We start from the raw sequence: 57,671 nt of genomic DNA, 5'->3' as shown, positions 1-57,671 counted from the left end.
CATGTCGTCATTATTATTAAAAACCCACTTTACCCGGCTGCCCGCTTTGACTTGCAACTGCGTCTGATCGAACTTAAGACCGGGCAGCGTACCTACAGTAATGACCTGATCAGGGCCGTTCTCCCAATCAGCGGGTTGCTCGGTCAGGCGCTTCGCACTAGCCGCCGGCGCTTTTCCGCCTTTGCTTTTGGTAGCAGGGGTGGCTTTCGTCGCTGTCATGGAAGCCATGTCGTGGTTGTGCTTGGCGGGAGCGGCAATCGTCAATTTAGTACCGGGAGCGATGTGGTTAAGGGTGTAATATCCCGTATTGTGCAACAGGGATAAACCAGTGGCCGATTTAATACCTTCTGCCTTTAACTGATGAATATAGCCTTCGCGTAAGGTCGTATCCACCACAATACGGGCTTTAAGTCCATCTTCAGCAACAACGATACCCCGGATAGGTAACTCACGGGCATCTTCAATGGGACTGCCATACGTACTGTGGTACTTATACGTAAAGCTGCTAAGCGTGTAGGAGTTGCTGTTTTCCGCTGTCTTACGATCGACAGGCAAAGTAAATTCGACTTCAAACCCATCCGGCATTGAGCGAATTGCCTTCATCTCGAACGGCGTTTTCCCGGTCCAGACAAGTCGCTGCACACCAAACGGGGCTTTGCCCGTTGCCGACCAGCCCCGGCTGGTCATACCCGCGAAAAGAGAACCATCCAGACCCCAGCGTAAGCGCAGAATTCCAGACATGAAACCCTGGCGGAACGGAAAGCAAGCGCCCTGGTATTCGCCATTTACTTTTTCCAGGAATACCCGCATCACCGTACTGTGCCCCTGATCACCGACGAATAACTGACCATCGAAAGGGCCGAAGCGGTGACGGGTTGTATCTTCGGCAATATCCGAAGTAGAAATTCCCATCAACGTGTGCGGAAACCAGATGGCCGGAACTTTCAGATTCGGTACCGATTTCGCGACTTCGTGCATGGGTTTACCCGTACTGGGTACGTCTGACAGTTTCAACGTCAGGGGCGAACCTGGCTCACCCGACCAACGTAGCCCTTCCGGGTTACCGGCAAAATCACCTCTTTTCAGTTCGGTCATGCGGCCAGAACCAACCCAGTCGCCTTGATTTTCGGTGTAGAAAATACTGCCATCCCGCAAAATATTGAAACCAGCCGGTGACCGCAGACCGGTGGCATACGGCTTCAACTCTCCTTTGTCATTAACCGTCAACATCCAGCCACGCCATTTTGCCAGACTGGCTCCCCGGCCAATCCAGCCCAGGTTCAGCGTAATTAGCATATCGTTGTTAGGCAGAAAAATCGGGCCATAACTGTATTCGTGGTAATTACCGGAGAGTGGCCATTTTACTACAGACTGATAGTCGTCGGCAACGCCGTTGTTGTCCGTATCCAGCAAACGCGTCAATTCACCGCGTTGGGTAGCGTAAACCGTGCCTTTGTGATAGGCAAGGCCCAAAGGCTCGTGCAACCCCGTAGCAAAGCGCTTGTACTGCGGTTGGCGAGTGCCCTGCATGTACGGATTGGAGATCATCCAGACCTCGCCCCGGCGGGTACAAACGCCCAGGCGACCATCAGGCAACACGGCCATGCCACCTACTTCCAGGCTAACTCCTTCGGGTACCGGCAGCGTGATTAGCCGGTAGTAATCATCTTCGGTTAACGGACGGGACGTTTGGGCGTAAGTCGTATAACCAAAAAGCAAACAGAATATAAATAAGAGTCTCATTGCAAAATTAGGGTACATTAAGTTACCAGATCAGGGCGTAGTTGATGGAAGCAGTGCTGTTTTTCAGGTTTACGGGTAACAATAGCTCCTGCTGACCAGCCTGTGATCGAACGAGAGGTTTAAGTTTCGGATCAATACGCACGAAATAGCGGTGATCGCCAATGGCATACACACCTTTACCGACTTCTTCGATCTGGCTACCCGCCGCCAATCGGCAGTAAACAGCACCTTTGGCGGAACCATTGATCGTAATGGTACGATTAAGCGCTTGGTTATTCGCATCCGGGCGTAAGTCGTCGGTTACCTGCAAGCCATAGAGCTGGTACTGAGTGGTTGGGTTTCCATCGGTGTCTAGTTTCATGCCTTTGTACATAAAGTCAGTGTCACCGAGGCTATCTGGCCAGGCTTGCTGTTCGTTGCTAAGCATAGCCAGGCTTGTCTGTCCTGATACAGCTACCGGAGCGCCGAGCGGTTCCAGGAGCTGGGGCTCGCCTCGTTCGTACCACATTTCGGTAACATCCGCAAAATCACCCCGCCATACCTGTAGCAACGCATCCCGGTTCAAATCGAGCGTATAATTTAATCCAGTAGGGGTGCCAACCGACAGGCAGTGCGTCCGCTTTGCTTTTTCGCCGGGTAATTGAACAAAAGAGCGGATAAACGAAGGCTTATCGGCTGAACGGACGGCAATTAAACCAATGGGATCGGGTTCGGGCAGGGAAGCGCGGGCATGAAGTGCCTGAAGTTTTGAGTCTGGCGCGGAAATAAACAAGCCTAGGCCCGGACGAGGCCAGGACTTACCAAAAAAGAGCGTGAAAGGGTGCGAACCCGCCGTTAGTTTGACTTTCGCGGCATTTTTCTTGCCCAGATCCCACGAAGTCGATGTCAGCGGAATGGCATCTTTACCGTCGATTTGCAACGAGGCATAACCCCCCGTTTCAATGGCCAGCGTGTAAACGGCTTCTTTATCAACGACCAGATTACCGGAGTAGACAATGGCGTGCCAGCGCGGTTGACCAAACGACACTTCGTAAGTCAGCATTGACAGGGTATCTTCTTTCACCAACCGCAAATTAGGTAGGGCTGCCGGGGTAGTAGTTTCCGTTTTAGCTTCGTAAAATTTGTATTTAAGATCGGTTATCCGGGCCACATTGCGGGAAGAAATTAGTTGATACCCCACCGGACGAACAGCTACTGTCCCGTTATTGACCTTCAGGGCCACCGTTCCCGCCGAGCTGATTAGGTTGGGTAATACCCGATTTTCGTGAAGAAGTACGCCATTAAGGGTTAATTTTTCCAAAAGCGCGGGGCCTGCCTCGCTTGACTGGAGAACAATTTCCAGACGTTGCCAGATACCGGGAGCCTGGCAGGCGTTGACCGCAGGAAGCAGTGCCGGAGTGCCGGATAAGCTTCCAAAGGTAGCGTCGCTCAAACCTTGCTTTGCCCAGCTATCTACGATTCGAACGCCAACGGAGCCGAGGGAAAGAACCGCATCAGACCCCGGTGCCAGCATGACATCAAGAACCAGACGAACGTCTTTGGCATTCGTGAGAAGGGTCAGCGGTTGATCATTTTTGGCAGTACCCACCAGCAAAGAAGTACCCGACTGCGTCTTCACGTCATTTTGAAACGGACTCATCCGTACAGTGCCCGCTAATTTCCAATTGGAAGGGAGGGATGTTATTTGTTCGGGAGAAATTCGGGTTAAGAATTCATCATTGGATTGGCCCTTTGCGGATAATGCGCTGAAGCTGAGAAATAAAGCCGCGCACCGACAGAACCATCGCGAAAAAGTATACATAGAATGTGAGTGGGTAATGCAAAAAATATAACAGAAGTTAGTATTTCTGTATCAAAATTAATGCAGTTCGCGTAAATGAAAAAGACGAAATGTTTCTAAAAGATAGACGAAATGTTAATGCAAAATAAGTCTGGAATGCTTTCTCAACGCCTAGCTTACTTTAACCTGCCGTTTTTCGGCTACGTAGGCGGAGGGCAGCGTATCGAACTCCTGCTTGAAATATTTAGTAAAATACTTCGGATTGTTGAATCCAACCTGATACGCAATTTCCGCGACCGTTAATTGGCTTTTCTCCAAAAGCTTGGCCGCTCTTTGCAACCGAATGGTACGAATAAACTCAATGGGCGTTCGGTTAGTGAGTGCCAGTAATTTTTTGTACAAATGTACCCGGCTCATGCCCAATTCCCGGCTGAGTTCTTCCACCGAAAAATCAGGATTGGCCATGTTTTTTTCCACGACTTCGAGGGCGCGCTGAATCAGCTTTTCGTCCAGCGACGTAATTTCAATTTCGCTGGGACTAACCTCAATGTGCTTTTGCACGGATTTCTCCATCAGGTGACGCTGCGAAATCAGGTTTTTTATTCGAACCTGTAGAATTTCAAAATTAAAAGGCTTCGTGATGTAGTCGTTGGCTCCAGTTTCCAACCCTTCCAGTTTTTGCGCTTCGGCACTGCGGGCAGTCAGCAGCAGAACCGGGGTGTGGGAGGTGCGCTTATCAGCGCGGACCTTGCGGCAAAGCGAAATTCCATCCATTTCTGGCATCATCACATCACTCACAATCAGATCAGGTGTATGTGTCAAAATCTGGTGCCAGCCATCTTTACCGTTTGCTGCTTCCAGAATTGTGTATTGACTCCGAAGGTTATCTTTCAGGTAAAAACGGAAATCTTCATTATCATCAATGAGCAGAACAACCGGCTTTTTCGGGCCGTTTTTGCCGGTGTCGGCCATCGGTTCGGCCTTGTTTTCTGTTTTACCCGCAATCGCTTCGACAACGGGCGGGTGAATTACCGGATACGCCACCTCCCGCTGGATGGGCAGCCTGACGGTAAAGGCACTGCCGTGATTGGGTTCGGAATCAACGTAGATTTGCCCGCCGTGGAGCCGAACGAATTCCTTGGTGATCGCCAGCCCAATGCCGCTCCCCTGATTGACAATGGTGCCGGGAATGTCATGTTGGAAAAACCGCTCAAAAATCTTTTCCTGCTTATCGCTGGGAATACCAATTCCGGAATCCTGCACCGCAATTTCGAGCCAGTGTTGCGCGTCGTCGGGCTGTTGCTCCAGCAAATTAATTTTGAGGATAACCCGCCCGTGTTCAGGAGTAAATTTAAAGGCATTTGAAAGCAGATTGAACAAGATCCGCTCCATTTTGTCGGTGTCAAAGTAAATTTCCAGATCATCGACATTCGTCTGGAAGCTAAAAAGAATGTTCTTCTTTTCGGATAAATCGGAGAACGTATAGAAAATCTCCCGGCAAAAAGCGACCAGATCGTTATGGGTCGGGTAAAGCTTTAGTTCCTGCACTTCCAACCGCCGAAAATCCAGCAGTTGATTGACAAAATTGAGCAACCGTTTGGCATTTCGCTGGATAAGCTGAAAATGGCGAGCCTGTTCCGGGTCAGTCGTTTCCTTCACTAACCGGTCCAACGGATTAAGAATCAGGGTAAGCGGTGTACGAAATTCGTGGCTGACATTGGTGAAAAACTTGATCTTCATCATATCCAGTTCGTGCATCCGCTTGGCTTCCTGGCGCTCCTGCTCCATCCGAAAATTCAAGCGTGCTCGTTCCAGGATGATCCAGCGAGCCAGCAATAGAGCGCCGATAATGAGCAGCGCATAAAGCACAAAGGCGATGTTGCTGCGCCAGAATGGTGGCAGGACGGTAATCTTTAATTTCGTTCCTTCCGTGTTCCAGTAACCGTCGTTGTTGGATGCCCGAACCCGAAACGTGTAGGTGCCCGGATCGAGGTTAGTGAACGTGGCTTTGCGCATTTTAGAACTCACCGTTAACCACTCATCATGGAATCCCTCCAGCTTGTATTGGTAGGTGTTTTTTTCGGGATGCAGGAAGTTTAACGCCGCAAATTCAAGGGAAAAAACGTTTTGATTCGGTGTAAGCGTCAGTTCTTGCGTCTCGCTGATCGAGCGGTTGAGAAGGATTTTGCCGTCTAAAACGTCGCCCGGACGAATGCTGCGTTCAAGAACCTGGAAGTCAGTCAGGACAATCTTGGGGGCTTGGAGGTTCGTGCCCAAACGCGCCGGATCAAAAATGGTAAAACCATTCAAACTACCAAAAACCAACTCTCCCTGCCGGGTTTTGTAGGCCGCGTACTTGTTAAAGGATTTGGCCGGGAGTCCATCCAGTTCGTCGTAATTGCGGAAGGTAAATTGATAATCGCCCGTTTGGCTGTTCTTGGTAATTATCAAATTAGACAAGCCGTTGGGCGTTCCCATCCACAGATTATGGTCATTATCCTCAACAATGCTTTGAACGGTGTGGTCGGGCAAACCATCTTCTTTGCGAAAAGTGCGAAACGTATCCGTGCGTTTGTCATACAGATTAAGACCTTCGGAAGTGCCGATCCAGATCCAGCCCCGGTGATCTTCGCATAGGGCAATGATGTCGTTGTTACTCAGGCCTTTATTTTTGGGAGTATCGGCTGAATAATACCGGGTTTGCCCTGTTTTCTGATTCCAGACATCTATGCCGGAGTCGTGTCCGATCCAGAGATTACCACTTTTATCTTCCAGTAAAGTCAGGATATAATCGGAATGAATGCTGGGGAGCGAGCCGGGACGATGGTGTTTAAACTGACCCGTGGCGCGGTCCAACTGGTCAAGGCCGCCGCCGAGCGTGCCTACCCATAAATTCTGGCGGGAATCTTCCAGTAAGTCCCAGACGTTATCGTGAACCAGACTCGTTGGGTTGGCTGAATTAGCGCGGTAACGGACAAATTTACCTTTTTCCCAACGGTTCAGTCCCCCGAAGTAAGTGCCAATCCAAAGCCGTTGTGCACGATCCAGACACAAACTGACGATGACATCATTGCTCAAACTGTTCGGGTCGCCTGGTCGATTTCGGTAAGTCGTAAAATGTTCCTGTTTCCGGTCGTAGTAAATCAGACCACCCCCGTTGGTTCCCAGCCATAAATTGCCTTTTTGGTCTTCTACAAATCGGTTTATGTCATCGAAGCTGAGGCTGGGTGTAGAAGGACTCTGGCGGCGGTAGGCCGGGAAACGGAAGCTATTTTCGTGGTAGAAACTAACTCCTTTTTTGAACGTGCCCGCCCAGATTATGCCCGTGTCGTCCCGGTAAAGTGCATAAATGGTATTCTCAATAACGCTCCGATCTTCATTTTCATCATGAACGAGATAGCGAACCGAAAAATCCTTTTTATTAAGTACGTTGATGCCCCCGTGATCAGTGCCGAGCCAGATGAACCCACGCGAATCCTGCACAATGTTGCGCACCAGATTGGAATTGAGTTTGCCCCGTTGCGCGTCTTTGTGAACGTGATGCAGCAAACCCGTTTTAGGGTTCAGATAAAAGGCGCCGGCCGTGCCTCGGCTCTCCGAGATCCACACGTCATTATCCTGATCAACAAAAAGTTGAAAGTTTGAGCTTCGTTCGGTACAGGAGGCATGAATTTGAGTATTTCGGTAAACAACGCGTTTGGTAGATCCGTCAATTTTTTCGAGCAGGCCCGTTTGGTGCGCCACCCAGATGGCGCCCTGTCGATCAAAATTAATGTCTGTTATGTCGTTGGCGCGCAGTGAACTGGAATCCTGGGCATGGTGACTTAACCGACCGACTTGCCGATTGGGAGCGTGGTAGATATAAAGTCCATTGGTGGCGTGCAAAAACCAGAAAGCACCTTTGGGGTCTTTCTTAACGGATCTGATCCGGGCGTCCGGAAGGCCCAGCCTCCGGGCAAAGCGGTCGGCGTTACGAATAAACCGCTCCGTGGATGGGTCATAAATATTAATTCCTTTCCGGGTAAAAACCCACAAAAATCCCCCGGGTCCTTCGTCAATCCGCTCAATGTAACTATCAATCAGTGACGTAGTATCGCGAATGTCGTGGTGAAAAACCTTGCAGGTATAGCCATCGTACCGGTTTAGGCCGGATAGGGTGCCAAACCAGATAAACCCCTGCTGATCCTTTAAAATGCTATTAATCTGGTTGTTGGAAAGATTTTGATTACTGCCTAAATGGCTAAATGAATAGGACCGTGGTTGAGCCGCTAGGAAACCTGCCAGGAACAGGTTGACTAGAAGGCAAAGGCAAGCTAACCTTACGAACATAAGTACGGAAACAGACAAATTAAATGGATTGCTTCGGCAAAGCATACCGGTGGGTTTAGGCAGGATTGCTAAAGTTGATCAATATAAGCCTTTTTGAGAACGTTCCCGATAACGTTTGCGTAAAAAAAGTGAAAGCTTACCTCAATAAAGTACTGGGCTATGCGGATATTTACTCATTGACAAACCTTTATCCGAATGATATTATTGAACAAAAGGCCCTGGAAAAAGCGCTTGCTGCAAAACGCCTGGATTGTAGCCACATTTTGGTTATTAGCAAGTTTTCGCCTGGGCAACGATACGCCTCGCATTTTCCTGATTGGCGATTCAACCATGTCGGTCAAATCGCCGGACAATGCACCGGAAACGGGCTGGGGAATGGCCTTCGCGGAGTATATCGACCAGGGCCGGGCTCAGGTGCAGAATCATGCCATGAACGGGCGGAGTACGAAAAGCTTTCGGACCGAGGGACGCTGGGCAAAAGTCGTTGAACAACTGAAACCGAACGATTGGGTACTGATTCAGTTTGCACATAACGACCAGAAAATCAAAGATTCAACGCGCTACGCTGCGCCCCAAACCGATTACCGGAAAAACCTGATTCGCTACGTTGAAGAAACCCGCCAGAAAGGAGCCAATCCAATCTTGATTACGCCGGTGGAACGGCGAAAATTCGATGAAAAAGGGCAATTTGTGGACCAGCACGGGGAATACCCCGCCGTGGTCAAAGCCGTAGCGCGGGAATTAAAAGTACCTTTGATTGATCTACAGACTAAAAGTAATCAGGCGATTCTTCAGCACGGAGTCGAAGGGTCGAAAGCCTTGTTTATGCACTTTACTGGTGGTTTTTACCCGAAATCACCAAACGGTAAAATTGACGATACGCATTTCTCGAAATACGGCGCGGAGGTGATGGCTAGTCTGGTTGCGGAAGAAATTCAAGCCCAGAAGCTGCCAATAGGGCAATTTTTTAAACCGTTCGGGACAACCGATAAATACGTCTACGAACTGCCGCATGTATTGCAGCCGGTTTTCCGGAAAGATACCTTCAATGTCCTGAAATACGGCGCAAAGTCGGACGGCCAATCATTAAACAATCAGGCTATTAATCGGGCTATCGATGCCTGCAACCAGGCGGGTGGGGGTACGGTCTTAATTCCAAAAGGCTTCTGGCTAACGGGACCTATCGTTTTGAAAAGCAATGTAAATCTTCATTTAATGGAGGGCGCCTTGCTTCAGTTCAGCAGCAACCGCAACGACTATCCGCTGGTCGAAACGAACTGGGAAGGTCAGGACGCTATTCGGTGCCAGGCACCCATTTCGGCCCTAAAAGCGCAAAATATCGCCATCACAGGCAAAGGCGTTGTGGACGGAGCCGGACAGGTGTGGCGGCAGGTGAAAAAGGAAAAGCTTACCGAGTCGCAGTGGAAAAAACTGATTGCTTCGGGCGGCGTAGTTGATCCGAACGGCAATGCGTGGTATCCATCAGAACAGTCGATGAAGGGCAACAAAACGGCCAAAGTAGGCCTAATCAAAGCCGGTTATACCTTACAAAATTCGCAGGAGTGGCGGGACTACCTGCGGCCCAATCTGGTTGTTTTGAACGGCTGTAAGCAGGTCTTGCTGGAAGGCGTAACGTTTCAGAACTCACCCGCCTGGTGTTTGCATCCGCTCCTGACAGACCACATTACATTGCGGAATGTAACCGTTCGGAATCCGTGGTTCGCGCAGAACGGCGATGGGCTAGACCTGGAATCCTGCCGCTACGGCCTGATCGAAAACTGTAGCTTTGACGTAGGCGACGACGGCATTTGCATTAAATCGGGCCGGGATGAAGAAGGGCGCAAGCGTGGCGTGCCAACCGAAAATGTGATCGTGCAAAATTGTACCGTATTTCACGGGCATGGGGGCTTTGTGATCGGGAGCGAAATGTCGGGCGGAGTAAAAAATTTATTTGTCACCAACTGTAATTTTCTGGGTACCGACGTTGGTCTGCGCTTCAAAACGGCGCGGGGCCGGGGCGGGGTGGTTGAAAACATCTATGTTTCGGACATCAACATGACCAACATTCCCGGCGAGGCGATTTTGTTTGACATGTACTACATGGCCAAAGATCCGGTGCCGCAGGCGGGGGCTAAAAACGAACTGCCCGAAATGAAAGCCGAACCGCTGAATGAAGGAACGCCCCAGTTTAAAAATTTCTACATTCGGAATGTGGTGTGTCAGGGCGCAGAAACGGGAATTCTGATTCGTGGTTTACCCGAAATGAGCATTAAAAATATTCAGATTGAGAACGCTGTTCTGGAAAGCAACAAAGGGCTGGTGTGTATTGAAGCCGAAAATATTCAGCTGAAAAACGTAACGCTTCGGACGCGGGATAAGCTGCCGATGCAGGTTCAGAACAGCAAAAATGTAACACTGGACAACATTCATTACGACGTAGCGAATACCGATGTGGTGCTGAAACTGAGCGGCAACCGGACGCAGAACGTACGGCTGTTGAATACGGATACGTCTAAAGCACGCAAAGACGTGGAGCTCAGCGCCGAGGTTTCGCCAAAAGTGTTGAGTAAAAAATAGGCCATAAATAGGTTACAGAAAGCCCGATTCAACAAAGAATCGGGCTTTCTGCGTTTTGAGGCAGAAAGAAAAACTTGATGATGGGTACAGGAGAAATAGCGTAGAATTGGCTTCTAGGGAAATAATCGCCTTCCTTTCCCGTGAAAAAAATCCTGAGTTACCTACTACTGATCGGTCTTTTGCCCGTATTTCTCCAATGTACCCGAACGGCGAAAAAGTCGGTTGCCAACCGGGGTACCAAACAGGTTATTATACTCAAGGCCGACGACCTGATCTTTGGGGACAGTGCCCACGTTTTTCCGGAGCGGTGGCAAAAATACCTGGACTATATCCGGCAAAAAGAGGTCAAATCCAGCGTGGGCATTATTTTAAACTCATTGGATAAAGGAACGCCAGCCTACGCCCGAGAGGTAAAGGCGTTGCAGGTTCGCGATGGTATTGAATTGTGGAACCACGGCTATACGCACCAAATGAACGGGACGGACGCGAACGGGACCAAGTTTCACGAATTCTGGAATACGTCCCTGGAGCATCAAATTACGCAGTTGCGACGCAGCCAGGCGGTGGCGCGCGAAAAGTTAGGGCTAACGCTGCATACCTTCGGGGCGGCTGGAAACGCTCAGGACAGCAATACCGTGAAGGCACTGGCTCAATTTCCCGACCTGAAAGTCTGGCTGCGGGGCGATACGACATCGAACAAATTTATCCTGAAAAAACAATCCGGCGACCTGGTGGAGTTTCCAGTGCATAATCCTGATTACCAGCAGTTTATTGCCCATTATGACCCGACCAAGGCTTATTTGTTGCTCCAATACCATCCGATGAGCTGGGACGAACGGCGCTTTGGCGAATTCACTAAAATCATCGATTACCTATTGACAAAAAACGTGGTCTTCATGACACCGTATGCGTATTATCAGTCGCTAAATCCTTAATCCATGAAGACCTTTCAGAAAGCTGCTTTTGCCTTCCTGCTTACGCTGCTTGTCAGTGGTTTTTCCGGCTATCAGGTGGGGGATCCAACTGAACCGACAGTGCTTGAACAGCTAGATATTGCCCCGGTCTGGGCGGGCCATCCGGTCGGTTTTGCCTTGCTGACCAGCGCCCCGCACCAATACGTTGCTTATTATGATGCCGATCGGCAAATGACGGTGGCTCACCGCCAATTGGGTCAGAAAAAGTGGGACTACCAAAAGTTGCCAACGCGGGTTGGTTGGGATAGTCACAATTACATCGCGATGGCGCTGGATAAGGCCGGGCACCTTCACCTGTCGGGGAACATGCACAGCGATAGTCTCAAGTATTTTTATGCAACCAAACCGCACGACATCCATTCCATCCGCCGAATGCCGTCGATGACGGGTAAGGCGGAAGCCAAAACAACGTATCCAGAGTTTTTTACGGCTCCTTCGGGCGATCTGGTTTTTGCGTATCGGGATGGCTCGAGCGGGTCGGGGAATCAGATTTATAACACGTATGATATTAAGCAGAAAAGCTGGCGGAGGCTCTTGGATACGCCATTTACCGACGGCGAAGGCTTGATGAACGCCTACCTGCGCGGCCCAATGGTCGGACCGGATGGGTTTTACCACATCGTTTGGGTTTGGCGGGATACGCCCGATGCTTCTACCAATCATGACCTGTGTTATGCCCGCAGCAAAGATCTACTGCATTGGGAGAAAAGTGACGGATCACCGTTGCGTTTGCCGATAAAGCTGGCTTCGGCGGAAATCGTTGATCCGGTGCCCGCCAAAGGAGGTATCATCAACGGCAACACGGTATTGGGATTCGATGCGCAGAAACGGCCGGTGATTACCTACCACAAATACGATCAGCAGGGAAATATTCAGATTTACAACGCCCGGCGGGAAGCAAGTGGTTGGAAAATCAAGCAGGCCACCGACTGGACCCATCGCTGGGAGTTCGGCGGCGGCGGCACCATTGAGTTTGAGGTGGGCGTGCACCCCGTTCAGGTGGGTAAGTCAGGTGACTTAACGATGGCGTATCGGAGCAAAGGGGCCGGAAATGGCTTGCTGGTACTGGACCCTGTTCAGTTGAAAGTCACCGAAAAAAGGCCGTATCCAGCCCTGGTTCCGACCCGTTTGCAAAACCCGGAATCGTCATTTCCGGGAATGCAGGTTAGCTTTCGGGAAGATGGCGGGAAATCACCGGTTAAGGGTACGCACTACGTACTTCGGTGGGAAACGCTGGGCCGCAACCGCGACCGACCCCGCCAGGGGCCTTTGCCGGAGGCTAGTTCGCTGCGGTTGTATCAGATTCGGGAATAATAGACTAATCGCCTTTTTTCTTGCCGCTGCGTTTGATGGGGCGACCGTATTTAAGTCTTTTTTCGGCGGCATAATCCCGGCGAACATTCACCTTTTTGTTTTTATCCGCTTTCTCATGAAACGCCCCGCCGCCTTCCTCCGGTTTTGGACGTTTAACAACAATGGATTTCATGTTAATCTTGGGTTCCTCATCGGGGGTAAGCCGATCCGAAATGACAAGATCATCGGGGAGGGGCAGCATTGGAATGGTGTAATTCATCAACGCTTCGATGGCCGCCTGCTGTTCTTTTTCCCGCTCCGAAATAAACGCAATGGCAATTCCCTTCTTATCTGCTCGGCCTGTGCGACCAATGCGGTGAATGTAGCTTTCGGGGGTTTCTGGTAGGTCAAAGTTAATGACGTGCGACACTTCCGCCACATCCAGACCACGCGCAATAATGTCGGTGGCAATCAAAAGCCGATACTGGCCATCCTGAAAACTATTGACCGAATTAAATCGGAAATTCTGGGATTTATTGGAGTGAATAACGCCTACCTGATCCGGGAATTTTGGACTTAGCTGCTCAAACAGATCATCGGCCAATTGCTTGGTCGCTACGAAAACCAAAACTTTACTTAGATCAGCGGACGATTTCAGCAAAAGCTCCAGCAAAGCTACTTTGGTGTAAAAGTTGGGAACGGCATACGCCGTCTGCTGAATATTTTCCAGCGGCGTGCCAGTAGGGGCTGCCTCGATGCGCAACGGAGTTGTAAAGTAACTGGCAATCAGCTTTTCCACGTCATCCGTGAGGGTAGCCGAAAAAAGCAGGTTCTGCCTTTTTTCGGGCAGGGCATCCAGGATGTTTTTCAACTGGGTGCGAAACCCCAGATTCAGCATCTCATCTACTTCATCGATGACGAGCCGCTTGATCGACTTGGGTTTGACAACGCCGCTCGCCAGTACATCAACCAGTCGTCCGGGTGTGGCAACCAATACGTCAGCACCTTTAGCCACTTCGGCCAGTTGCGGTTTAAGGTTGACACCTCCGTATACACCCACAACCAGCAAATTCATGTAAGCAGCCAGCTTTTGAGCAGCTTCCACCACCTGCACGACCAATTCCCGCGTTGGAACCAGAATAAGAAGCTGTGGCTGGTGGTCTTTCGAAAACTGGAATTGCCGCAGGCAGGGAAGCAAGTAAGCAAACGTTTTTCCCGTTCCCGTCTGGGCAATTCCGCACACATCCTGACCAGACATGACAACCGGAAAAGCCTTTTGCTGAATGGTTGTTGGCGTGGTAAAGCCCAGGTCGGTTAAAGCAGCCAGCAGCGGCTTATTCAGGTTTAATTCGTCAAAAGTCATCACTTAGGTAGTTATTCGAAAGACAAAGTTCGCTTTATTCCTGACCAAGTGGAAAGTTTTTTCCGTTTTATTACCTGGCTCGCTCCCGGAACGCGCAAACTGATTTAGAGTTTATTTTCCTTGATCAGCTTGAGCCCTTTGGTCCAGCGCAGCAATTCGTTTAGCATAGCCGTGGCCGAACGCTGAACGGATTCGTCGGCCACGAATTCGTCCTGATCGTTGATATTCTTGGTAAAAAATGGAAGATGAACCATTTCGGCTATCGGCACCATCTTGAAAGTAGGGATATAGCCTTTGAGGCTGCTGGCCGCGCGGGTTCCTCCCGAAAGACCCCCGTAACTAACAATACCGGCTGCTTTGTAGCCCCATTCCTGCACCAGGTATTCCAGGGCGTTGTGCAAGGGTGCCGGGAAATTGTGATTGTATTCGCCCACTACGAAAACAAACGCGTCGGCCTCGTCAATGGTAGCGCTCCATTGCTTGGTGTGTTCGTGTTCATACTGCTGGAGGCGTGGATGCGCTGCTTCGTTCATGAAAGGCAGGTTGATTTCGGCCAAATCCAGGACGTCAACGTCAAAACCGCCGTGTTCGCGGGCAGCATCAGCAATCCATGAGGTAATAATTGGCCCTTTACGGCCGGAACGAACGGTCGAAGAAATGATCTTCAGCTTATACATGGTTTTTAAGTCAGGTTTGTGCAGTAAAAATTCAGGTCTTTCTGGAAAACTAGCTGATGAGGCAATGGGTTTTCCAGAAAGACCATCTATTACGCCTGTTGCGCTAATTGAATGTTCGCAATCAGCTTGATGTCTTCGCCCAGCGCCAGGCCACCCTTTTCGGTTAGTGCGTTGTAAGTTAGGCCGAACGCTTTGCGGTTAACAATGCCCGTTACCTCAAAACCAATTTTTTTATTCCCGTAATTATCCTTGGCCGATCCGCCGTATTCGGCGTTGATTGTTATTTCTTTCGTAACGCCTTTCATCGTCAGGTTACCCACCAACTTATACAAGTCGCCTTTCACTTTCGTGAACGAAGTCGATTCAAAGGTAATGCTGGGGTATTGCTCGGCATCGAAGAAGTCGGCAGCTTTCAAGTGCGCATCCCGGCCTTCCTGGTTGGTGTCAATGCTGTTGACATCCATGGAAAAGTGAATCTCTGCGCCTTCAAAATCATCACCCTGCGTTGTAACGCCACCCTGAAATTTTTTAAAAGAACCTGTTACCGTGGAAATAACGAGGTGTTTCACCTTAAACTGAACTTCAGAGTGGAGTGGGTCTACTGCCCATTGGGTTGCTGTTGTAGTTGTCATGTTTCTAGTATTTATGCAATGAAAGTTGGGTAAATTAATACACTGATATAAAAAATAACACTGTTAGGTATTGGGTAAAAAAATTAGTCTAAAGTTTTTATAAAGCCAGCCACCGCATCTTGCAAAACAAGCCGGTTCCAATCCGAAGGAGTGGCATTTCGGTCAATCATTTGAATGGAAACTAAACCGTGTAAGATTGACCAAAACGTATGAAACTTCAGCATATGGTCCGTATGGGGTTGTTGGCTACCCGCAAGGGCTTTCTGGATCACCGTGATCAATACGTCGGAAAATAGCTGCATTTCAGGGACTTGCCTTACTGTATCGCAGGCTGGTATTCCCAGGCCGAACATCAACTGGTAATACTCTTTGTGAGTAAACGCGAAGTGCCAGTACGCCTCAGCCATGGCCTGCAATTGTTGGTTAGGCTGGTCGTGCTTTTCTTTCGCCTGTTGAATCTCACGCGCCAAAAGTCGAAAGCCTTCTTTGGTAAATTCCAGCAGAATAGCTTCCTTGTTTTGAAAATGAGCGTAAATCACCGGAACACTGTATTCAATGGCATCCGCAATCTTGCGAATAGAAAGGGCCTGCCAGCCTTCCTGCTCGACTAGTTGCCAAGCCGCTTGAAGGATACTGGTTCTTACCTCTTCTTTTTGCCGTTGTCTGCGTTCGACGATGCCCATTAGAAAGCGTGTTACCTTTTATAACGGTGTTAACTTAGGGAGTAAAAAGAAAGTTTCCGTCCTAAAAAAAATAGTTCAGAAATCTTCACTTTGCTGATATATTGCAATAAAATAGGCATATGTTTAAACAAGTCTGGATGAAAAATTACGCAGGATTTAAAGTATCTGCCCTTCTCCTGGGGCTATCGGGGGTATTTTGGGGCGCTTGTCAGAGTGACAAGTCTAAGAAAGAGGCCACTACGGCTGAAGCGGATAAAAGCGACTCCACAACGCAGCAATTTTTGTCAAAGCCGCTGATCTCCGATATTTATACGGCCGACCCTTCGGCCCATTTGTTTAACGGGAAGATCTATATTTATCCATCGCACGATATCGACGCTGGCGTGCCGGAAGGAGATGACGGTGCCCATTTCGCCATGAAGGATTACCACATTCTGTCCATGGATAACGTCGATGGAAAAGTAACCGATCACGGAGTGGCGTTAGACATCAAGGATATTCCGTGGGCGGGCCGGCAACTCTGGGCTCCGGATGCGGCTTACAAAAACGGGACATATTATCTGTATTTTCCGGTAAAAGACAAGCAGGATGTATTCCGTATTGGAGTGGCAACGAGCAAATCGCCAACCGGACCGTTTAAGGCTGAAGCCAAGCCCATTGAAGGAAGTTATAGTATTGATCCGGCGGTATTTACGGATACAGACGGGAGCTCATACATGTACTTTGGTGGTATCTGGGGCGGTCAGCTTCAGCGCTGGCATACCGGGAAATACGAAGCCAATGGCTCAAAAACCGATCTGGAAAAAGACAAAGAACCTGCTCTAAGCGCCAAAGTAGTGAGGATGAGCAAAGACATGCTTCGTTTCGACGAACCCGTGAAAGACGTAAAAATCCTGGACAAAGAAGGCAAGCCCCTGCTGGGAGGTGACCACGACCGGCGGTTCTTCGAGGGAGCCTGGATGCACAAATACAACGGGAAATACTATTTCTCGTACTCGACGGGTGATACACATTACCTGGCGTATGCAATCGGGGATTCGCCGTACGGACCTTTTACATACGAGGGCGTGATTATGAATCCGGTACAGGGCTGGACAACGCACCATTCCATTGTAGAGGTTGGGGGTAAATGGTATATTTTCTACCATGACACCGAGTTATCCAACAAAACGCATCTGCGGAATGTGAAAGTCACTGAACTGAAACGCCGACCCGATGGCACGATTGAAACCATCGAACCCATGAAAAAAGGCTAAAACGAAATGCCAACGAAGCCGCCAAGACTCAACTTGGCGGCTTCGTTATTTAATATTATGCAAAACCCAAAGACTATTTTCGGCGACTTTCCAGAAACGTTTCGATGCGGTCGAGGGCAATATTTAATTCATCAACCGAGGGAAGGCAGACAATGCGGAAGTGATCGTTGTACAAATAGTTAAACCCAGTGCCCGCCACAACCAAAACCTTCTGCTCATCCAGCAAATCAAACACAAACTGTTCGTCACTTTCCAGATGAAACTGCGAAAGATCAATGCGAGGGAATAAATAAAGAGCGCCCTGTGGCTTAACGCAGCTAATACCCGGAATGGCCGTCATCCGTTCGTAGGCCAGGTGAATCTGCTTGTACAGTCGCCCAGCCGGAAGCACCAGATCCTTAATGCTCTGATAACCACCCAAAGCAGTCTGGATGGCATATTGGGTCGGAACGTTTGCGCATAAACGCATGGAAGCCAGCAGCGTTAGCCCTTCAATGTAGGATTTGGCCCGTTGTTTGGCCCCGCTCAGAATAAGCCACCCACCCCGGAACCCCGCCGCCCGGTAGTTCTTCGAAAGGCCACCCATCGAAATACAAAGCGTATCGTGAACCATCGTAGCCAGCGGATGATGAACCGACCCGTTGTACAAAATTCTATCGTAAATTTCGTCCGAGAAAATAATCAGTTGGTGTCGTTCGGCGATTTCAGCGATCTTTTGCAACACCGCCTTGTCATACACCGCCCCGGTTGGATTATTCGGATTAATAACCACAATTGCTCGGGTTCGGCTGGTAATTTTGCTCTCCAAGTCAACCAGATCCGGGTTCCAGTCGGCGGCTTCATCGCAGAGGTAATGCACTGGTTTTCCCCCACTCAGCGCTACCGAAGTTGTCCAGAGCGGATAATCAGGCGATGGGACCAACACCTCGTCGCCCTCGTTAATGAGCGCCTGCATCGATAGGAGAATCAGTTCGCTAACGCCATTGCCAATGAAAATATCGTTGATCGCCACGTCCTTGATGCCCAGGTTCTGGGTGTAGTGCATAACGGCCTTCCGGGCGGCAAACAAACCCCGCGAGTCGGAATAGCCCTGGGCGTTGCGGATGTTCAGAATAATGTCGTGCACAATCTCGTCGGGTGCGTCGAAACCAAAAGGAGCGGGGTTGCCAATATTCAGCGAAATGATTTTATACCCCTGACTTTCAAGCTCCAGGGCTTTTTCATAAACAGGCCCACGGATTTCGTAACGAAGGTTATTGAGGCGATTGGATTTTAAGAACGTCATAGTGGAATACCTTGGCGGCAAAAGTGGGGCAAAGGTACTAAAATTGTATAGAACAGCCTCTTTTTTGCAGGGTAGGTGGCTGGTTATTCGAGGATTAATCGGGGGTAATAAACAAAAAAATAGCCCTGTTCAGTGCAAGGCTACTTTTCCCGGTTTTCTTAATCCAAAACACGTTCCCTAAGCCGTTGAAGAGCCTTTAGAAAACGTCCTACAAAAATAGGGATAATTCTTTTTCTCGAATTCCTGCAAATTGGGGGATTTATTGGCTCATTTTACTACACTATCTTTGTAGGAGAGGGGATTTTTCTCACCCAACATGAAGAACTGGCTATTACTTGCGGGATTTTGGCTCTTCCTGGCGCTCCCCATCCGGGCACAGAATGGTAATGTATTTCTGGATCAAATTGCGGTGGAGCACGGACTTTCGCAAAGCCAGGTGCAATGCATTCTCAAAGATGCGCGGGGCTATATGTGGTTCGGAACCCAATATGGCCTCAATCGCTACGACGGCTATCAACTAATCCATTACAAGCACGATCCTTTTGACAAGACAACCCTGGCAGGGGACGATATTCGGGTTCTCCGGGCGGACAAAAAAGGGTACATCTGGATTGGAACAACCAATGGGTTGTGTCGATTTGATCCGGTAAGCAACCGATTTATGCGGCTGGAAAAGCTGATTCCGCGTCAGGTTAATTTTGCTTCTCTATTTATCTACGATTTACAAATCGATCATTTTGGGGCTATTTGGCTGGCCACCAACCAGGGACTAAAACGACTCATTACCACGCCCCAGGGTAACTACCAGGTAGTTGAATATCCCATTGCCGTTACAGAGCGAGGCCTGGAACCAAGTGTACAGGCGCTACTGCCCGACCGCTGGGGGGCGCTTTGGATTGGAACCGAGCAGGGCTTAACCCGATTACAAATCACCGCCCCCAGTGAAAAGAGCAGAAAAAAAACGTCGATTGGGTACTTAGCGGAGGAGGGAAAGTGGCAACTTCCTAATAAAGGGGTTCGTTCGTTGGTTTTTGATGCGTATGGGATGCTTTGGGTAGGCACGCAGAAAGGAGCGGCTCGTCTGGACCCCCGTACGGGCCGATCATTGGCGATTCCGGCAGTTACTGAAAAGATCGGAATGGAAATGATAACGTCATTGCTAATGGACCACACCCAAACCCTCTGGATTGGCACCTACGGCAAGGGCATCGCCCGCTTTGCTTTACCAGATCACCAGCGCGTTGACTTTCTAAATGCCATTCAGCAGGATGTATTTAGTAAGGCGGCCCTGAAATCAGGGTCCATTGAGTGTTTGTATGAAGGGTCCGATCCGGCTGAAGATCTGGTATGGATTGGAACGTACGATGCGGGAGTGCAGACATTCAGTCGGTCAAAAAACACGTTTCGGCAGTGGAAAACGCTCACTAGCCGCGAGCAGGCGTCGACAGCCGCTATGGTTTTTTCGATTTGCACGGATCGGTACGGCGACTTGTGGCTGGGAACCTACGAAGGCTTGCAGCGCGTAAATCGGAAAACACACCTCATTCAGCGCTATCTTCACCAGCCAGCCGATGCCCGCAGTTTGAGTGGTGACAAAGTTAATGCCTTGCTGGAAGACCGGAAAGGACAGTTATGGGTAGGGACCTCCGAGGGTTTACAACAGTTCAACCGGGCCTCTAACACCTTTGAAACCGTTTCGCTCCTGGCCGACGAAAAGCCGGGAAGCTCGGTAGGTGTATTGAGTCTGTTCGAAGATAAGGCGGGAAATCTGTGGATTGGCTCGTTTCTCTGCCTTAAAAAACGCGACGCGCGCACGGGGCAGATCACCACGTATCGCTACACCGAAAAAGAGCCGAATAGCTTACGGGCGTACATGGTATCCGATATCGAGGAGGACCGCCAAGGCAACATCTGGATCGGGACCTGGATTGGTCTGAACAAACTGAACCCCCGGACAGGCCACATTACACACTATGAAAACAACCCCGCCAATCCGTCCAGTCTGATCAGTAGCCAGATATTAGGCATTTTACGGGATCAGAAAGACCAGCTTTGGTTTTGCAGCGGGAAAGGACTAAGCAGGCTCGTCAACGAGAACGGGAAAGAGCATTTCGTTCATTATACCGAACGAACCGGCTTGCCCAATAGCATGGTCTACGGAGCATTGGAGGACCGGAAAGGGCAACTCTGGCTGAGTACAAATTTTGGTCTTTCCTGCCTGAACCCAAGCACAGGACAGTTTCAAAACTACGAAGCCAATGACGGCTTAGCCATCAATGAATTTAACATGAATGCCTACCACCAGAGCAAGGATGGTGAGTTGTTCTTTGGTGGTATTGGCTTGGCTATCAGTTTTTTACCCGAAAAATTATTGGAGAACCTGCACCGCCCCCGCATGGTATTGACCTCCTTCAAGAAGTTTGAAAAACCAGTTAATATTGATAGTCTACTGATTGCGGAAGAGAAGATTGTGCTGCAACCCGGCGAAAATTTCTTTTCGTTTGCTTTTGCGGCCCTTGATTTTACCAATCCGGCCAAAAACCAATATGCCTACCAGTTGGAGGGCTTTCACGACAGTTGGATTTCGTCCGGGACGCGGCGGTACGTCAGCTTCACAAACCTCAAACCGGGTGATTACATACTGAAAGTAAAAGGGTCCAATAGCGATGGACATTGGAACGAAGCGGGTATGTTGCGTATACCGATCACCGTCCTGCCGCCTTTCTGGCAAACAGCCTGGTTTATTGCCCTGGTATTGATCGTTGGGATGCTTATTGCTCGGCTGGTGTACAATTACCGGGTTCGGAAAAAAGTAGAACACCTTCTGGATCTGGAGCGCGTAACGCTTGCCGAGAATGAACGGGTGCGTAAAATGGCTGCGCAGGATCTCCACGACGAGTTCGGGAATACCATTACCCGCATTTCGATGCTCACGGAAATCATCAAAGCGCAGTTAAACGGCCACGCTGAAGAAATAAAGCCGCTGCTGGCCAAGATCAGCGACAACAGCAACCGCCTCTACCAGGGCACCCGCGATTTTATCTGGTCGATTGACCCGGAGCACGATAACCTGTACGAGATCGCCATTCGCCTGAAAGATTTTGGGGATGATATTTTCGACAAGACCGGCGTGCTGTTTCGGGCGACGGGCATCACCGACGAACTGCATCAGGCCGTCCTGCCGCTGGGAGCCAGCCGCCATTTGATTTTTCTGTTCAAAGAAGCCATGAGCAATACCTTAAAACATGCTCAGGCCAGTAGCGCAGAAATTCGATTCGGGTACACGGGCAACCGCATTGAAATTATCCTGGAGGATAACGGAATTGGCTTGCCAGAAACTGACACCACGCCGGGAAATGGGTTACTGAATATTCGAAGCCGCGCCAAGCGCATCGGGGGAGATGTTACGTTTCTGACGCATCCGGGCGGAGGGGCCTCCGTCCTTTTTAGAGCCGAAATTCCGGGAATGAGTGCCTGAAGCCGGTTGCTGCCTTCGTTCGTGGGCCTTATGCACCATTGGTGAAAAAAAGAGTCCCGGATTTTGGAAAATAAAGTAGTTTGGCCCGAATTAAACAATAAATACGAATGACCCTATCTCCACCGTCACGAGCAAGCCAAACCATTCGAATTTGCATCGTGGAAGATGATAACCTGATCCGCGACGGTTTTGCCCTGCTCATAAACAGCACTTATGGTTTTAAGATCATAAACACGTATCAACGCTGCGAAGAGGCTTTGAAAAATCTGGACGCCGACGCGCCGGATGTGGTCCTGATGGACATAAATCTGCCGGGAATGAACGGCATTGAAGGCATTCAGCGGATCAAGAAGCTGCGACCCAAGACCAACATCATTGTCGTTACTGCCTATGAAAACGATGAATTGGTATTCAAGGCGTTGTGCGCCGGGGCTGGTGGGTATTTGACTAAAAATATGCAGCCGACCAAGTTGCTGGAAGCCATTCGCGACATTATGGATGGAGGTGCTCCCATGAGTACCAACATTGCCCGGATGGTAGTGGCTTCGTTTCAGAAGAATCGGAATTCGCCGCTGACGGCCCGCGAAACGGAAGTGCTGGAATTACTAGCCAAGGGTAAAAGTTACACCACCATTGCGGATCAGTTGTTTGTCGATAAAGAAACCGTTCGAACGCACATCAAAAATATCTACTGGAAGCTGGAGGTTCATTCGAAGGCCGAAGCCATTGAACGAGCCATCCGGGACAAACTCATCTAGTTTTTAGACCTTCAGGTTGAAGCCAGCTCCTTGAGCTGGCTTTTTTTGCTTCATCCCATAAGCTGGGGGAGCCGGAAGTCGGGCAAGGGAGCCAATGCGTAAAATAAACAGGCTTTCAAGGTTAATTCTGGCTCTGAAAAGGACAGGTAAAGTGGTTATCCGGCTTGCTGACCGTTTATCCTGGAAAATCGAAAGCCAGAAAAATCACCTCTATTGCGGGAAAGAAGGAGTGTTTGGTATACGTACCTTTATTCTGTTAATGCACAGAAAATCAGGTTATTTATTCTTAAACAACAAATGTATGAAGCGTATTAAAATGTTGCTGCTGGGTTGCAGCATGGCCTTGTGTTCCCTAACCGCCTTTGCGGATGATCCAGAAACGGATAAAAAAGCTAATGCCGAATACGTGACACGCACCAAGACAATGACCGTGGCTGCTTATCCCAACCGTGAGCACACGAAAATGCACTTCATCGTTGAGAATCATATTGATGTTCCTTTATACGTGACGTTTCTGGGTAAAAATGATCAGGAGCTTTATTCGCAAAAGGTAGGAAAGCACAAGAAACCAACGCACCAGGTTTTTAATCTTCAGGATCTACCAAACGGAGACTATCAGATTGTGGTCAGTGATGGATACAACAAAGTAATTAAATCCTTCCGGATCGATACCAGAGAGGTCCAGGTGCCCAAAACAACCCGCTGGCTTACCGCCTTAGAGTGAAAGAGAGTACAGGAAAAGAAAGCCGTCGGATGTTTCTGGCGGCTTTTTTGTTAGCTGCGGTTAAGTCCGGGGCTTTTCTTCGAGGGCCATTCGGATAAGCTCGACGGTATTTTTTACGCCGGCCTTGCGGATGATGCTAGCCCGTTGGTTGGCTACGGTATTGGGGCTGATGTCGAAGCGTTTGGCAATTTCAAGGCTGCTCAGGCCATCCGTCAGACACGTCAAAATCTGGGCTTCCCGCGCCGTTATTTTACTCCAGATGGAGGAGGTGGGTCGGGGCTTGTACGTGGTATCGTCCAGTTGAGAAGGGGCCGCATTTGAAAGGACTAAGCTTTTGATAATCAACGAGGCGGCCTGGGGTGGGTAATACAAGTCTCCGTTGACAATCGTGCGAACCGCGCGTAATATTTCTTCCCGATCTGTATCTTTCAGGAGATACCCCGCCGCACCTAATTGAACCGTTTTTAAAATATAGTCGGGATTGTTATGCATGCTGAACATCAGAACCCGAACTTTAGGAAACTGCTGACGCACCGCTTTCAGAACCTCAATACCCGACAGGCGGGGCATCGTAATATCGAGCAGTAAAACATCAGGGCGGAGGGAGGGAATCAGGTCGATGGCATCATCGCCATCAGCAGCCTCGCCGACAATCTCAACATCTGCTTCGTCTTCCAGCAAGGTGCGAATCCCTTTTCTGACCACAGAATGATCGTCGGCAATAAGAATTCGTATTGGCATAATCTTTAAGAACTAGAGGGCAAATTAAGCTGAACAGTAACCTTCGTTCCTTTCTTTAACTTCGACGTGATGGTTAGATCGCCGTTCAGGAAGCGCGCCCGGGTCCGCATGTTTTCAATGCCCTTGATGGCGGCCGGTCGCGTGTCGTCTTTACGCGTTGTTTTTACGACAAAGCCTTTGCCATCATCCTCAATACACAGCAAAACAGTGCGCCCTTGCTGTTTCAGATGCAGCTGAATCGTTTGGGCATTGGCATGTTTGATGGCATTGTTGAGGGCTTCCTGGGCGATTCGGTAAAGACCAATTTCCTGCGCGGGACTCAATCGCTTGTCGTTGGTTAAGCCTTCAAAAATAACGTCGACCCCCGACGAGCGGGCTGTTTGCTCCGCCAAAAGCTGCAAGGTAGCTTCCAATCCAAAATCACCCAAAACCGAAGGCATCAAGTTGTGAGAAATTTGACGAGTCGACTGAATGGTGTCATAAATAAGGTCGCAGAGTTCATGAAAGCGCTGTTTTTGCTTTTCCTCGGCAAATGGTCCCAGCTTTAATTTTTCGGCGTGCAGTTTCAGCCCCGTCAGCATCTGGCCAATGCCGTCGTGGAGTTCCCGGGCAAAGCGTCGGCGTTCTTCTTCCTGGCCTTCCAGCAGGGCGGCAGAACGGATCGTATCTTCGGAAATTTTAAGCTGGTATTTCTCTTCGGTCGCGCGAACAAGTTTCTGTTGGGTGATTTTCAGTTGATGATTAGCCGATGCCAGATCCAGGTTGGCCACTTCGAGGTGTTTGTTGGCCAGTCGCAACGATTCATCGGATTTGGTAAGCTTACGAATGACATCCTTGGTATGGTTGACAACGGGGCGAAACACAAGCAGCGCCTCCAGAATTAGTGTCAGGAGTGTCGCAATGGTTAAAATCCATTCGACGCGTTCAAGCTGGGTAACCCGGTAGAGGCTTTCTTCATCAAATTGGAAAACAATCCTGTTCATCTGATCCAGAAAAGCGGGCTCTTCCTGCAAGATGATTCGGAGTGCGGCCTGTTTCTGATCGAGGGTTGTGGTTGATGAATCGATGACCGCAAAACCTTGATGAATGGACTGAAAGGTAGGCTCAAGCTGCTTGAACATGCCTTCCAATTGCTTACTTTTTCGTACGGAGTAAGCCTTCTCCATTTGGAGCATTCCGTTCCGCAACTGAATATGACTTTGGCTCCAGGTGTGCAGCAGGGAGTCAAAAGGAGCTTTATCGGCGGAGGGAATGCCGGTGATTCGTACCACGGCCAGTTTGGTTAAGCGCTGGCTGAGCATGCGCTGCCGCCCCGCCACGTTAACGACCCGGCTATCGTCGTAATGATTGCTGATTGTGCGTTTAATAAACAGGAGCCCGCTTAAGGTTAACACGGCCAGGACGGTGAGCGCCATCACATAAAATCGTGTTAACCGGCGGGCTACCTGTCGGTCAAGTTCTTCCATTGGTTACTTCATTCTACCCCAATATACACCAATCCTTCCTTTATTTTGACGGGAAAGGTGTTAATTCGGTATCCTTCGTCGTTCAGACAGTGGCCGTTTTGAAGCGAAAATGTTTTCTTGTGGAAAGGACAGGCCACCTTGGGCTCGTCTCCCTGGCTGCCAATCATGCCGCGCGAAAGGACCATTTGCTGGCGGTGCGGACATTCGTTATCGGTGGCATACCACTCGCCTCGCCGGGTGAAATTATAAATGGCAATCTGCTTGCCTTCGATCAGAGCGCAGGCCCCGCCATCTTCAGGAATATCTTCAATCCGACAAGCCAGGTGCCAGGTTATATTTTCTTTATTGAGGGTAATCGCTTCCATGTTGTTGCTGATTTAGAGGGCTCTAAGAAAGGATTAAATGATTGGTTACTAGGGCACGTTATTTCCATTCCTGGGCGCGTTTTTGCTCCCGTAAGTCGGTGAAAACAACATTTGGGTCTTTCTGGGCAGGAGCGTTTACGAAGTGCGTAAAATGACTACTTAGCGTCGGATTTTCGACCACCTCGGTCCATTCGCACTTGAACGTATCGACCAGCAACTGCATTTCCTGTTCCAGATCGGCAGCAATTCCCAGCACATCATCTACCACAACCGCTTTGAGGTAAGTCATTCCGCCTTCCATTTTGGTCAGCCAGGGAGCAGTACGCATGAGGGGCTCGGCGGTTTTGATGTAAAACATCAGGAAGCGGTCGATGTAGCGGATGCATGTTTCTTTGTCCACGTCGGAAGCCAGCAACTGGGCGTGCTGCGGTTTAGAGCCGCCGTTGCCCCCCACGTACAGATTCCAGCCTTTTTCGGTAGCGATAATCCCAAAATCTTTACTCTGGGCTTCGGCGCATTCCCGGATACAACCCGATACGCCCGACTTCATTTTGTGCGGCGACCGCACGCCCTTGTAGCGTTCTTCTATTTCGATGGCGAAGGAAACCGAGTCCTGCACCCCATACCGGCACCAGGTTGACCCGACGCAACTTTTAACTGTCCGAAGGGATTTGCCATACGCATGGCCACTTTCAAAACCCGCGGCAATCAGCTCCGCCCAGATTGTGGGCAAATCGCCGACGTGGGCGCCGAACAAGTCGATGCGCTGGCCGCCCGTAATCTTGGTGTAAAGACCGTATTTCTTGGCCACCTGACCAATCACGATCAGCTTGTCGGGTGTGATTTCGCCGCCGGGAATGCGCGGCACCACGGAGTACGTGCCTCCTTTCTGGATGTTAGCCAGAAAGCGGTCGTTGGAATCCTGAATGGTGGCGCGGCCTTTTTCCAGGATGTTTTCATTCCAAAGGGTGGCCAGAAGCGAAGCGACCAACGGTTTGCAAACCTCGCAGCCATCGCCTTTCCCGAAATGATCCAAAACGGCGTTGTAGGTTTTCAGGCGGTTAATTTTAATCAAATCCAGCAATTCCTGGCGCGTATAGTCGAAGTGTTCACAGAGTGTGTTCCGAACATACAGGCCCTGCTGCTTCATCACGCCCTGAATCAAATCTTTCACCAGCGGCGTGCAGCCCCCGCAACCCGTACAAGCCTTGGTCTTTTTTTTGAGCGCTTCGACTGTATTGTGGCCATTCTCGCTGATTTCGTGGCAAAGCATCGCTTTCGTAATGGCTTCGCAGGAGCAAATCAGGGCATCATCGGGCAGCCCCATAACCCCGGCACCCGCTTCTTCACCACCTCTAGAACCCAGAATCAGGTCTTCAGGATCGGGCGGAAGAACCGTCCTGTTTTTGCAGGTCTGCAACAGCATGTTATACTGTTCCGCATCGCCCACTAAAATACCGCCAACCAGCTCTTTACCGTCGGGCGTAACATTAATTCGTTTATAAATGCCTTTCGCTTTGTTTTCGTAAGAAATGGTACGGTAGGCGGGCTCTTCCGCGAAGGGATCCCCAAAGGAAGCGACGTCTACCCCGATCAATTTCAACTTGGTAGACATGTCGTAAGGCTTGAATTCCTTTTCTTCCCCCATCAGCCGGGAAGCCACCACTTCGGCCATGTCGTAGCCGGGAGCTACCAAACCGTAAATCATCTGGTGCGCCAGTGCGCATTCCCCAATGGCGAAAATGGCCGGATCAGTGGTCTGAAGGAAATTATCGACAACGATGCCACCGCGTGGGTGAGTGGCCAGACCCGCCGCTTTCGCTAGTTCATCCCGAGGCCGAATACCCGCCGAAATAATCAGCATATCCACGTCTAGCGTAGTGCCGTCGGCAAACTGAAGGCCCGTGATGGTGTCATCGCCCGTAATTTGCTGGGTACTTTTAGACAGGTGGATGGTAAGGCCCAGGGCTTCCAGCTTTCGTTGCAGCACCCCAGAGCCTGCCTCGTCGATCTGGCGGGGCATCAGGCGGGGGGCAAACTCGATGACGTGCGCCTCGTTAATTCCCAGGTCGAGCAGGGCTTTGGCCGCTTCCAGGCCGAGTAAGCCGCCGCCCAGCACTGCGCCCCGGGAAGTGGAACCGGTACAGGTCTTTCGCGTGTGCGACTGAATAAGCTCTAAATCCTCAATCGTTCGGTAGACAAACACCCCGTCTTTTTCGACGCCGGCCACCGGCGGGACAAAAGCGCCGGAACCCGTGGCTAGTATTAAATAGTCATAAGGTACTACAATTCCGTGGTGGGACCGAACCAGTTTGCGCTCCCGATCAATGTCAACAACCGGATCGGTTAGGTACAGCTGAATCCCGTTTTCGGCGTACCAGTTTTCGGGTGCCAGTGTAAGGTCATCCGCCGTTTTACCATCAAAATAGGCGCTCAGGTGAACGCGGTCGTAGGCAACACGGGGTTCTTCCCCAAAAACAGTCAGTGAGAACGACTGCTCATTTTTTTGTTTGGCGACTAATTTCTCACAGAATTTGTAGCCTACCATGCCGTTGCCGATAACAACGATCTGCTTGTTTTTGCTCGTGCTCATAGTTAGTAATAACTATAGTAATAAAACAAACCTGTTAAATAATTGACTTATTCCAATTTAACCCCCGTTTTGTGTTGGAATAATATGGTTCAAAATTAAACTGACTTTTCGCTAAATCCTAATATTTAATTTTAAGTAACTATGCTTTTGAAGTAATAATTGACAAATAGGTATTGTTTTTCAAAATAACACCTATAAATTTGAAGCAGATATTTCAATAATAGAAATTTAGTACTTATAGTATATTTCAACTATTAATCTAAAAGCGATGCAGCCGAAACTTACACTTGTGGGGGCGGGACCCGGCGATGGCGAACTGATTACCTTAAAAGGAATTAGAGCGCTTCGGCAAGCCAATGTGGTTTTATACGACGATCTGGCTAACGATACCTTACTGGAGTTTGCGCCCGAAAATGCGGTTAAAACCTACGTTGGAAAACGGGCGGGTAGAGCATCGCTTTCGCAGGAAGAAATCAACCAGTTGATTGTGCAGATGGCCATTAAACATGGGCACGTCGTTCGGCTTAAAGGGGGGGATTCCTTCGTGTTTGGGCGTGGTTATGAAGAGCTGGAATACGTCCGCCAATGTGGTATTCAGTGTGAGGTGGTACCCGGCGTATCCAGCAGCATTGCCGTGCCGGCTTCGCAGGGCATCCCGGTTACCTGTCGGGGTGTGAGTGAGAGTTTCTGGGTCATTACCGGAACCACGCGGCATGGCGAACTTTCGGAAGACTTGCAGCTAGCCGTGAAGTCGAAAGCAACCGTGGTGGTCTTAATGGGAATGAATAAGTTAGCGGAAATATGCGCGCTGTATTGCCAGGCGGGGCGGGGGCATCTGCCCATGGCGGTGATCCAAAATGGAACCCGTCCCGACGAACAGTGTCTGGTTGGACAGGTTTGGAAAATGCCGCATCTGGTGGCTGATCAGGGCGTGGGGGCGCCCGCAGTCATTATTATCGGTGAAGTAGTAGCCTTGCACCCAACCTATCTGGTGGAGTGTTTGCGCCACATACCGATGGCTTGCTAATAAAAAAGCCGATCCGGTGTGGGGGCACCTTTGGATCGGCCAAACAGGTTTGTCTATGTAAAACACAAACGCATCAAAGAAAATGAAAAAAGAAACCTAAAACAAATCCGCTTCTGCCGCAAGTGAATGAGCGAATTAGTGATTGAGCGAATCAACAATCGAATTTCAGGGTGTTAATTCTGCTTGATTACTTAAGTCATTGCGCAAAATCGAATTAGATGATCTGCCGGGTCAATGGGCTGGAAATCGCCTAGTTACTCTCTCATTCACTCACTCATTGATTCATTTCCTGGATTTTTCATTTTCTTCTAACCGGCTAGTATGCCATGAACGTATACGTTAAACAGATTGCACTCGCCAGTGCCTTTCTGATGGGTATTCACGTGCCAATCCGAGCGCAGATTTCCCTGATTGGGCAAGTCCGAACGCGCACTGAATTACGCGATGGATACGGAAATCTGACGCCAAAACACAGCAAGGCCGCCGCCTTCACCTCGCAACGGACGCGCTTGACATTGGGCTACAAATGGGAGCGGGTCTTATTCAATGTAGCCGTGCAGGATGTGCGCGTCTGGGGCCAGGATGCTTCTACCATCAGCAGCGCCGACGGAAATAAACTGATGGTCCACGAAGCCTGGGCGGATGTGGTGCTCATCAATCGGGCCGATAGCACCCTAAAAGTCAAGCTGATCGATTATCTATCCTTAAAACTGGGCCGTCAAGAATTAGTTTACGATGATGTCCGCCTGTTGGGTAACCTGGACTGGCTTCAGCAGGGGCGTCGGTTTGATGCCGCGTTGCTCAAAGCGCAGCATCGGGGGTGGGCCTTGGATATTGGTTTGGGCTTCAACCAAAATACAGATGCATTCGGCGCGACAGGCACCGCTTACACGCCAGCCAACAGCCCAGCCTTTGCTTTATCCAATCAGGGCATTTCATTACCGATTCCGGCGGGTTTCTTGCCAACAACGGGCAAAGGTGGCGCGCCGGTTGTCGCCAGTGCGGTGAGCACCAATGGCCAGAACCAGCAATTCAAAGCTTTTCAGATGGCTTACCTGAGCCGGAAATTCGGCAAGACAAAATTCTCAGGATTGCTTTTTAAAGATGATTTCTCAAAATACCGCATCGACTCCTTAGGTAGTGTTTCGACGGGGTACGTATACGGTAGGCGTTATGATATATCCGGTGTTAATTCCCGGCTCACCTACGGGGCCATGCTAACCGGGCAGCTAACCGTTCCGGCGGTGAAAGCGGGTCAGATCAGCTGGCAGGCGTTTGGGTATGGGCAAAGCGGCAGAGACCGCGACGGGCTGCGCCTGCGGAAGGCTTACCATTACGGCGCGAACGTTGTTTTTCAGAAAGGCTTCCTGAGCGTTAGTCCGGGGTATGAATTACTTTCGGGCAACAACGCGACTACGCTGAAAGGAGGTGAGACTAGCCGCTTCGACCCGTTGTACGGGACTCCGCACAAGCACTGGGGCTACATGGACTATTTTTACGTCGGTACCGGCTCACCCGCCGGAGGCCTGAAAGATGCCTTCCTGAAATTCAAATACACCGGAAAACGACTGACTACGGCGCTGGATGTGCACTATTTTGCGCTAGCGGCCCCCACCCTGAACAAGATGCCGGATGCCCCGGTGGGTGCAAAGCTGCCGTCATCGCTAGGCGTTGAATATGACCTCACGGCAACCTACAGCCTGAATAAATTTACGACCCTGGAGGCGGGGTATGCGCTCATGAACGGCACCAATTCACTGGAATATACCAAGCAAGGCACCATGAACCAGAAGGAAAAACGGGGCACCTGGGGCTATCTAATGATCAACATTCGACCTGATTTTTTCGCCAAATAACCGACTATTAAACCAGAAACAACCATGAACGTATCATCCAATAAGCCACTGGAAAAGCTGCCTGTCTTTAGCTTCAAGGGCATTCAGATGCAGACTTTTCACATCACCTGGTTAACCTTCTTCGTTTGTTTTTTCGGCTGGTTCGGGCTGGCTCCCTTAATGCCGGCAATTCGGGCCGACTTGAACTTAACCAAGCCGCAGGTAGGCAATACCATCATTGCGGCAGTGTCGGCGACCATTTTTGCCCGATTAATCATTGGAAAACTCTGTGACACCTGGGGCCCTCGGAAAACATACACGGCCTTGCTAGCCATCGGTGCGTTTCCCGTTATGCTGGTGGGTTTGGCCCACGATTACACCACGTTTTTACTGTTTCGGCTAGCCATTGGCGTGATCGGAGCGTCGTTCGTAATCACGCAGTTTCACACGTCCATGATGTTTGCGCCGAAAATCAAAGGCACGGCCAATGCCGTAGCGGGCGGTTGGGGGAATCTGGGCGGTGGCATTACCCAGCTGGCCATGCCCATGATTATGGCGGTGATTATCGGTTTCGGCTACACAAAAGCCGAAGCCTGGCGACTGGCGATGGTGGTGCCGGGTTTGATGATGCTGGTAATGGCCTTTGTTTACTACCGGTATACCAAAGATACGCCCAACGGGAACTACAATGAGATTGAACGGACAACGGCAAAAGCCGAAAAAGTAAGCTTCTGGAAAGCCTGCGCCGATGTGCGGGTTTGGGCGCTTTCGCTGGCGTATGCCTGCTGCTTCGGCATGGAAATCACATTCGATGGGGTGGCCTCGCTGTACTTCTTCGATAATTTCAACATGAAAGAAACCGAAGCTGGTTTCTGGGCCATGCTGTTTGGATTTATGAATATTTTCGCCCGCGCCCTGGGCGGTATTGTGGCTGATAAAGTGGGCCAGAACTACGGAATGCGCGGCAAAGGAATTCTCCTGGCGGGTATGCTGCTGCTGGAAGGTGTTGGCATTATTCTGTTTGCCAACTCCGGCAACCTGACGCTGGCTATTGTGTCCATGATCACGTTTGCGCTGTTCCTGAAAATGGCCAACGGGAGCACCTACGCCATTGTTCCGTTCGTCAATCCGAAGGCGGTGGGCGTTATTTCGGGCGTGGTCGGGGCCGGAGGCAACATCGGCGGCATGCTGATGGGCTTTCTGTTCAAATCGCAGTCCATCAGCTACGGACAAGCTTTTATGTACATCGGAGCCATCGTGGTCATCGCGGGTTTACTGCTCTTCTTAGTCAATTTTGGTAAAAAAGTGGTGGTAGAATCGGTCGAAGCGGAATTACAAACTATTTGATCTTATGGCTCATCAAACGACCTGTTGCTATTGTGGAGTTGGTTGCGGAATAGTGGTCAAGCAGGAGCAGAACGGCCAACTGCGCGTCGAAGGCGACAAGCAACATCCGTCTAATCGGGGAATGCTTTGTTCGAAAGGCATGAATCTGCACTACACAGTCATGGATGGTTCGGACCGCCTGCTTTATCCGCAGATGCGTTTTGGTCGCTCGATGCCCATGCAACGGGTGAGTTGGGATGCAGCCCTGGAACGGACAGCCGCCGTTTTTCGGACGCTGATTCAAAAATACGGCCCTGATTCGGTGGCGTTTTACGTTTCGGGACAATGCCTGACGGAAGAATATTACCTGGTTAACAAGCTGATTAAGGGATTTATTGGCTCAAATAATATCGATACCAATTCCCGGCTGTGCATGAGTTCGGCGGTGGTGGGCTATAAATTATCGTTGGGTGAAGATTCAGTGCCGGTTTGTTACGACGATATTGAAGAAGCGGACGTGTTTTACGTGCAGGGGGCCAATCCGGCCTGGTGTCACCCGATCCTCTGGCGGCGCATTGAAGCGCACAAAGCGGCAAATCCTCACGTCAAAATCATCTGCGTTGATCCACGCCAGACCGATTCGGCCCGTTCGGCAGACCTGCATTTGCCCATTCGCCCCGGAACGGACATCGTGCTGAACAACGCCATTGGTCGGCTACTGATCGAACAGGGCGCTATCGATGAGGAATTTATTACGAATCATGCCGACGGGTTTTCGGCGTATCGGGAGCAGGTTTTCCAACGCACGCTGGAGGAGTCGGCAGACTTGTGCGGGGTCGATCCGGCAGCGATTCAGCAGGCTGCTCGGTGGATTGGGGCTTCCAAAGGGTTTTTGTCACTCTGGACGATGGGCCTGAATCAGTCGGTTGTCGGGGTAAATAAAAACCTGTCTCTCATTAATTTACACCTGATTACAGGTCGGATCGGCAAACCGGGTAACGGACCTTTTTCGCTGACGGGGCAACCCAATGCCATGGGCGGGCGGGAAGTGGGCGGGCTGGCGAATAGTTTACCGGCCCACCGCGAACTGACCAACGCCGCGCACCGGGCCGAAGTCGAAGCGTTCTGGAAAAGCCCCGTCAAGATTGGGGCCAAAGCCGGCCTCACCGCCACGGAAATGTTTGAAGCCTTGGCCGATGATCGTTTGAAGGCCATCTGGATCATTAATACAAATCCGCTAGTGAGTATGCCCGATTTGAACGCGGCGGAAGCGGCTTTAAAGAAGGCGCGTTTCGTGGTCGTGCAGGATATTTCGAACCGGGCCGACACGGTGCAATTTGCCGATGTAGTGTTACCCGCCGCCGGTTGGCTAGAAAAAGAAGGCACCATGACCAACGCGGAGCGCCGGATTTCCTACCTGCCCAAAATACTGGATGCGCCCGGTGAAGCCTTGCCCGATGCCGAAATCATCTGGCGTTTTGCCCAAAAAATGGGCTACCAGGAAGCGTTCAACTATACGAGTAGCGCCGAGGTGTATCAGGAATATACCCAAATCACGGCAGGAACCAACATCGACGTAACGGGAGTGAGTTATGAGTTACTTCGGCAAAAACGTACCGTGCAGTGGCCTTTCCCGGCTTCCGGTGGGGGAGAAGAATTGGGGATGAAGCGGTTGTTCACGGATAAAAAGTTTTTTACGCCCAACGGACGCGCACAAATCCACGCTGTCCCTGACGAAAATGCCTCAGAGCCAACGGATAGCGATTTCCCGCTAGTACTGACGACCGGGCGGATTCGGGACCAATGGCATACGCGAACTAAAACGGGTCGGGTGGCTAAACTGACGCAGCACATTCCGCAGCCGTTCTTGCAAATTCACCCAACCGATGCCAAAGTGCGGCACATTCAGGATGGGCAGTTGGTGGAGGTGCGGGGCCGCCGGGGCGTGGTGCGGGTAAAGGCGCAGGTAACCGAAGAGGTGAGATCGGGACTTTGTTTTTTACCAATGCACTGGGGAAAGCAACTAGAGAGTAACCTCAACCGAGCCAATAACCTGACCCATGCGTTGGTGGACCCGCGTTCCAAAGAACCGGATTTTAAATTCTCGGCTATTGACGTACAACCTTACCTAAAACCCGCGGAAAAAATCATCATCATCGGAGCCGGTTCGGCGGGTTTGGGCTTTATCAACGCCTACCGCCAGTTGAATGAGCGGGACGAAATCCACGTGTTCTCCCGGGAAATCTATCCGTTCTACAACCGCGTTCTTCTGCCCGACTACATCAGCGGGGCGCAAACCTGGGAGCAGTTGGTCAAGTTGCGGGAAGATCAGTTTGAAGAAGCCAATATTCTGGTTCACAAAGGTGTAAGTATCGCCCACATCGACCGAAAAGCGAAAGTCGTGGTTGATAGCAATGGGGTGGAGCATGTGTATGACAAGCTAATTTTGGGGATGGGAAGCCGGGCGTTTATGCCGAAGGGCGTACCTCCGCTGGCAGGTATTTTTAACATGCGGTCGCGGCTTGACGCCGATTCGTTGCTTCCTTTTCTGTCGCAGAAAGCACCCCATGCTGTTATCGTTGGCGGAGGCTTGCTGGGCCTCGAGTTAGCCGCTTCGCTCCGGCAGATGGGCGTGCGGGTATCGGTTGTGCAGCGCTCGGGGCGTTTTATGGAACGGCAACTCGATCCGCTGGCCAGTGAGTTGTTGTATCTCGAATTAATAGAACGGGGAATTGAAGTGTACTTTAACGAAGAAGTGCAAACCTTCAAAGGCGTAAAGCAGCTGGAAGGCATTCAGTTGAAGTCGGGCCGTAAGCTCGACTGCCAGGTGGTCGTTATGGCCATTGGCACCGCTCCCAATACGGAGTTAGCCCAAACTGCCGGGCTGGAATGCAGCCGGGGCGTGGTCGTTAACGATTACCTGCAAACCTCCGACCCAGCCATTTTTGCGGTAGGAGAGTTGGCGCAGTGGCGCGGCCAAATGTGGGGGATCACGTTGGCCGCCGAGCAGCAGGCCGAGGTCGCCGCCCGGTTTATAGCCGGTGATGTTTCCCAGCCTTACCAGGGAAGCGTTTCCATGAACATTCTGAAAATGGAGGGGCTGCATTTGTGCAGCATTGGCATGGCCGAAGTGCCCGATGTGACCGGAATGCCGGACAAAAGCGATTACGAGGAAATCATTTTCCTCGACAAATCGAAGCGTTATTACAAAAAATGCATCGTGCACCGGGACAAACTCGTCGGCGCGATTCTAGTCGGAGATAAAAACGAGTTTCAGGAGTTTCGCAACCTGATTGCCAACGGCATCGAACTATCCGAAAAACGGCTGCAATTGCTCAGGAGCAGTCAAAAGGTAGAGGCTGTGGAAGGCAAGCTGGTTTGTTCCTGCAATACGGTGGGACAGGGTAACCTGGAGAAAGTAATTCAGGAAGGATGCACTGATTTTCAGGCGCTTTGCCAGAAGACAGGGGCGGGAACCGGCTGCGGTTCCTGCCGCCCGGAAGTACGAAGTATCCTGGAAAAAATGAGTGAAATCCAGAAAGAGCGAAAGAGTGAGCTGGGTGTTGTCTCCTGATCGTTCACTTTCACTTTTTACAAGTTCGTCTCTGAAAACTATGCGTGATTATTATAACCTGAAAGTCAACTTCCCCGCGGGGATTCTTTCGCCCGGAACCTTGCAGCGCTTGTTGACGATGGCTTACGAAGCCCGGGTTCGGCAGGTGCGTTTTGGCTCGCGCCAACAGTTGCTGATGACGGTGCATTACGAAGACATGCGACTGCTGGAAAAAAGCCTGAAAAGTCTGCCCATTCACTACGAAATGGCCACGGATTATTACCCCAACATCATTAGCTCTTATTGCGGCGAAGAGGTCTTCCGCTCGGGTGCTTGGCTACGGGAAAGCGAATACCATACAGTGCTGGATCAGTTTGATTACCAGCCGCGTTTGAAAGTGAACCTGTCGGATTCGGCGCAAAGTTTTACGCCTTTTTTTACCAGTAATCTTAATTTTATTGCTTCCCCAGAGCCGCATTTCTGGTATTTGTACGTTCGTCCGAAGCAAAGCAATGCCGTTTTTCGCTGGCGGGATTTAATTTATACCAACGACATCGGTCGACTGGCCAAAGCGGTTGAAGAGCGCATGTTGAAAATGGCTAAAGAAGACGAAAATATTGAGGAGGACAAGCTATACCGCCTTGTCAATGCCGAGCAGCATTTCGTGACCCAACCGGCCCTACAAGACGTTGAATTGCCCGAATTTTCGTTGCCCTATTACGAGGGGTTTAACCGCTACGGACAGCGCTCCTGGCTGGGGCTTTATCGGCGTGATGAGCAGTTTTCCATTGCTTTTTTGCTGGACCTGTGCGCGTTGTGTTTAAAAACACGGATCGGTGAAATTTGCGTAACTCCGTGGAAGTCGCTCATTATTAAAGGGATTGAAGAAAAGGACCGGGCTGCCTGGTCGTATGTGCTGGGGAAGCACAACATCAACGTGCGCCACGCAGCCAACGAATTAGCCTGGCAAACGGAAGACCATACCGACGAAGGTACGGCGCTCAAAAACTACGTGGTTCGCTTGTTTGAGAAAAACGATACGCGAACGTTCGGGCTTTGCTTTGGGGTACAGACACGGGCTAAATCGGAAGTGTTTGGCTCGGTTCTGGTGCGAAAACGGCCGTTGCTCCGAATTGGCCGACTGGCGATTTTCAGTGTTTATGACTTGTACTTTACCGAAAATTTCAACCCTAATAGCCGGACATATTTCCTATTTGAAAAAGGGCTTTTGCGGTATCACTTGCCGAACCAAATTGAGCGTTTATGCCGGAAATTCAGCGCCCGGCGCTCTTTAGAAGGCATGGCCGTGGACGGTTTGGAGGCCCCAAAAATAGAGCTTACGCCGGCGCCTCTTCCTGTGGTGCAGCAATGCCCACACTGCTTTACAGTGTACGATGCTCAGTATGGCGATGCGCAGCGGGGAATAGCACCGGAGACTAGCTTTGACGCCTTACCCAGCGATTATACCTGCGCTACCTGCGAAGCGCCCAAAACCGAAATGGTAGACATTCAGTTGGATACAAGCCACTCTATTTAAGACTTTTATATGACACCGCAAGCGATCGATGTTGTTTATTTCCGGTTCGAAAATGATTTTGTTGACTCACTGCGCTGCATTCCAATGGTGGTGCGGTATAAGTTGGACACCTGTGGGATCAAGCTAAAATTACCCGAATGGGTAAAATTGAGCGTCACGGAGAAAAAAGAACTGGCTGTCCACCCGTGTTTTACCGCCGATGAAAGGGAACATTACCGCTATTTTCTTCAGAATATGGTCTTGAAACGGTGCTTTCACGAAGCCAGTACACTACCGCCGGTAGACGCGGCTTGGGAAGCGTTAAACGAGGTGCCAGCGGAAGTGCAGCAAAAAGCCGCCGAGTGGAACTGCGCGTCTTTGACGCTGGTGCAGTGGATTCGCCTCGATGTTCTACAGCGCTTTGCCTTGGTCAAGTTGAGTCGATCGGGGCATGAAGGGCGAAACTTCCCGCGGGCGCTGCAAGAATTTGGAATAGCTTAAAATAGGAATGCAGTTAACAAAGAAAAGCCCGCTAGCATGACTAGCGGGCTTTTTATAGAACACCGTATCTTTTAAACTGTAGCAAAAAACGAACGGGCTTTGGCTTCGAGTTGGCTTTCACCCATCAGGTATTGATCGGCAGCGCGGGCTGCTTCGCGTCCTTCCGAGATGGCCCAAACCACCAGCGATTGACCACGGCGCATATCACCTGCCGCAAAAACCTTCGGAATATTCGTTTGGTAATTCGACGATTTCACGTTGCCACGTTCGTCAACCTCGACGCCTAAATCGGTAAGCAGGCCGTTGCGTTGTGGGTAGAGAAAACCAGCCGCCAGCAGCGCCAATTCACACGGAATATCGCGTTCGGAGCCCGGCACTTCGACCATCTGCATCCGGCCATTTTCATTTTTCCAATCCAAATCTACAAGACGGAGAGCAGTTAGATTGCCGTTTTCATCGCCGATAAAGGCTTTGGTATTAATCGACCATTTCCGCTCGCAACCTTCCTCGTGCGAGGTAGAGGTGCGGAGCATCATCGGCCAGTTTGGCCAAGGGGTGCTTTCCGCGCGTTCGTACGGTGGCTTGGTCAGGAGCTCGATCTGGGTAACCGATTTCGCACCGTGGCGATTGGACGTTCCTACGCAGTCGGAGCCGGTGTCACCACCGCCAATAACCACCACGTTTTTGTCCGTCGCCAGTAGCTCACCGTTCGCGTATTTAGCGCCCTGGTGGTCTGCTTCAACCGGACGCTCGGCAACGCGTTTGTTTTGCTGGCTCAAAAACTCCATCGCAAAATGAACCCCTTTTAGTTCCCGACCCGGAATAGGCAGATCGCGGGGGACTGTGGAACCACCCGTTAGTAGCACCAAATCAAATTCTTCCAGCAACGCTTCAGCTTTTATATCAACCCCCACATTTGTGTTGGTTTTAAAAACAATGCCTTCCGCTTCCATAACCGCTAACCGACGGTCGATCACCCATTTCTCCAGTTTGAAGTCAGGAATACCGTATCGCAACAAGCCCCCGATCAGGTCGGCGCGCTCAAACAGGGTTACGGTATGTCCAGCTTTATTTAATTGCGCTGCGGCAGCCAATCCGGCAGGACCGGAGCCGACAACCGCTACTTTTTTGCCCGTCTGTTTCAGGGGACGATTTGGCTGAACCTGACCCCGGGCGAACGCGGCTTCAATAATGGACTTCTCGATAAACTCAATGGCAACCGGCGGCTTGTTTATCCCGAGCACACACGAAGATTCGCAGGGAGCCGGGCAGATACGGCCCGTAAATTCCGGGAAGTTATTGGTCGAAGCCAGAATTTCGTAGGCATACTCCCAATTCTGTTCGTAAACCGCGTCATTAAACTCCGGAATGATATTGCCCAGTGGACAACCATTGTGACAAAACGGAATCCCGCAGTCCATGCAACGAGCCGCCTGCTTTTGTGAATCGGCCTCCGAGTGAGGCAACTCGATTTCTTTATAATCGTGAACACGCTCCTGCGTCGCCCGTTTTTTGGGCAATTCGCGGGTGAATTCTAAAAATCCAGTGGGTTTTCCCATGAATGTAAATGAATAGACTTTGTCAAAACTTCTACCAACCTACTTACAGCAATGGCTTGCCTGCTGGCCCTTATTGGCCAGCCACATCAACAACAATGTCCTGATAAACCACACTTTTGTCGCGGATTTGCTCGGCGAGCGAAATACCCCGTCCGGCCAGCGCCTTCCGGAAATCGTTCGGTAGCACCTTCACGAACTGGCCAATCAAGTTGTCCCAATCCTGAATCAGGTTCAACGCAACATTGCTGGTGGTGTATTGGAAATGTTTATCAACGTATTCGCGGACGATGGTCATATCTTCGTCGTTCAGGCCTTCCAGCGATACCATTTCGCCATTCACTTTTGAGGCGAAATCACCGTCTTTGTCCCAAACGTAAGCGACGCCACCCGACATACCCGCGCCGAAGTTTCGGCCCACGGCACCCAGAATGATCGCCAGACCGCCTGTCATGTATTCCAGACCGTGGTCGCCAATGCCTTCGACAACCACCTTTGCACCTGAATTACGAACGCAGAACCGCTCGCCAGCCATTCCCCGGATATATGCCTCACCGGAAGTTGCGCCGTAGAACGAAACGTTACCGACAATGCTGTTTTCTTCGGGTTTGAACTGGGCCGTACGATCGGGATAAACGATTAGCTGAGCGCCGCAAAGTCCTTTTCCAAAGTAGTCATTGGCATCGCCTTCCAGTTCCAGTTTAATACCGCGGGTGTTGAACGCACCGAAGCTTTGCCCAGCCGTACCGTGGAATTTGTAGTGAATGGTGCTTTCGGGTAAGCCTTTGCCTCCGTAAACCTTCGAGATTTCGTTGGAGAGCATCGTTCCGGTAGCCCGGTTTAGGTTGACAATCGGGTATTCGGCATAAACGGATTCGCCGCTGTCAAGGGCTGGTTTTGCCGTTTCCAGCAAGCGCCAGTCCAGAATGCTGGCCACACCGTGATCTTGGTCTTCCTGCTTGTACAAAGCTACATCCAGGTTAACTGGCTCTTTGTACAGAATCGGCGCCAGATCGACCGCCTGGTATTTCCAATGCTTAATGTCATCGCGCATGTCCAGCAAATGAGCTTGTCCTACCATTTCGTTGATGGTACGGAAGCCCAGTTCGGCCATGATCTCGCGTAACTCCGTTGCCAGGAAAGTAAACATATTGACAACGTGCTCCGGCTTACCGGTAAACAACGCACGTAGTTCTTTATTTTGAGTCGCCACGCCAACCGGACAGGTGTTCAGGTGGCATTTCCGCATCATAATACAGCCTACCGATACCAGAGCCGCCGTAGCAACCCCGAATTCTTCGGCACCCAGCAGGGCGGCAATCGCCAGGTCGCGACCCGTCCGCATCTGGCCGTCGGCCTGTACGGTAACCCGGCCACGCAGTTTATTCCGAACCAGCGTTTGGTGCGTTTCGGCCAAACCAAGTTCCCAAGGCAGACCCGCGTGACGGATCGAGCTGAGCGGCGAAGCACCCGTTCCACCGTCATGACCCGAAATCAGGATGTGATCGGCGTGGGCCTTAGCAACCCCGGCGGCAATGGTTCCAACCCCGGCTTCCGATACCAGTTTTACGCTGATACGTGCTTCGCGGTTGGCGTTTTTCAAGTCGAAAATAAGCTGCGCTAAATCCTCAATCGAATAGATATCGTGGTGAGGCGGCGGAGAAATCAGGCCCACACCGGGCGTCGAATGCCGGGTACGTCCGATCCAGTCGTCTACCTTATGACCCGGTAACTGACCGCCTTCGCCGGGTTTTGCACCCTGCGCCATTTTAATTTGTAACTCAACCGCGTTGGATAAATAGTGGCTGGTTACCCCAAAACGGCCCGATGCAACCTGCTTGATGGCCGAGTTTAGGCTATCCCCGTTGGCCTGGGGCGTATACCGCAGTTCATCTTCGCCTCCTTCGCCCGAGTTGCTTTTTCCGCCGATGCGGTTCATCGCGATGGCAAGCGTGGTGTGCGCTTCCCACGAAATCGAGCCGAACGACATGGCACCCGTTGCAAACCGTTTGAAAATGCTTTCAATGGGTTCAACTTCCTCAATAGGAACTGGATTGCCTTTTTTAAACTTCATCAAGCCGCGCAGCGTCAACGCTTTGGTTGTCTGCTCGTCGATGAGTTTGGCGTATTTTTTATAAACAGTATAGTCGTTTTTCCGGGTAGCCTGTTGCAACAGGTGAATGGTATCGGGATTAAACGTATGGGCTTCGCCCCGTTGTTTCCACTGATAAACACCACCTACTTCCAGTCGGGGAGCACCCAGCGCTTTTTCCGGGAACGCCTGTTGGTGACGAATCAGAATTTCGTGACCCATCTGCTCCAGACCCATACCTCCGATGCGCGAAATCGTACCGGTAAAGTATTTGTCTACCACTTCTTTATTTAATCCCAGACACTCAAAAATCATCGCGCCCTGGTAGGATTGCAGCGTGGAGATACCCATTTTCGAGAATATCTTGAGCAATTCTTTATTGACGGCTTTGATGTAATTCTGGTGGAGTTTTTCAATCGAGTAATCCGCCTGGATCAAGCCCCGCTCTTTCATGGCCGTGATGGTTTCGAAAGCCATATATGGGTTGATACCGGAAGCGCCGTACCCAATCAGAGTTGCATAGTGGTGCGTTTCCCAAACGTCTCCCGCTTCGACCAAGATACCCACCTGGCCCCGCAAGCCTCTGCGAATCAGGTAGTGGTGAACCGCCGACGTTGCCAGAAGGGAAGGAACCGGAGCGTGGTCGGAGTCGATGGCGCGGTCGGAGAGGATAATGATTTCAAAACCGTCTTCGATGGCATCTTCCGCGTAGCGACAAATTCGATCCAGTGCCCGTTCCAGCCCTTTCCCGCCGTGATCGGCGCGGAAATAAGCGTTGATGGTTTTAGCCTGAAAATGATTTTTATCAACAAACCGCAGCTTGTCAAATTCTTCAATCGTCAGGACCGGTTGCGATAACTCAATCTGGCGGCAATGCAGCGGCGTTTCGCTCAGCAGGTTGCCCGATGCACCAACAAACGAGATCAGCGACATGATGGCCCGCTCCCGAATGGAGTCAATCGGTGGGTTGGTTACCTGCGCAAACAGTTGTTTAAAATAATTGGCAAGGTGCTGGCTCTGGTCCGACAAAACGGCCAGTGGCGCATCCGTACCCATCGATCCCAGGGCTTCCAGACCGGTTTCGGCCATTGGTCCCAGAATCATCCGCAGGTCTTCCGACGTAAAACCGAAAGCCTGTTGACGGCGGGTTATATCCTGCAAGCCCATGTGACTGAACGTCCGGGCTGGTTTTGGCAATTCACTGATTTTGATCTTATTCTCGTCCAGCCATTGTTGATAAGGCTGCCGTGAACAAATATCGGCTTTTAGCTCTTCGTCGCTGATGATGCGTCCCTGCTCCATGTCCACCACGAACATCCGACCGGGTTGCAGACGACCTTTCTTCACGACTTTCGCCGGATCTACGTCGTTAACACCAGCCTCGGAGGCCATGATTACCACATCGTCTTCGGTCACCCAGTAGCGGGAAGGACGTAGCCCGTTGCGATCAAGCGTAGCGCCCACGATGCGTCCGTCGGTGAACGAAATCGAAGCGGGGCCGTCCCAAGGCTCAATGATGGCCGCGTGGTATTCATAGAAAGCCTGACGCACAGGGTCCATCTGGTCGTTACCATCCCAGGCTTCCGGCACCAGCATCATCATGGCGTGCGGCAGCGAACGGCCGGCCAGTACCAGTAATTCAATGGCATTATCCAGGTTAGCGGAGTCCGACTGATTGGGAATACAGATCGGCTTCAGCATGTCCAGTTCTTCCTGGGTAAACACTTCCGATTCCAGCATGGCTTCGGCGGTTTTCATCCAGTTAACGTTGCCTTTTACGGTATTGATTTCACCGTTGTGGGCAATGTAGCGGAAAGGCTGGGCCAGCCTCCAGGAAGGGAAGGTATTGGTCGAAAAGCGGGAGTGCACCACACCAATGGCCGAAACGAGTTCTTCGCGGCTCAGGTCCGGGTAGTATTCCCGTAACTGCATGGTTGTGAGCTGACCCTTATACGTAATCACCCGGCTCGAAAGCGACGAGTAGTAAAAGTCATTGTTGACTCCTGCTACTGTTTCGTTGATGATGCGGGTGCTGTAATTACGAATGATGTATAATTTACGCTCAAATTCGTCGGTAGAAATGGATTCAGGCTTCCGGATAAAGACTTGCTCCATCACGGGTTCCACCGAACGGGACCCATTCCCAAGATCGGTCGAATCGACGGGAACCACGCGGTAGCCCAGCAGGTCAAGATTGAGCTTTTTAATGGAGCGATTCAATATATCGCGGCAATCTTTCCGAAGACGGTCGTCTTTCGGCATGAACATCATTCCGACACCGTACTCACCCGCCGCAGGTAGCGAAAAGCCTAATTTACGGCATTCGTCTACAAAAAGTTCGTGAGGAATTTGAATTAAAATACCGGCGCCATCGCCCGTGTTTGTTTCATAGCCAACCGCGCCCCGGTGATCCATCCGGGTCAGCATGGTCAGTGCATCTTTTATAATTTGATGCGATTTGCGCCCCTTGATGTGGGCAACAAATCCAATTCCACAGGCGTCGTGTTCAAACTCGGATCGGTAAAGACCCAGTTGAGGAACATCAGTAGCAGACATCAGCGTAAGCAATTAATGATTTTGTTACTTGAATTAGTTAAATTATAGTCACCAATGGTGGGTGCACAAAATCGTCGATGAAGTGAGGACAGTAATAGATTTGTATTTGGCTATGCAATATATAATTAAAAATATTCTGTAAAAATAGCTAAAGGCGAAATTTCATTTGTTCCTTTTGCAATTATGAATTTGATCCTAAAACGTCTTGGTTAATGAATAATTAGAAACGGTATACAAGCTCAATTTTTATTTAGATTTATTATAAATGCGTGTTTTTGTCTTGCAATCAATTAAACTAAGAATATAGTTAAGAAGGGGGCGGCGGAAAAATCAGCCAAATAGGTGGGGAATTGCTGGCAGTCCTACTGGATTGATGAAGGAAAAGCGCCCAAACGCGTCTGACTTTGGTGAACTTTTGCGATTGGCTAGGTAGGAGAAGGGCTGTGTCCTTTTGCATGTCTGCGGAGGTGAAATGCTAAGCGGTTAGAAGGCGCAAGAACGTAACCTAAGCGCTTTATTAGATGGATTTTATCCGTAGTTTTACTCCAACGCGTTTTGAATCAACGATCACGCAAACCCATGAAAAAGATCCTTAGCGAAAAAAACAAGGTAATCGGTTTAGTGGCCCTAGCTTTCGGGTTGATCTTCGTCGGCCTTTACCTCCGGGAATACCACAATAGCTCTTATGGGCTCATAGGCTTGGGCTTCCTTCTTTTTATGTTCCTCCGTTTTAGGTAGCCTCCGGCTTTAATTCCGTCCTAGAGCAGACTTCATTTTCAGGCGTTGTCCCTGCTGGACATAATGGGTAAGGTCCTGGGCAAAAGGACGATCCAGTTGTATCCAGCGAATCTTGATATAAGCCGCCAACTGAACCAGTGAGCCGATGAAAAAAGGCTTGGTGAAGGCATATTTGAAAAGGGTTAGCAGGAAGAAATCGAAGCGGTACGGGATGCGTGCCTTAAAAACTCCCGTATCGTAGTGGTTCACCAGCGAATGGTGGCGTACGCCCTCGGGTTTCAGGTGGTCGAAGTGAATGGGCAGGGTGCGGGTTTGCCAGCCTTTCATGCGGGCCATGTAGGTGTCAATTTCGTCTTCTCCGCGAATCGTGTGGTACGGCCCAACGGCGTCGAAACAGGCTTTTCGGTAAATTCGCGTGGCGCCCCGCACACCACTCCAGTCGGAAATTTTCTCGGGAATGCCATCCTGCACCAAGTGACCAGAAGCCAGCCCAAGGCTTTTTTCCTGCTGAAAAGCGGTGAAAACCTGCTCAAAAAAACTAGGCGCAAATGCAACGTCTGAGTCAATTTTTACGACAAAATCAACTGCTTCGGCCTGGATCAGTTCCCGGGCGTAATTCAAAACGGCCCCGCTGCGTCCGCCGGTGGAGGTGAGATCAGGCCGGAAATTCGTCAGCGTAATCAGCTCGATCCAGGCGTGTTTGTCGGCGTATTCCTGAATGATGGCGGGCGTGCGGTCGGTTGATCCATCGTTCAGGATGAGCCAACGTTTGGGTAGAATCGTTTGGGCGCAGACCGAGCGCAGGGTTTGCTCGATGTAGTTTGCCTCGTTTTTGGTGGGCGAAAGAAGGATGTAATCAAGCATAAGTCAATGAGTGAAAGCGTCAATGAGCGAAAGAGCGAAACAGGGAATGAGCGAATAGTTTGCCGATTTTCAGCCCAATGGCTCTATAGCAAGTAGAACTTGAGTAAATGATTGATGAGCAATTAACTAATGAATTCTCAGGGTACTATTCACTCAATCGCTCATTCACTCTTTAATCAGGTCATTTTCAGGCGTCGGTATTTCCACAGGTAAGCCCGCCACGTAGCCACGATGCTGAGCAGCACACCAAACGGCCAGACAACGGGAAGACCGTGTTTCTGGTAGAAATAGACGGTTTTGCGCAGGGAATTGACCGAATAGAGCGAGAAAAAGCTGTTCAGGAAAACCGATAGCGAAGGCTTCAGGTAAACCGTTCCGGCAGCCGTTAAGGAAACAGGGTCGAAGACCACCGCATCCCAGGAAATATACACCGGAATGCCCGCTTTGGTGGCCGTTAAAGCCAGGTCATCGTCGGAGCCGTATTGCGGAAATCGACGTTCGTCCAGCAAACCAATCCGATCAAAAACCGACATCGGGACCAGCGTTCCCCGGCCATTCAGGCTCTCGGTGGGATAATGTCCCGAAAACAAAGCAGCCTCATAAGCTTCAAAAGGAGGCGTATAAGGAATGGTCTTCATCAGCCAGCGAACCGTCTTCTTTGTCCCCGAAAACGTAATGCGGTGGGGCTGTTCGAGCGAAACCGACAAGCTTCCCATAATGGCGTCGGGAGCAACCTGAGCGTGCGCCTGGGTAAGTTTCAGGAGATAATCCGGGGCAATTTCAGAGTCGTCGTTAAGAATCAATACGAAGCTTGATTTCAACCGGGCTTGGGCAAAGCGAATGCCTTCGTTAACACATCTAGTAAACCACCAGTTACCACTTCCCTGGATTGTATGAACCGTAGGAAACTGCTGCTGGAGCAGATCGGTCGTTCCGTCGGTAGATCCATCGACGACAACAATAATTTCCAGTAGAAAAGCTCCGGCCTGCTGCTGCAAAAGCTGGTCCAGCAAGGTTTGTAAAAGCCTTTTCCGATTAAAGGTTGGGATGATTACAGCAATGGAATAGGGAGTTTGCATGCGGTTTTGACCGGTAATTCAACCGAGCGTCACTTCATTTGGGGTGGAAGCGGTGATTTTTGGGCCAAATCGACCGTTTGCTCAAGCACCTACAATTCAAGTCGGATTTATAACGCTTCAGAGACAAAACCAGCGCTTTCGAAAAAAGCACCCGCTACCTTCGAGCCCATCATTACTAGTCTACGGCATGTCGCATTCACTTCTTTTCTGGCTAACCACGGTTTGTTTTTTCCTGCATCTGGAAATACAAGCGAAACCGATTGACCCAAGCACCTACAAAAAACGCCAGCTGATTGTGGGGAGCGGGGGCGGCTTCACGGGGCGTTCAGAAACGTATTACCTGTTCGAAGATGGTCAGCTTTTTAAGAAATCCAGTGTCGATACCGCTTTCACGCGGTTGCCCAAACAGTCGGCTAAAGTAGCGCGTCATTGGCTAAAGAAGCTGGAAACGACCTGCCGCATCAAGGAAACCAAATTCAAGGAACCCGGCAACACATACGAGTTTGTGCGCTGGAAAAAAGGCGCGGAGGTCTATACCGTCACCTGGGGAAATGACCGAATCCCACCGGAAGGCTACCAACAACTGCACGAAGCGCTGATGAAACGGATTAACCCCAATTGACCCGTTGAACGAGTCGAGATAGTAAACAAACAACAACAAATACATCTACATCATGAAACCACTTTTATGTACCCTCTTACTGGGCTGTACACTGGGTGCTGTTGCCCAACAGCCAAGGGCCAGTTTTGAGAGCAAGAAAAAAACGCTGGCTCCGAGTACGGGTCTGGCGCAGCGTCTGAAGGCGGAAGAAGTAGCGGTTCCGACGCAGGAACGCAGCGACATGAGCTTTTTCAAAGGAGCTACGTCGCTGGCGAATCCGCAGCCTTTGCGGTTGCGAATTGTGCGCGATAAAGCAACGCAGTTGCCCGTCTACATCGAAAATAAGTCGCCCATCCGCCCCGTCGACAAGGGTGCCCGCCTCAGTGTGAATGCTTCCGTCTTTCAATTTCTGGGGCAAATTAAAGGGGTGCTCAAAATGGATAACCCCGACGAGCAGTTAAAAATCACCCGCACCGAAACCGATGCGTTGGGGCAAACCCACGTTCGGATGGCGCAGGTTTATCAGGGAATTCCCGTGCACGGGAGTGAGTTGATTGCCCACCTGAATAACGGAGTCGTGACGCTGCTGAATGGCCAGTTTCGGACGCCTAAGAGCGTGCCAACCAAGGCGCGACTGACGATGAAGGAAGCCGCCGACCGGGCCTTGCAGGATATTGGCAGAGACTATGTGGTGCAACCATTCGGGAAGAACATATTTGGCCTGAAAACAACAGAAGGCGACCTGTGTCTGTATTCGGTTGGGGATAAAATGGTGCTGGCTTATCGGTTAACCGTTCGGCCTACGATGGCAGAGCGCTGGGAGTACAAGATCGATGCCCAGACCGGGGCCATTCTGGACAAACATAACAGTACCTGCGTGCTGAATAGAGTTATCGCATCCGAGGCCACACTAAATGAAACTAATGTGGACGTAGCCGCTCTGGATGGAGCGGCCAAATCCTCAGGAAAAGATTTGAATGGGGTGAGTCGGAGCGTGAATACCTATGAGGAGAGCGGCACGTATTACATGATCGATCTGTCAAGGCCCATGTTTGACCCGGCGGCGTCCGAAAAAGCGGGAGAACTGGTCGGAGCCATCCAGACGCTGGACGCGGAAAACACGAAGTATACAGCTTTAAAAATCAAAGAAATTACGTCCAAGACCAATAAAGACTGGAAACCCGAAGCCGTTTCGGCGCATTACAACATGACGCTTGCTTACGAATATTATGAAAAAACGCACAAGCGAAACTCATTGGACGGGAAGGGTGGATCGATTTACTCCCTCGTCAACGTAGCCGATAAAAACGGGAAAAGCTGGAGCAATGCCACCTGGAACGGTAAATTCATGTCGTATGGGAATGGAGGCGACGACTATAAACCGTTAGCGGGGAGTCTGGACGTGGCAGGCCACGAAATGACGCACGGAGTGGTGCAGCATACGGCTAACCTGGAATACCAAGGTCAGTCCGGCGCCATGAACGAATCAATGGCTGATGTTTTTGGCGTGATGATCGACCGCGATGACTGGCTGCTGGGTGATGATGTCGTTAAGACCGCGCATTTCCCATCGGGTGCGCTTCGCAGCATGTCGAATCCCAATCAGGGCGGTACAAAAGATCGGGGTTATCAGCCCAAAACCATGGCGCAATACATCACAACAGAGGAAGATAACGGTGGTGTGCATTACAATAGCGGAATTCCGAACTATGCGTTTTACCTCTTTGCTACCAACGCGAGCGTCGGGAAAGACAAGGCTGAGAAAGTGTACTACCGGGCGCTGACTACCTACTTAACGCCTAAATCGCAGTTTGTGGATTTACGTCTGGCGGTGATTCGCTCGACCAGCGATCTGTTCGGAGAAAAGAGCAATGAGGTCAAGGCGGCCAAAGAAGCCTTCGATGCCGTGGGAATTCTGGAAAATACCAAACCACAAGAACCAACGAAAGATCTACCTGCCAACGATGGCCAGGACATGATTCTGGTCTATAGCACGGGCGACCAGAAGTTGTATAGTGTCCCGTTCAACACCGACAAGTTTGAGCCTAAAGTTGGCGTGGCCCTGAAACACCGCCCAAGCATAACGGATGATGGTAAATTTGCCTTCTACGTGTTGCCAGACGGACGAATTCGTCGGGTGTCGCTAACCGGAAGCCCGCAAGTCGAGGTGGTTTCGGAGGAGACCATTTGGGATAATGTGGCTATTTCAAGAGACGGTAAAAAGCTGGCTGCGCTCACGAAAGAAAAAGACAAATCGATTTGGGTCTATAGCTATGACCTGCGGACCTGGAAGAAATTCACCCTGTTCAACCCAACATCGACGGAAGGCGTAACCATTGGGGAGGTGCAGTATGCCGATTCCTTTGAGTGGGATCCGTCCGGAGAGTTCATCATTTACGATGCGTACAATACCGTGGATGGGGCGGATGGCGCTGCCATCGACTACTGGGATGTGGGTGTAGTTCGGGTTTGGGATGCCGCCAAGCAAACATTTGGCAATGGCCAGATTGGAAAACTATTCACGGGCTTCGAGAAAGGCGAGGGCATTGGGAATCCGTCCTTTTCGAAAAACTCGCCCAATATCATTGCGTTTGATTATACGCACGAGATCGACAAACGCGATTATGTATTTTCGTATGATCGCAGCAAGGGAACGTTTAGTATCATCTACGAAAACAATACGTTGGGTTTTCCTAGCTATTCAAAGATGGATAACATGCTGCTATTCAATACGCTGAGTACGGAGGATAAAGAGCTAGTGGCCGTCATCGGGCTTGAGGCTGATAAACTAACACCTAAAACAAATCCCGAAGCGCTTTATTCGGATGCCAAGTGGGGCGTGTTTTACGCAGCGGGTAACCGGACGCAGCAGACGCCAGCCAAAACGGCGCAAACCATTACGTTTAACCCAATTGACAACAAGCGCATGGGCGACCAACCATTCCGATTAATTGCCACTGCCTCGTCGAAACTGGCGGTCACCTTTGCGGTAGTATCAGGGCCGGCCAAGGTGTCGGGGAATCAACTGACTATAACGGGGGCGGGCGAAGTAAGCATTCGGGCAAGCCAGGCTGGTAATGAGCAATATGCCGCGGCTACGCCCGTTGTGCAGACCTTTACGGTAACGGCTATTACGGCTTTAGAACCTACCTGGGTCGATGCGGTGAAGTTGTACCCGAATCCAGTGAAGACGACGCTTACCGTTGAAGTACCAACCAACGAGCCTCTCGAAGGAGTCACGCTCCTGACTAGTTCAGGCCAGCCGGCAATCCAGCAGAATCTGTCGTCGCCCAGCAGCCAGACCATTTTGGATACCAGTCAGTTAACGCCAGGGCTGTACATCCTGACGATCAGAACGCAGAAAGGGACCATAAGTCGAAAAATAGTGAAGCAATAAATAACCTGAATTTCATGCCTGCAAAGCCCGGTTCTCCTTATGAGACTGGGCTTTCTTATTTTGTCTGCTTCGCACATCACGCGGCTTTGTATCTTTGTCGGTATGGCCGGAGCAGGTATAATAAAAAGAGTAAAGAAAGGGCTGAACGACCCCATTGTGGAGAATTTTAGCTGGAAAGGAAGTCTAATGTTTTCGCTTCAGGCGAGCATTTATATAGCCTTCGTTTTATTTATTATTAACCATGGGATGAATCAGGCCCAGCCCTTGCTTATGGCTGCGCTGTTTGCTTTGGGTTCTTTTTTCTCCTTGCTGCCAGCCAATTGGGGTATGCCTAAAATGCTGCCAGCCACCTACGACGAAGAACGCTGGACCGTCGGGAAACACATTTTGCATACGCTTTTTGTGGCGTTCTGCATCACCGGTTTGAATCAGTTGTTGTTGGGGTTAGCCGAGTATTCACTATCGCCTTTTTGGGTCATGTTTGCACAAATCATACTGATGGGGGCCTTGCCGATTACGCTGGGTTTGCTAATAATTAAGCGTCGCCGGTTGAAACGAAACGAGGCAAACGCCCAAACAGCCAACCAGCAACTAGACCGGTTGCACCAGCCCCAGTCGGTTACCGAGATGCCGGAAGTAGTTTCCTTAAGGTCCCAAAATGGGGAAGAGAGCTTGAATTTATTACCTAACCAGTTGATTTACCTCGAATCGGTAGACAATCAGGTCGAAGTGCACTGGCTGAATATGATGTTTCCGCAAAAAACGGTTTTGCATAACACTTTAAAAGAGCTGGAAGTCGCTTTGAACCAGCACCCGCAGTTTCTGCGTTGCGACCAGTCCTTTATTGTCAATCTGAAAGCGGTGGACGAAGTAGAAGGCAACGTCCGGGGTTACCAGCTTACCCTTAGTGGTTCGGCGCGGGAAATACCCGTTTCTTCTTCTTATCTCAATGCATTTGATGCCCGGATAAAGCAGTTATCCTAACGCCATCTGGGAAAAAATTGGCAAAATTTCGGCTTACCTGTTGTTAGTTAATTAAAACCATTTACCTTTGTACTGTAATAAATTATGTTACAGTATGGGTAATGCACGCTTCTCGACCGCCATTCACATTTTAACGCTTTTAGCAGGCGCGGGAGAGGAGCTATTGTCGTCGGAATACCTGGCGGGCAGCATCAACATTAATCCGGTGCTGGTGCGGAAGGAGTTAAGTAACCTGCGTAAGCATGGACTAGTAATCAGCAAAGAAGGGAAGAACGGAGGCAGTACGTTGGCCAAACCAGCGCAACTCATTCACTTGTCGGATGTGTACAAAGCCGTTCGGCAGTCGGCGTTTCTGGCCCAAACGAAGAATACCCCAAATCCTGCCTGTCCGGTAGGACGCCAGATTAACTCGCATCTTGACCGCATGTATGAAGAAGCCGAAAACGCCATTCTGCACAAATTGGGGAAGGTGACTTTAGCCGATTTCGAAAAGCAATTTGCTTAATTTTTTTTACCTGTAACTGTAATAATTTACCTTCCAGTTTTGTGTATTATAAAAGTAAAACCAATTATATACCTTAAATAAACAGGATCATGAAAATAGCCATTATTGGAGCATCGGGATTTGTTGGAAGTCGGCTGGTAACGGAAGCCCTGGAGCGGGGGCATGACGTAACGGCCATTGCCCGTAATCCAGAGAAAATAACGGTACAAAATGCCGCTTTAACCACCAAGCAGGCCGATGTCAACGAAGTAGAAGGGTTGGCCGAGTTGCTGGCCGGTCACGACGTGGTAATCAGTTCGTTTAACGCGGGGTGGGACAGCCCAACCTTGTATGAGGATTTTCTGGCGGGCTCGAAAGCCATTCAGGAGGCCACCAAAAAAGCAGGCGTAAATCGGTTGCTGGTTGTCGGCGGGGCCGGTAGTTTGGAAGCTGCACCGGGAGTGCAATTGGTGGATACCCCGCAATTCCCGGCAGAATGGAAGGCGGGTGCTACTGCCGCCCGGGATTACCTGAACGTTCTCAAGCAGGAAGAAGACCTGGATTGGACTTTCTTAAGCCCAGCCATCAACCTTTATCCCGGCGAACGCAGCGGCAAATACAAAGTAGGAAGCAATCAGCCTATTTTTGATGAAGAAGGAAAAAGCAATATTTCCGCCGAGGATTTATCGGTCGCTCTGTTGGATGAGGTAGAAAAGCCAGCGCACATCCGCCAACGTTTCACAATTGGTTACTAACCTGTCGAACTGAAATTTATTGCAAAACCGATGCTTAACCAAGTGTCGGTTTTTAGTTTGGTTAAGCTAAAATAGGCTTAGCAAAAAATCGGCCAAAAAGACGTAAAACTTAAACTTCAGGCAAGATACTTAGTTTATAGTACAAGGGAGCCGCTAATTCCCAACCTGAATTATGATTACGACCATCTTATATATAATTACGGCAGTGCTTGTTGTGCTTTGGTGCGTCTGGATTATCCCAGAATTAAAACGAGCAGTTCAAAAGTTCTACTGGAAAGAAGGAGTCATTCATTTTCGCAAACTCCTTCAGAAAAGACACCGGGTAAGTGCTATACTTCAGCGCTTTAGAAAACAGCGTCTGGGTAATATAAATCGTTATCCCAGAGCGACTCCCCAGTAAATAAAGCGCGAATCGTCTTGGGCTAATAAATCATGAGTTACACGAGCGGGCACTTTAACAAAAGTGCCCGCTACACACTTATGCTGCTGCCCGGCAATAGTGAATAGAACATCTCCTTCTTCAAAAAAGTAAAATTCCTCCATCGTCTCGTGGGCGTGGGCTTCAATTGCCTCGCCTTTGGTTAACGTGCCCACAGCGGCCTGCATCAGAGGTGACTCACACTGTTCATGGGTAACAAGTACGGTTTTTTGCCCGATCTGGTGAGAGGTTAGAGCGGGCTTTAGATTTTCGAGTTGTCGAATAATGGCTTCAGTCTTCATGCAAAATAATGGTTGATTCCTTCCTGAATTATCAAAGATAAGTTATCCTTTCCAGAACTTACTGGTACGTATTAAAGCCCTAAATAAACCTTCCCGTTTATCCCAAAAGTGCGTTTTCATCCCAAAAATAGCCTTTTTGTCCCTTTTCGGTGTTAACCATCCCAGGTATTTGTAAAGCGTAAAAGACCTTCCGAATATTGGGTCAACGATTCGTAAATAACAATCGGTTGGCACCATGACACACACTGTATTTTACCCCCTCAGCTTTCTGATTCTCCTGTCTGTCAGGCCACAGAATGCCCGGAATTTATTTCCAGCTTCGGCAGGAGCACAACAAAAGACATCTGTAAATGAATAACAAATCAACTTTATTAACCAATTAAAAGCATGAAAGCCCTATCAATTCTTCCTCTCTTCTTTGTAATGTCTATCCAAATCGTTTTTGGTCAAAGCGATAAGTACCAGAAAATCATGGAAACGAACGTCGCCCAATTTGACACCGCGAAAACCGGGCAATCTTTTGTAACCTTATTCAATAGCTTTGAACGTGTGGCAATGGTTGAGAAAAACCAGTGGTTACCTTACTATTACGCCAGTTTGTGCGCTGCCCAGGCGAGTTATCGGGATGAAGCGAAAATTGATCAGTGGGCCGACAAGGCTGATGCTTATGCCCTAAAGGTGGATTCGCTGCAAGGCGACCAATCGGAAACGCTTGTTGTGCGTGCTATGGCCGCTCTGGCTCGGATCAATGTCGATTTTATGAGCCGGGGCATATACTATTCAGAGCTGGCCGCTGATTATTTGCAAAAAGCAGCGAAAATTAATCCGAAAAATCCTCGCACGAGTCTCGTATTGGCTCAGATAAAAATTAATACTCCAGCGCAATTTGGCGGTGATAAGGGATTGGGTTGTCAATTGATCGCTCAATCATTACAGCTTTTCAAGGAAGCAGATGCCGCGAAAAATACACTAGCACCGCATTGGGGCCGCGCAACGGCCGATGCCGTCAGTAAACGCTGCGGAACCCCTACAACTAAATAAGTTGACTCGCGTCTACATAAAAAAGCCCACCGTGAAAACACAGTGGGCTTCAGTAATTTAACTATATACTAGCTCGAGCTTTGGTTAACGAGAGCGGCAGCCTCAGCAGCTTCGATGGCCGAACGGTTTTTCTCGCCGTACTCATCCCGTTGTTGTTCAAAGTGAGTAAAAATCTCATTGACAGAATCAACATTTGCGGCAATTTTTGAATGGATATCATCCAGGTTTTTCTCGAGATAAGAGTCATTCAGCCCGTTCATGTTATCTACTTCAATCTGGCTGATTTTTGTAATCAGCGCTGTCTGACTGTTTTGTAGATCTTCTAATTCCCGAGCGATTTTATTCATCAGCTCAAATTTTTGTAACTTATCCATAACGTTTCGTTTTTGATAACTCTTATCTACGGAACAAATCAAAACGCAAAAGGTTTGGTTATAGTTAGTCTCAGCAGCTATGCACAACCTATCCTGTAGGCATTTTGCCAGGATAGCAATAGCTACCTTTACGGCTAAGAAATTCCTTTTTATGCAATTTAAACCAGTACATTATCTGCTCGTTTTTTCTCCTTCCCTGCTATTCGCCCAGCAGGCAGAACTAAGCACTTTAGAAACGGATACCATACGGCTAAATGAGGTAACGGTGCGCGGCTATGAATCCAATCGGCGTCTGTTAGAAACGGCGGCGCCCGTGAGTTTGCTGTCGCGGCGGGATTTGCAGCAGCGTTTTGCCGGAACGCCCACGCTCGTTCCCGCCATGAATACAATTCCGGGAGTGCGTATGGAAGAACGGTCACCGGGAAGTTACCGTTTATCGATTCGGGGAAGCACGTTGCGCTCGCCTTTCGGAGTGCGTAACGTTAAAATTTACTGGAACGACCTGCCGCTAACAGATGCGGGCGGAAACACCTACCTGAACGCGGTAGACGTGCGCTCGCTGGGTCGGGTGGAAGTTATCAAAGGCCCCTCGGGAAGTTTATACGGAGCCGGGACGGGCGGGACCGTTTTGTTGAGCGGGTTGTCAGTTCCAGCGGGCGAAAGCCGGGCCCAGGTGGGGAGCCTGGTCGGGTCGTATGGCCTGTTTGGAAATCAGATGACCGTTCAGACGGGTAAAGAGTCGGCGGCAATGTCGCTTAACTACAATCATTTGCAGTCCAACGGGTATCGCCAGCACAGCGAAATGACGCACGATAACGTCAACCTGATGACTACATTTCAGGTAAATCCGAAGCAGACCATTTCCGTACTAGGGTTATATTCGAACCTGTATTACCAAACCCCCGGCGGGTTGAACGAAGCCCAATACCGGGCTAATCCCCGCCAGGCCAGGCCTGCCACGCCGGTTGCGCCCGGAAGTGCCGAGCAGCGGGCGGCGATTTACCAGAAAACGGGCTACTTGGGTTTTTCTCATACCTATCGCTGGAACGAACGAATTCAAAACACAACGGTTTTGTACGGCTCTCTGGTGGATTTTCAGAACCCGTTCATTACAAACTACGAACGACGCGCCGATTTAGGGGGCGGAGGCCGAACAACCACGCGCATTCAGCTTAGCCGGGATTTCTTACCAACAGTTTTTACGGTTGGGGCAGAATTACAGTACAATTTCACCGTTACCCGCAACTACGGCAATCGGGCGGGCCAGCCGGACACGTTGCAAAACGACGATGAACTTCGGTCTTCCCAGTCGGTGATTTTTGCACAAACCGAAACAGAGCTGCCCTTCGGCTTTATTGCCACGCTAGGCTTAAGTCGGAATGAAGTTTCTTATCGGTTTACGCGTTTTTCAACCCAACCCGTTAGGGCGCAAACGCGTTTTTTTCAGCCGGTTTGGTTGCCTCGGGTGGCGCTGTTGAAAAAACTGAGTGACCAGATTTCTGTCTTCGGAAGCCTGAGTACGGGTTATTCAGCTCCAACGGTCGCCGAAATTCGTCCTTCTGAACAGACATTCAATACGACGCTGGAGCCCGAAAAAGGCCTAAATACAGAGTTTGGTTTGCGGGGCCAACTGGCGCGGCGGTTTCGTTTTGAGCTGGCAGCGTATCGGTTTCAGCTTCGGCAAAGCATCACGCGCCGGACAATTGAAAACGGAGCGGAGTATTTCGTCAATGCCGGGCGAGTAGATCAGTATGGCCTGGAAACGCAGTTGGCCTACGATTTTGTGCTTCCTGAACAAAACAACTGGTTTCGGTTAGCGCGCCTTTGGAACAATGTAACGCTGGCCAATTATCATTTTCGGGATTATCAGCAGGGCAGCGCCGACGTTTCGGGCAATCGCGTAACGGGCGTGCCTCCCGTCGTGGCAGTTAGCGGATTCGATCTGGAAACCCGCC

The 57,671-nt window shown here is 50.2% G+C and carries 38 protein-coding genes (2 of these 38 only partly in view); 20 read left to right on the top strand and 18 right to left on the bottom strand.

Annotated elements, in window-relative coordinates:
- The 3 genes from L0Y31_RS15885 to L0Y31_RS15875 all read right to left on the bottom strand — a co-directional run.
- Positions 1-1,743: the 5' portion of a plastocyanin/azurin family copper-binding protein gene (locus L0Y31_RS15885; RefSeq protein WP_234734066.1), read on the bottom strand. It extends 258 nt beyond the left edge of the window; only the first 1,743 of its 2,001 coding nucleotides appear in the window; the start codon lies at positions 1,741-1,743; its stop codon lies off the left edge, out of view.
- Positions 1,744-1,765: 22 nt separating this feature from the next.
- The gene (locus L0Y31_RS15880; RefSeq protein WP_234734065.1) at positions 1,766-3,382 is read right to left on the bottom strand and encodes a hypothetical protein; all 1,617 of its coding nucleotides are present in this window, start codon (positions 3,380-3,382) and stop codon (positions 1,766-1,768) included.
- A gap of 312 nt (positions 3,383-3,694) precedes the next feature.
- A complete protein-coding gene (locus L0Y31_RS15875; RefSeq protein WP_234734064.1) occupies positions 3,695-7,852 on the bottom strand; it encodes a hybrid sensor histidine kinase/response regulator transcription factor in 4,158 nt (1,385 codons plus the stop codon).
- A 195-nt stretch (positions 7,853-8,047) separates the two neighbouring features.
- Between L0Y31_RS15875 and L0Y31_RS15870 the strand changes: the two genes are divergently transcribed.
- The 3 genes from L0Y31_RS15870 (at position 8,048) to L0Y31_RS15860 (ending at position 12,717) form a co-directional block, all read left to right on the top strand.
- Positions 8,048-10,429 carry a glycosyl hydrolase family 28 protein gene (locus tag L0Y31_RS15870; protein ID WP_234734063.1) on the top strand — a complete coding sequence of 794 codons (2,382 nt, stop codon included), beginning with the start codon at positions 8,048-8,050 and terminating at the stop codon, positions 10,427-10,429.
- A gap of 140 nt (positions 10,430-10,569) precedes the next feature.
- A complete protein-coding gene (locus tag L0Y31_RS15865) occupies positions 10,570-11,364 on the top strand; it encodes a DUF2334 domain-containing protein (protein WP_234734062.1) in 795 nt (264 codons plus the stop codon).
- Between the two features lie 3 nt (positions 11,365-11,367).
- The gene (locus tag L0Y31_RS15860) at positions 11,368-12,717 is read left to right on the top strand and encodes a BNR repeat-containing protein (protein WP_234734061.1); all 1,350 of its coding nucleotides are present in this window, start codon (positions 11,368-11,370) and stop codon (positions 12,715-12,717) included.
- A gap of 4 nt (positions 12,718-12,721) precedes the next feature.
- Here the strand turns inward: L0Y31_RS15860 and L0Y31_RS15855 are convergent, their stop codons facing one another.
- From L0Y31_RS15855 to L0Y31_RS15840, 4 genes are all read right to left on the bottom strand, one after another.
- On the bottom strand, positions 12,722-14,059 hold the full coding sequence (locus tag L0Y31_RS15855; RefSeq protein WP_234734060.1) for a DEAD/DEAH box helicase: 1,338 nt from the start codon (positions 14,057-14,059) through the stop codon (positions 12,722-12,724).
- 104 nt (positions 14,060-14,163) lie between these two features.
- Entirely contained in the window at positions 14,164-14,736 is a 573-nt protein-coding gene (locus L0Y31_RS15850) for an NADPH-dependent FMN reductase (protein ID WP_234734059.1), read from the bottom strand.
- An 89-nt stretch (positions 14,737-14,825) separates the two neighbouring features.
- Positions 14,826-15,368: a YceI family protein gene (locus L0Y31_RS15845; protein ID WP_234734058.1), complete on the bottom strand. Its 543-nt coding sequence runs from the start codon at positions 15,366-15,368 to the stop codon at positions 14,826-14,828.
- Between the two features lie 83 nt (positions 15,369-15,451).
- Positions 15,452-16,051, bottom strand: coding sequence for a TetR/AcrR family transcriptional regulator (locus L0Y31_RS15840; RefSeq protein ID WP_234734057.1), 600 nt, complete (start codon positions 16,049-16,051; stop codon positions 15,452-15,454).
- Between the two features lie 137 nt (positions 16,052-16,188).
- Between L0Y31_RS15840 and L0Y31_RS15835 the strand changes: the two genes are divergently transcribed.
- The gene (locus tag L0Y31_RS15835) at positions 16,189-17,307 is read left to right on the top strand and encodes a glycoside hydrolase family 43 protein (RefSeq protein WP_234734056.1); all 1,119 of its coding nucleotides are present in this window, start codon (positions 16,189-16,191) and stop codon (positions 17,305-17,307) included.
- 73 nt (positions 17,308-17,380) lie between these two features.
- On the opposite strand, the gene L0Y31_RS15830 is transcribed toward L0Y31_RS15835, so the two are convergent.
- The gene (locus L0Y31_RS15830; protein ID WP_234734055.1) at positions 17,381-18,592 is read right to left on the bottom strand and encodes a pyridoxal phosphate-dependent aminotransferase; all 1,212 of its coding nucleotides are present in this window, start codon (positions 18,590-18,592) and stop codon (positions 17,381-17,383) included.
- A 316-nt stretch (positions 18,593-18,908) separates the two neighbouring features.
- Between L0Y31_RS15830 and L0Y31_RS15825 the strand changes: the two genes are divergently transcribed.
- The 3 genes from L0Y31_RS15825 (at position 18,909) to L0Y31_RS15815 (ending at position 23,552) form a co-directional block, all read left to right on the top strand.
- Positions 18,909-22,070 carry a ligand-binding sensor domain-containing protein gene (locus L0Y31_RS15825; protein WP_234734054.1) on the top strand — a complete coding sequence of 1,054 codons (3,162 nt, stop codon included), beginning with the start codon at positions 18,909-18,911 and terminating at the stop codon, positions 22,068-22,070.
- 107 nt (positions 22,071-22,177) lie between these two features.
- Positions 22,178-22,828, top strand: coding sequence for a response regulator transcription factor (locus L0Y31_RS15820; RefSeq protein WP_234734053.1), 651 nt, complete (start codon positions 22,178-22,180; stop codon positions 22,826-22,828).
- A 301-nt stretch (positions 22,829-23,129) separates the two neighbouring features.
- Complete coding sequence (locus L0Y31_RS15815; RefSeq protein WP_234734052.1) at positions 23,130-23,552, top strand: hypothetical protein; 423 nt, start codon at positions 23,130-23,132, stop codon at positions 23,550-23,552.
- A 60-nt stretch (positions 23,553-23,612) separates the two neighbouring features.
- Here the strand turns inward: L0Y31_RS15815 and L0Y31_RS15810 are convergent, their stop codons facing one another.
- The 4 genes from L0Y31_RS15810 to nirB are packed head-to-tail and all read right to left on the bottom strand — an operon-like array spanning position 23,613 to position 28,717.
- The gene (locus L0Y31_RS15810; RefSeq protein ID WP_234734051.1) at positions 23,613-24,293 is read right to left on the bottom strand and encodes a response regulator transcription factor; all 681 of its coding nucleotides are present in this window, start codon (positions 24,291-24,293) and stop codon (positions 23,613-23,615) included.
- Between the two features lie 5 nt (positions 24,294-24,298).
- Positions 24,299-25,759, bottom strand: coding sequence for an ATP-binding protein (locus L0Y31_RS15805; protein WP_234734050.1), 1,461 nt, complete (start codon positions 25,757-25,759; stop codon positions 24,299-24,301).
- A gap of 8 nt (positions 25,760-25,767) precedes the next feature.
- Positions 25,768-26,124, bottom strand: a complete 357-nt coding sequence (gene nirD / locus L0Y31_RS15800; RefSeq protein ID WP_234734049.1) for a nitrite reductase small subunit NirD — start codon at positions 26,122-26,124, stop codon at positions 25,768-25,770.
- A 58-nt stretch (positions 26,125-26,182) separates the two neighbouring features.
- A complete protein-coding gene (gene nirB, locus L0Y31_RS15795) occupies positions 26,183-28,717 on the bottom strand; it encodes a nitrite reductase large subunit NirB (RefSeq protein ID WP_234734048.1) in 2,535 nt (844 codons plus the stop codon).
- A gap of 268 nt (positions 28,718-28,985) precedes the next feature.
- Here nirB and cobA point away from each other — a divergent pair, with 268 nt between their 5' ends.
- The 6 genes from cobA (at position 28,986) to L0Y31_RS15765 (ending at position 38,475) form a co-directional block, all read left to right on the top strand.
- Entirely contained in the window at positions 28,986-29,744 is a 759-nt protein-coding gene (gene cobA / locus L0Y31_RS15790; protein ID WP_234734047.1) for a uroporphyrinogen-III C-methyltransferase, read from the top strand.
- A gap of 371 nt (positions 29,745-30,115) precedes the next feature.
- Positions 30,116-31,600: an alginate export family protein gene (locus L0Y31_RS15785; protein ID WP_234737184.1), complete on the top strand. Its 1,485-nt coding sequence runs from the start codon at positions 30,116-30,118 to the stop codon at positions 31,598-31,600.
- 24 nt (positions 31,601-31,624) lie between these two features.
- The gene (locus tag L0Y31_RS15780) at positions 31,625-32,926 is read left to right on the top strand and encodes a NarK family nitrate/nitrite MFS transporter (protein WP_234734046.1); all 1,302 of its coding nucleotides are present in this window, start codon (positions 31,625-31,627) and stop codon (positions 32,924-32,926) included.
- A gap of 4 nt (positions 32,927-32,930) precedes the next feature.
- Positions 32,931-36,479 carry a nitrate reductase gene (locus L0Y31_RS15775; RefSeq protein WP_234734045.1) on the top strand — a complete coding sequence of 1,183 codons (3,549 nt, stop codon included), beginning with the start codon at positions 32,931-32,933 and terminating at the stop codon, positions 36,477-36,479.
- Positions 36,480-36,519: 40 nt separating this feature from the next.
- Positions 36,520-37,995: a rubredoxin gene (locus L0Y31_RS15770; protein ID WP_234734044.1), complete on the top strand. Its 1,476-nt coding sequence runs from the start codon at positions 36,520-36,522 to the stop codon at positions 37,993-37,995.
- A gap of 9 nt (positions 37,996-38,004) precedes the next feature.
- On the top strand, positions 38,005-38,475 hold the full coding sequence (locus L0Y31_RS15765) for a nitrate reductase associated protein (protein WP_234734043.1): 471 nt from the start codon (positions 38,005-38,007) through the stop codon (positions 38,473-38,475).
- 71 nt (positions 38,476-38,546) lie between these two features.
- Here L0Y31_RS15765 and L0Y31_RS15760 read toward each other — a convergent pair whose 3' ends face one another.
- The 4 genes from L0Y31_RS15760 to L0Y31_RS15745 form a co-directional block, all read right to left on the bottom strand.
- On the bottom strand, positions 38,547-40,034 hold the full coding sequence (locus tag L0Y31_RS15760; RefSeq protein ID WP_234734042.1) for a glutamate synthase subunit beta: 1,488 nt from the start codon (positions 40,032-40,034) through the stop codon (positions 38,547-38,549).
- Between the two features lie 70 nt (positions 40,035-40,104).
- Positions 40,105-44,679, bottom strand: coding sequence for a glutamate synthase large subunit (gene gltB, locus L0Y31_RS15755; protein ID WP_234734041.1), 4,575 nt, complete (start codon positions 44,677-44,679; stop codon positions 40,105-40,107).
- A 747-nt stretch (positions 44,680-45,426) separates the two neighbouring features.
- Complete coding sequence (locus L0Y31_RS15750) at positions 45,427-46,281, bottom strand: glycosyltransferase family 2 protein (protein WP_234734040.1); 855 nt, start codon at positions 46,279-46,281, stop codon at positions 45,427-45,429.
- 176 nt (positions 46,282-46,457) lie between these two features.
- Positions 46,458-47,360 (bottom strand): glycosyltransferase family 2 protein, encoded by a 903-nt coding sequence (locus tag L0Y31_RS15745; protein WP_234734039.1) that lies wholly within the window; start codon positions 47,358-47,360, stop codon positions 46,458-46,460.
- A 187-nt stretch (positions 47,361-47,547) separates the two neighbouring features.
- Here L0Y31_RS15745 and L0Y31_RS15740 point away from each other — a divergent pair, with 187 nt between their 5' ends.
- The 5 genes from L0Y31_RS15740 to L0Y31_RS15720 all read left to right on the top strand — a co-directional run bounded on the left by L0Y31_RS15740 (position 47,548) and on the right by L0Y31_RS15720 (position 53,581).
- On the top strand, positions 47,548-47,982 hold the full coding sequence (locus tag L0Y31_RS15740) for an FAD-binding oxidoreductase (protein ID WP_234734038.1): 435 nt from the start codon (positions 47,548-47,550) through the stop codon (positions 47,980-47,982).
- Between the two features lie 52 nt (positions 47,983-48,034).
- Positions 48,035-51,358 (top strand): M4 family metallopeptidase, encoded by a 3,324-nt coding sequence (locus tag L0Y31_RS15735; RefSeq protein WP_234734037.1) that lies wholly within the window; start codon positions 48,035-48,037, stop codon positions 51,356-51,358.
- A 39-nt stretch (positions 51,359-51,397) separates the two neighbouring features.
- Positions 51,398-52,342 carry a LytR/AlgR family response regulator transcription factor gene (locus L0Y31_RS15730; protein WP_234734036.1) on the top strand — a complete coding sequence of 315 codons (945 nt, stop codon included), beginning with the start codon at positions 51,398-51,400 and terminating at the stop codon, positions 52,340-52,342.
- Between the two features lie 94 nt (positions 52,343-52,436).
- Complete coding sequence (locus L0Y31_RS15725) at positions 52,437-52,847, top strand: Rrf2 family transcriptional regulator (RefSeq protein WP_234734035.1); 411 nt, start codon at positions 52,437-52,439, stop codon at positions 52,845-52,847.
- Between the two features lie 89 nt (positions 52,848-52,936).
- Positions 52,937-53,581 carry an NAD(P)-dependent oxidoreductase gene (locus L0Y31_RS15720; RefSeq protein ID WP_234734034.1) on the top strand — a complete coding sequence of 215 codons (645 nt, stop codon included), beginning with the start codon at positions 52,937-52,939 and terminating at the stop codon, positions 53,579-53,581.
- 375 nt (positions 53,582-53,956) lie between these two features.
- Here the strand turns inward: L0Y31_RS15720 and L0Y31_RS15715 are convergent, their stop codons facing one another.
- The gene (locus L0Y31_RS15715) at positions 53,957-54,301 is read right to left on the bottom strand and encodes a cupin domain-containing protein (RefSeq protein WP_234734032.1); all 345 of its coding nucleotides are present in this window, start codon (positions 54,299-54,301) and stop codon (positions 53,957-53,959) included.
- A gap of 387 nt (positions 54,302-54,688) precedes the next feature.
- Between L0Y31_RS15715 and L0Y31_RS15710 the strand changes: the two genes are divergently transcribed.
- Positions 54,689-55,342 carry a tetratricopeptide repeat protein gene (locus L0Y31_RS15710; protein ID WP_234734031.1) on the top strand — a complete coding sequence of 218 codons (654 nt, stop codon included), beginning with the start codon at positions 54,689-54,691 and terminating at the stop codon, positions 55,340-55,342.
- A gap of 68 nt (positions 55,343-55,410) precedes the next feature.
- Here L0Y31_RS15710 and L0Y31_RS15705 read toward each other — a convergent pair whose 3' ends face one another.
- A complete protein-coding gene (locus L0Y31_RS15705) occupies positions 55,411-55,716 on the bottom strand; it encodes a hypothetical protein (RefSeq protein WP_234734030.1) in 306 nt (101 codons plus the stop codon).
- A gap of 151 nt (positions 55,717-55,867) precedes the next feature.
- On the opposite strand from L0Y31_RS15705, the gene L0Y31_RS15700 reads away from it, so the two are divergent.
- Positions 55,868-57,671 carry the 5' portion of a TonB-dependent receptor gene (locus L0Y31_RS15700; RefSeq protein WP_234734028.1) on the top strand. 281 nt of this gene lie beyond the right edge of the window, so 1,804 of the gene's 2,085 nt are visible here — the first part of the coding sequence; it begins with the start codon at positions 55,868-55,870; the stop codon falls past the right edge of the window.

Source organism: Tellurirhabdus bombi, assembly GCF_021484805.1.
GTDB classification, from domain to species: domain Bacteria; phylum Bacteroidota; class Bacteroidia; order Cytophagales; family Spirosomataceae; genus Tellurirhabdus; species Tellurirhabdus bombi.
Note: the sequence above shows the minus strand (reverse complement) of the source record. Positions and strands in the feature narration are given on the sequence as shown.

Bases quoted from the DNA above. Each gene is read 5' to 3' on its own strand.
- L0Y31_RS15880 (WP_234734065.1), bottom strand. From the start codon at position 3,382: ATGAGTCCGTTTCAAAATGACGTGAAGACGCAGTCGGGTACTTCTTTG.
- L0Y31_RS15875 (WP_234734064.1), bottom strand. From the start codon at position 7,852: ATGTTCGTAAGGTTAGCTTGCCTTTGCCTTCTAGTCAACCTGTTCCTG.
- L0Y31_RS15870 (WP_234734063.1), top strand. From the start codon at position 8,048: ATGATATTATTGAACAAAAGGCCCTGGAAAAAGCGCTTGCTGCAAAAC.
- L0Y31_RS15860 (WP_234734061.1), top strand. From the start codon at position 11,368: ATGAAGACCTTTCAGAAAGCTGCTTTTGCCTTCCTGCTTACGCTGCTT.
- L0Y31_RS15855 (WP_234734060.1), bottom strand. From the start codon at position 14,059: ATGACTTTTGACGAATTAAACCTGAATAAGCCGCTGCTGGCTGCTTTA.
- L0Y31_RS15850 (WP_234734059.1), bottom strand. From the start codon at position 14,736: ATGTATAAGCTGAAGATCATTTCTTCGACCGTTCGTTCCGGCCGTAAA.
- L0Y31_RS15845 (WP_234734058.1), bottom strand. From the start codon at position 15,368: ATGACAACTACAACAGCAACCCAATGGGCAGTAGACCCACTCCACTCT.
- L0Y31_RS15840 (WP_234734057.1), bottom strand. From the start codon at position 16,051: ATGGGCATCGTCGAACGCAGACAACGGCAAAAAGAAGAGGTAAGAACC.
- L0Y31_RS15835 (WP_234734056.1), top strand. From the start codon at position 16,189: ATGAAAAATTACGCAGGATTTAAAGTATCTGCCCTTCTCCTGGGGCTA.
- L0Y31_RS15830 (WP_234734055.1), bottom strand. From the start codon at position 18,592: ATGACGTTCTTAAAATCCAATCGCCTCAATAACCTTCGTTACGAAATC.
- L0Y31_RS15825 (WP_234734054.1), top strand. From the start codon at position 18,909: ATGAAGAACTGGCTATTACTTGCGGGATTTTGGCTCTTCCTGGCGCTC.
- L0Y31_RS15820 (WP_234734053.1), top strand. From the start codon at position 22,178: ATGACCCTATCTCCACCGTCACGAGCAAGCCAAACCATTCGAATTTGC.
- L0Y31_RS15815 (WP_234734052.1), top strand. From the start codon at position 23,130: ATGAAGCGTATTAAAATGTTGCTGCTGGGTTGCAGCATGGCCTTGTGT.
- L0Y31_RS15810 (WP_234734051.1), bottom strand. From the start codon at position 24,293: ATGCCAATACGAATTCTTATTGCCGACGATCATTCTGTGGTCAGAAAA.
- L0Y31_RS15805 (WP_234734050.1), bottom strand. From the start codon at position 25,759: ATGGAAGAACTTGACCGACAGGTAGCCCGCCGGTTAACACGATTTTAT.
- nirD (WP_234734049.1), bottom strand. From the start codon at position 26,124: ATGGAAGCGATTACCCTCAATAAAGAAAATATAACCTGGCACCTGGCT.
- nirB (WP_234734048.1), bottom strand. From the start codon at position 28,717: ATGAGCACGAGCAAAAACAAGCAGATCGTTGTTATCGGCAACGGCATG.
- cobA (WP_234734047.1), top strand. From the start codon at position 28,986: ATGCAGCCGAAACTTACACTTGTGGGGGCGGGACCCGGCGATGGCGAA.
- L0Y31_RS15785 (WP_234737184.1), top strand. From the start codon at position 30,116: ATGGGTATTCACGTGCCAATCCGAGCGCAGATTTCCCTGATTGGGCAA.
- L0Y31_RS15780 (WP_234734046.1), top strand. From the start codon at position 31,625: ATGAACGTATCATCCAATAAGCCACTGGAAAAGCTGCCTGTCTTTAGC.
- L0Y31_RS15775 (WP_234734045.1), top strand. From the start codon at position 32,931: ATGGCTCATCAAACGACCTGTTGCTATTGTGGAGTTGGTTGCGGAATA.
- L0Y31_RS15770 (WP_234734044.1), top strand. From the start codon at position 36,520: ATGCGTGATTATTATAACCTGAAAGTCAACTTCCCCGCGGGGATTCTT.
- L0Y31_RS15765 (WP_234734043.1), top strand. From the start codon at position 38,005: ATGACACCGCAAGCGATCGATGTTGTTTATTTCCGGTTCGAAAATGAT.
- L0Y31_RS15760 (WP_234734042.1), bottom strand. From the start codon at position 40,034: ATGGGAAAACCCACTGGATTTTTAGAATTCACCCGCGAATTGCCCAAA.
- gltB (WP_234734041.1), bottom strand. From the start codon at position 44,679: ATGTCTGCTACTGATGTTCCTCAACTGGGTCTTTACCGATCCGAGTTT.
- L0Y31_RS15750 (WP_234734040.1), bottom strand. From the start codon at position 46,281: ATGCTTGATTACATCCTTCTTTCGCCCACCAAAAACGAGGCAAACTAC.
- L0Y31_RS15745 (WP_234734039.1), bottom strand. From the start codon at position 47,360: ATGCAAACTCCCTATTCCATTGCTGTAATCATCCCAACCTTTAATCGG.
- L0Y31_RS15740 (WP_234734038.1), top strand. From the start codon at position 47,548: ATGTCGCATTCACTTCTTTTCTGGCTAACCACGGTTTGTTTTTTCCTG.
- L0Y31_RS15735 (WP_234734037.1), top strand. From the start codon at position 48,035: ATGAAACCACTTTTATGTACCCTCTTACTGGGCTGTACACTGGGTGCT.
- L0Y31_RS15730 (WP_234734036.1), top strand. From the start codon at position 51,398: ATGAGACTGGGCTTTCTTATTTTGTCTGCTTCGCACATCACGCGGCTT.
- L0Y31_RS15725 (WP_234734035.1), top strand. From the start codon at position 52,437: ATGGGTAATGCACGCTTCTCGACCGCCATTCACATTTTAACGCTTTTA.
- L0Y31_RS15720 (WP_234734034.1), top strand. From the start codon at position 52,937: ATGAAAATAGCCATTATTGGAGCATCGGGATTTGTTGGAAGTCGGCTG.
- L0Y31_RS15715 (WP_234734032.1), bottom strand. From the start codon at position 54,301: ATGAAGACTGAAGCCATTATTCGACAACTCGAAAATCTAAAGCCCGCT.
- L0Y31_RS15710 (WP_234734031.1), top strand. From the start codon at position 54,689: ATGAAAGCCCTATCAATTCTTCCTCTCTTCTTTGTAATGTCTATCCAA.
- L0Y31_RS15705 (WP_234734030.1), bottom strand. From the start codon at position 55,716: ATGGATAAGTTACAAAAATTTGAGCTGATGAATAAAATCGCTCGGGAA.